At 48.7% G+C, this 57,671-nt stretch carries 47 protein-coding genes, 1 pseudogene and 1 riboswitch (2 of these 49 running past the window's edge); of the genes and pseudogenes, 12 read left to right on the top strand and 36 right to left on the bottom strand.

What is annotated here, in order from left to right; all coding sequences use genetic code 11:
- On the bottom strand, nt 1-124 hold the 5' end (the start) of the coding sequence (locus tag ACFSVM_RS15385; protein WP_379263209.1) for a TrmB family transcriptional regulator. Its footprint begins 662 nt before the window's first position; 124 of the gene's 786 nt are visible here — the first part of the coding sequence; it begins with the start codon at nt 122-124; its stop codon lies off the left edge, out of view.
- 47 nt (nt 125-171) lie between these two features.
- Nucleotides 172-924: a zinc ribbon domain-containing protein gene (locus ACFSVM_RS15380; RefSeq protein WP_076314782.1), complete on the bottom strand. Its 753-nt coding sequence runs from the start codon at nt 922-924 to the stop codon at nt 172-174.
- Between the two features lie 402 nt (nt 925-1,326).
- Between ACFSVM_RS15380 and ACFSVM_RS15375 the strand changes: the two genes are divergently transcribed.
- The 3 genes from ACFSVM_RS15375 to ACFSVM_RS15365 all read left to right on the top strand — a co-directional run bounded on the left by ACFSVM_RS15375 (nt 1,327) and on the right by ACFSVM_RS15365 (nt 6,893).
- A complete protein-coding gene (locus tag ACFSVM_RS15375) occupies nt 1,327-3,690 on the top strand; it encodes a UvrD-helicase domain-containing protein (RefSeq protein ID WP_379263206.1) in 2,364 nt (787 codons plus the stop codon).
- A gap of 114 nt (nt 3,691-3,804) precedes the next feature.
- A complete protein-coding gene (locus ACFSVM_RS15370) occupies nt 3,805-4,167 on the top strand; it encodes a hypothetical protein (protein ID WP_379263204.1) in 363 nt (120 codons plus the stop codon).
- A gap of 263 nt (nt 4,168-4,430) precedes the next feature.
- Nucleotides 4,431-6,893 carry an Ig-like domain-containing protein gene (locus tag ACFSVM_RS15365; RefSeq protein WP_379263202.1) on the top strand — a complete coding sequence of 821 codons (2,463 nt, stop codon included), beginning with the start codon at nt 4,431-4,433 and terminating at the stop codon, nt 6,891-6,893.
- Between the two features lie 30 nt (nt 6,894-6,923).
- Here ACFSVM_RS15365 and ACFSVM_RS15360 read toward each other — a convergent pair whose 3' ends face one another.
- Nucleotides 6,924-7,658 (bottom strand): alpha/beta hydrolase, encoded by a 735-nt coding sequence (locus ACFSVM_RS15360; protein WP_379263200.1) that lies wholly within the window; start codon nt 7,656-7,658, stop codon nt 6,924-6,926.
- Between the two features lie 265 nt (nt 7,659-7,923).
- Here ACFSVM_RS15360 and ACFSVM_RS15355 point away from each other — a divergent pair, with 265 nt between their 5' ends.
- A complete protein-coding gene (locus tag ACFSVM_RS15355; protein ID WP_379263198.1) occupies nt 7,924-9,012 on the top strand; it encodes a copper amine oxidase N-terminal domain-containing protein in 1,089 nt (362 codons plus the stop codon).
- A 92-nt stretch (nt 9,013-9,104) separates the two neighbouring features.
- On the opposite strand, the gene ACFSVM_RS15350 is transcribed toward ACFSVM_RS15355, so the two are convergent.
- From ACFSVM_RS15350 to ACFSVM_RS15310, 9 genes are all read right to left on the bottom strand, one after another.
- Complete coding sequence (locus tag ACFSVM_RS15350) at nt 9,105-11,396, bottom strand: beta-glucosidase family protein (RefSeq protein ID WP_379263196.1); 2,292 nt, start codon at nt 11,394-11,396, stop codon at nt 9,105-9,107.
- Between the two features lie 41 nt (nt 11,397-11,437).
- Nucleotides 11,438-12,676, bottom strand: coding sequence for a PTS sugar transporter subunit IIC (locus tag ACFSVM_RS15345; protein WP_379263194.1), 1,239 nt, complete (start codon nt 12,674-12,676; stop codon nt 11,438-11,440).
- A 216-nt stretch (nt 12,677-12,892) separates the two neighbouring features.
- The gene (locus tag ACFSVM_RS15340; RefSeq protein ID WP_379263192.1) at nt 12,893-15,340 is read right to left on the bottom strand and encodes a GH39 family glycosyl hydrolase; all 2,448 of its coding nucleotides are present in this window, start codon (nt 15,338-15,340) and stop codon (nt 12,893-12,895) included.
- Between the two features lie 181 nt (nt 15,341-15,521).
- Complete coding sequence (locus ACFSVM_RS15335; RefSeq protein ID WP_379263190.1) at nt 15,522-16,511, bottom strand: M15 family metallopeptidase; 990 nt, start codon at nt 16,509-16,511, stop codon at nt 15,522-15,524.
- 197 nt (nt 16,512-16,708) lie between these two features.
- Nucleotides 16,709-17,443 (bottom strand): hypothetical protein, encoded by a 735-nt coding sequence (locus tag ACFSVM_RS15330; protein WP_379263189.1) that lies wholly within the window; start codon nt 17,441-17,443, stop codon nt 16,709-16,711.
- Nucleotides 17,444-17,473: 30 nt separating this feature from the next.
- Nucleotides 17,474-20,659 carry a DEAD/DEAH box helicase gene (locus tag ACFSVM_RS15325; RefSeq protein ID WP_379263187.1) on the bottom strand — a complete coding sequence of 1,062 codons (3,186 nt, stop codon included), beginning with the start codon at nt 20,657-20,659 and terminating at the stop codon, nt 17,474-17,476.
- Nucleotides 20,660-20,870: 211 nt separating this feature from the next.
- Nucleotides 20,871-22,136: an ABC transporter substrate-binding protein gene (locus tag ACFSVM_RS15320; protein WP_090725713.1), complete on the bottom strand. Its 1,266-nt coding sequence runs from the start codon at nt 22,134-22,136 to the stop codon at nt 20,871-20,873.
- A 51-nt stretch (nt 22,137-22,187) separates the two neighbouring features.
- On the bottom strand, nt 22,188-23,024 hold the full coding sequence (locus ACFSVM_RS15315) for a carbohydrate ABC transporter permease (protein ID WP_076314794.1): 837 nt from the start codon (nt 23,022-23,024) through the stop codon (nt 22,188-22,190).
- A gap of 1 nt (nt 23,025) precedes the next feature.
- A complete protein-coding gene (locus ACFSVM_RS15310) occupies nt 23,026-23,907 on the bottom strand; it encodes a carbohydrate ABC transporter permease (RefSeq protein WP_090725717.1) in 882 nt (293 codons plus the stop codon).
- Between the two features lie 226 nt (nt 23,908-24,133).
- Between ACFSVM_RS15310 and ACFSVM_RS15305 the strand changes: the two genes are divergently transcribed.
- Nucleotides 24,134-24,895: a tryptophan-rich sensory protein gene (locus ACFSVM_RS15305; protein ID WP_379263183.1), complete on the top strand. Its 762-nt coding sequence runs from the start codon at nt 24,134-24,136 to the stop codon at nt 24,893-24,895.
- Between the two features lie 140 nt (nt 24,896-25,035).
- Here the strand turns inward: ACFSVM_RS15305 and ACFSVM_RS15300 are convergent, their stop codons facing one another.
- The 5 genes from ACFSVM_RS15300 to ACFSVM_RS15280 form a co-directional block, all read right to left on the bottom strand.
- Nucleotides 25,036-25,416 carry a RidA family protein gene (locus tag ACFSVM_RS15300; RefSeq protein ID WP_090725719.1) on the bottom strand — a complete coding sequence of 127 codons (381 nt, stop codon included), beginning with the start codon at nt 25,414-25,416 and terminating at the stop codon, nt 25,036-25,038.
- Between the two features lie 72 nt (nt 25,417-25,488).
- Nucleotides 25,489-26,163, bottom strand: a complete 675-nt coding sequence (locus tag ACFSVM_RS15295) for an oxidoreductase (protein WP_076314797.1) — start codon at nt 26,161-26,163, stop codon at nt 25,489-25,491.
- A 207-nt stretch (nt 26,164-26,370) separates the two neighbouring features.
- The gene (locus ACFSVM_RS15290) at nt 26,371-26,571 is read right to left on the bottom strand and encodes a CsbD family protein (RefSeq protein ID WP_047911464.1); all 201 of its coding nucleotides are present in this window, start codon (nt 26,569-26,571) and stop codon (nt 26,371-26,373) included.
- 124 nt (nt 26,572-26,695) lie between these two features.
- Nucleotides 26,696-28,177: an HD-GYP domain-containing protein gene (locus ACFSVM_RS15285; RefSeq protein ID WP_379263180.1), complete on the bottom strand. Its 1,482-nt coding sequence runs from the start codon at nt 28,175-28,177 to the stop codon at nt 26,696-26,698.
- A gap of 729 nt (nt 28,178-28,906) precedes the next feature.
- A complete protein-coding gene (locus tag ACFSVM_RS15280; RefSeq protein WP_218145894.1) occupies nt 28,907-29,038 on the bottom strand; it encodes a YjcZ family sporulation protein in 132 nt (43 codons plus the stop codon).
- A gap of 97 nt (nt 29,039-29,135) precedes the next feature.
- On the opposite strand from ACFSVM_RS15280, the gene ACFSVM_RS15275 reads away from it, so the two are divergent.
- From ACFSVM_RS15275 to ACFSVM_RS15265, 3 genes are all read left to right on the top strand, one after another.
- Nucleotides 29,136-29,537 carry a hypothetical protein gene (locus ACFSVM_RS15275; RefSeq protein ID WP_379263178.1) on the top strand — a complete coding sequence of 134 codons (402 nt, stop codon included), beginning with the start codon at nt 29,136-29,138 and terminating at the stop codon, nt 29,535-29,537.
- 399 nt (nt 29,538-29,936) lie between these two features.
- The gene (locus tag ACFSVM_RS15270) at nt 29,937-30,125 is read left to right on the top strand and encodes a hypothetical protein (RefSeq protein WP_076314800.1); all 189 of its coding nucleotides are present in this window, start codon (nt 29,937-29,939) and stop codon (nt 30,123-30,125) included.
- A 317-nt stretch (nt 30,126-30,442) separates the two neighbouring features.
- Nucleotides 30,443-30,640, top strand: a complete 198-nt coding sequence (locus tag ACFSVM_RS15265; protein ID WP_047911460.1) for a hypothetical protein — start codon at nt 30,443-30,445, stop codon at nt 30,638-30,640.
- Nucleotides 30,641-30,806: 166 nt separating this feature from the next.
- Here ACFSVM_RS15265 and ACFSVM_RS15260 read toward each other — a convergent pair whose 3' ends face one another.
- On the bottom strand, nt 30,807-32,321 hold the full coding sequence (locus ACFSVM_RS15260; RefSeq protein ID WP_379263176.1) for a sulfatase family protein: 1,515 nt from the start codon (nt 32,319-32,321) through the stop codon (nt 30,807-30,809).
- 142 nt (nt 32,322-32,463) lie between these two features.
- Nucleotides 32,464-32,763 (bottom strand): MTH1187 family thiamine-binding protein, encoded by a 300-nt coding sequence (locus tag ACFSVM_RS15255; protein WP_379263174.1) that lies wholly within the window; start codon nt 32,761-32,763, stop codon nt 32,464-32,466.
- A gap of 689 nt (nt 32,764-33,452) precedes the next feature.
- On the opposite strand from ACFSVM_RS15255, the gene ACFSVM_RS15250 reads away from it, so the two are divergent.
- Both ACFSVM_RS15250 and ACFSVM_RS15245 read left to right on the top strand, forming a co-directional pair.
- On the top strand, nt 33,453-35,789 hold the full coding sequence (locus ACFSVM_RS15250; RefSeq protein WP_379263172.1) for a ribonucleoside-diphosphate reductase subunit alpha: 2,337 nt from the start codon (nt 33,453-33,455) through the stop codon (nt 35,787-35,789).
- A 15-nt stretch (nt 35,790-35,804) separates the two neighbouring features.
- Nucleotides 35,805-36,836: a ribonucleotide-diphosphate reductase subunit beta gene (locus ACFSVM_RS15245; RefSeq protein ID WP_076314804.1), complete on the top strand. Its 1,032-nt coding sequence runs from the start codon at nt 35,805-35,807 to the stop codon at nt 36,834-36,836.
- 123 nt (nt 36,837-36,959) lie between these two features.
- Here the strand turns inward: ACFSVM_RS15245 and ACFSVM_RS15240 are convergent, their stop codons facing one another.
- The 9 genes and pseudogenes from ACFSVM_RS15240 to ACFSVM_RS15200 all read right to left on the bottom strand — a co-directional run bounded on the left by ACFSVM_RS15240 (nt 36,960) and on the right by ACFSVM_RS15200 (nt 47,508).
- Nucleotides 36,960-38,768 (bottom strand): S9 family peptidase, encoded by a 1,809-nt coding sequence (locus ACFSVM_RS15240; protein ID WP_379263170.1) that lies wholly within the window; start codon nt 38,766-38,768, stop codon nt 36,960-36,962.
- Nucleotides 38,769-38,913: 145 nt separating this feature from the next.
- Nucleotides 38,914-39,330 (bottom strand): metallothiol transferase FosB, encoded by a 417-nt coding sequence (fosB, locus tag ACFSVM_RS15235; RefSeq protein WP_076314806.1) that lies wholly within the window; start codon nt 39,328-39,330, stop codon nt 38,914-38,916.
- A gap of 147 nt (nt 39,331-39,477) precedes the next feature.
- The gene (gene ssuE, locus ACFSVM_RS15230) at nt 39,478-40,032 is read right to left on the bottom strand and encodes an NADPH-dependent FMN reductase (RefSeq protein WP_076314807.1); all 555 of its coding nucleotides are present in this window, start codon (nt 40,030-40,032) and stop codon (nt 39,478-39,480) included.
- Between the two features lie 125 nt (nt 40,033-40,157).
- Nucleotides 40,158-42,431: a histidine kinase gene (locus ACFSVM_RS15225; protein ID WP_449290222.1), complete on the bottom strand. Its 2,274-nt coding sequence runs from the start codon at nt 42,429-42,431 to the stop codon at nt 40,158-40,160.
- Between the two features lie 57 nt (nt 42,432-42,488).
- Nucleotides 42,489-43,064: a potassium-transporting ATPase subunit KdpC gene (gene kdpC, locus ACFSVM_RS15220; protein ID WP_379263167.1), complete on the bottom strand. Its 576-nt coding sequence runs from the start codon at nt 43,062-43,064 to the stop codon at nt 42,489-42,491.
- Nucleotides 43,065-43,079: 15 nt separating this feature from the next.
- On the bottom strand, nt 43,080-45,104 hold the full coding sequence (gene kdpB / locus ACFSVM_RS15215; RefSeq protein WP_379263165.1) for a potassium-transporting ATPase subunit KdpB: 2,025 nt from the start codon (nt 45,102-45,104) through the stop codon (nt 43,080-43,082).
- A gap of 60 nt (nt 45,105-45,164) precedes the next feature.
- A pseudogene (gene kdpA, locus ACFSVM_RS15210) lies at nt 45,165-46,833 on the bottom strand (potassium-transporting ATPase subunit KdpA).
- Between the two features lie 69 nt (nt 46,834-46,902).
- Nucleotides 46,903-46,980 (bottom strand): K(+)-transporting ATPase subunit F, encoded by a 78-nt coding sequence (gene kdpF / locus ACFSVM_RS15205; protein ID WP_370510332.1) that lies wholly within the window; start codon nt 46,978-46,980, stop codon nt 46,903-46,905.
- A 132-nt stretch (nt 46,981-47,112) separates the two neighbouring features.
- A complete protein-coding gene (locus tag ACFSVM_RS15200) occupies nt 47,113-47,508 on the bottom strand; it encodes a hypothetical protein (protein ID WP_379263163.1) in 396 nt (131 codons plus the stop codon).
- A 137-nt stretch (nt 47,509-47,645) separates the two neighbouring features.
- Nucleotides 47,646-47,814: riboswitch (cyclic di-AMP (ydaO/yuaA leader) on the bottom strand.
- A 365-nt stretch (nt 47,815-48,179) separates the two neighbouring features.
- Here ACFSVM_RS15200 and ACFSVM_RS15195 point away from each other — a divergent pair.
- Nucleotides 48,180-48,626, top strand: coding sequence for a hypothetical protein (locus ACFSVM_RS15195; RefSeq protein ID WP_379263161.1), 447 nt, complete (start codon nt 48,180-48,182; stop codon nt 48,624-48,626).
- Nucleotides 48,627-48,769: 143 nt separating this feature from the next.
- On the opposite strand, the gene ACFSVM_RS15190 is transcribed toward ACFSVM_RS15195, so the two are convergent.
- The 4 genes from ACFSVM_RS15190 to ACFSVM_RS15175 all read right to left on the bottom strand — a co-directional run bounded on the left by ACFSVM_RS15190 (nt 48,770) and on the right by ACFSVM_RS15175 (nt 53,337).
- A complete protein-coding gene (locus ACFSVM_RS15190) occupies nt 48,770-50,443 on the bottom strand; it encodes an NAD(P)H-hydrate dehydratase (protein ID WP_379263159.1) in 1,674 nt (557 codons plus the stop codon).
- A 68-nt stretch (nt 50,444-50,511) separates the two neighbouring features.
- Complete coding sequence (locus ACFSVM_RS15185; RefSeq protein ID WP_379263157.1) at nt 50,512-51,144, bottom strand: NAD(P)-dependent oxidoreductase; 633 nt, start codon at nt 51,142-51,144, stop codon at nt 50,512-50,514.
- Nucleotides 51,145-51,399: 255 nt separating this feature from the next.
- Nucleotides 51,400-52,623, bottom strand: a complete 1,224-nt coding sequence (locus ACFSVM_RS15180) for a threonine synthase (RefSeq protein WP_090725753.1) — start codon at nt 52,621-52,623, stop codon at nt 51,400-51,402.
- 312 nt (nt 52,624-52,935) lie between these two features.
- Nucleotides 52,936-53,337, bottom strand: coding sequence for a GNAT family N-acetyltransferase (locus tag ACFSVM_RS15175; RefSeq protein ID WP_090725755.1), 402 nt, complete (start codon nt 53,335-53,337; stop codon nt 52,936-52,938).
- Nucleotides 53,338-53,603: 266 nt separating this feature from the next.
- On the opposite strand from ACFSVM_RS15175, the gene ACFSVM_RS15170 reads away from it, so the two are divergent.
- The gene (locus tag ACFSVM_RS15170; RefSeq protein ID WP_143042129.1) at nt 53,604-54,515 is read left to right on the top strand and encodes a hypothetical protein; all 912 of its coding nucleotides are present in this window, start codon (nt 53,604-53,606) and stop codon (nt 54,513-54,515) included.
- Between the two features lie 83 nt (nt 54,516-54,598).
- Here ACFSVM_RS15170 and ACFSVM_RS15165 read toward each other — a convergent pair whose 3' ends face one another.
- From ACFSVM_RS15165 to ACFSVM_RS15150, 4 genes are all read right to left on the bottom strand, one after another.
- Nucleotides 54,599-54,853, bottom strand: coding sequence for a YezD family protein (locus ACFSVM_RS15165; RefSeq protein ID WP_090725759.1), 255 nt, complete (start codon nt 54,851-54,853; stop codon nt 54,599-54,601).
- Between the two features lie 101 nt (nt 54,854-54,954).
- Complete coding sequence (gene cysW / locus ACFSVM_RS15160) at nt 54,955-55,818, bottom strand: sulfate ABC transporter permease subunit CysW (protein ID WP_379263154.1); 864 nt, start codon at nt 55,816-55,818, stop codon at nt 54,955-54,957.
- A 12-nt stretch (nt 55,819-55,830) separates the two neighbouring features.
- Nucleotides 55,831-56,667 carry a sulfate ABC transporter permease subunit CysT gene (gene cysT, locus ACFSVM_RS15155; RefSeq protein WP_090725762.1) on the bottom strand — a complete coding sequence of 279 codons (837 nt, stop codon included), beginning with the start codon at nt 56,665-56,667 and terminating at the stop codon, nt 55,831-55,833.
- A 119-nt stretch (nt 56,668-56,786) separates the two neighbouring features.
- On the bottom strand, nt 56,787-57,671 hold the 3' portion of the coding sequence (locus ACFSVM_RS15150) for a sulfate ABC transporter substrate-binding protein (RefSeq protein WP_379263152.1). Its footprint extends 159 nt past the window's final position; the window shows 885 of its 1,044 coding nt (coding positions 160-1,044); its start codon lies off the right edge, out of view; the stop codon is at nt 56,787-56,789.

The following is a 57,671-nucleotide window of genomic DNA, read 5'->3' as shown; positions in this document are numbered from 1 at the left end:
AAGCGCCAAGACGCTTAGCTACCTCATAGCCTGATGAAGCCCCCTGGCGGGACAGATCAACCATAATTTTGGATTCCATCTCTGTAAAGCCCAGATTCTTAAGGTGCGCAAGCAGCTGCTCCATCGTCACTGTCCTCCCATGCTGTTAAGGAACCTATGCGTACCTTATCGTTAGATCTGCTCTGCACCACAATGCGGACACCATTTCGATCCTTTTGGCAGCTCAGAGGCGCAAATTTGACATTTGACGCTATCTCTCGGCACCTCTGCTTTGACAGGCGCCTCCATGTGCTCATTGTTCTCTTTCCAGTAACGGATTCGCTCGTCCAGCTCCTGCTGTCTCTCCCGCTCCCGCTGCAGTTCCTCTTGACGTCTGCGTTCCCACTCCGCGTCAAACTCTTCCTTCTCTTCAGGGAGGAAATCCTTCAGATCGTAGTCTTCCTCATCCGGTGGCAGCACATCATCATCGAGCAATAGATCAGGGAAGAGTTCCTCCTTCTCCTCTTCAGCTACAACCTCTTCTGCTGCCGCAGCTTCCGGTTTAGCCGGACTCGTATAAGTCTCAGAGTTCGCAGGTGTCAACGGACGACCGCATTTCGGACAGAAATTGGCATCCAGATCAGATACATGTCCACATACACAGACCCGTTCGTTCTTCAGTACTGCGATCTTCTCACGAAGCTCATTGATCTCTTCCTGCAGCTCGTCACATGCTTCTGACAGCTCCATCATTCTCTGTTCAGCGATCGACATGTCTTGAGCACGGTAACCCTCGTAGAAGATACGGCCCATTTCTGTATAATTCACCGACATTTCGTGTTTGATATTCGCAATTTGTGAGTTTAGTTTGTTGATTTCCACGGCATGCTGTGCCTTCTCCGTTGCACGGCCTGCCCCGTCTTTAATTCGCTGTAAAAAATTCATCTCAGGTTCTTCCTCCTCTTTCCCATGACAAGCTGAAAGTTAATTCACTTAACAGCTAAGCCTTCACTCATTACTTAGCCAAGACCCAAAAAGATAAAACCTGAATCAATTTCATAACCCGTTAACCTTGATTGAAGCACCTAAAGGATATGAAAATGATTCAACTGCCGTTAAATTATACCGTATACTTCGCAGAAGTCTGTTCGTTTAGGTATAATAGAGAGCGGTTTGTTTATACTTATTTGCTTCCATTTTGTGATGGCTCAGGCATGATTAGAATCGTGCTATGATGCACCCTAGCACTGCTGCAGTAGCTAAGGTGACTCTATCATACCAAATTTACAGCCCTCTTGTGAAAAGGGCAATGATTTACTTTGAAATTAGATGAGGTGTACGGTTTTTATGTATAGTGTGAACCCCATTTTTCATCTGCGTCCGCTGGGTGTTACCGGAAATTCGAGATTTCCTCAAGCCAAACCTGCGCCTGATCAGACAAGTATTGAGCTTGTGTCTGACAGAGAGAAGGATGCTTACTTCTTCAGGTCACTTGAGCAGGCAGGTATTCTGCTGAATGCTCCTCAGATCAAGGCCGTACGACACGGCAAGGGGCCGCTCCTGACACTTGCTGGCGCAGGCTGCGGCAAGACAACGGTGCTGACTTCCCGGACAGGCTATCTTATCCAGGTCGCTAATGTCCCGGCCGGTAGTATACTGCTCGTCACGTTTACGAGCAAGGCAGCCGGCGAGATGAAATCAAGAATTGCGGCCATTCCCGGTATTCGTCCGGCGGCCGCCCGTGCGGTCCAGGCACGGACATTTCATTCCTTTGCACTGATGCTGCTGCGTCACTATGGCATGACCGAAGATATTTTTGGCGATACCAAAGCCCAGCATACGATCATTAAGATGATTCAGCGCAAGCACGGACTCAGTGATGCCTTTCAGCCCGAGAGCCTGCTCTCCTCCCTATCCGCCTGGAAGATGGAGGGCAAAACCGCGGATGAGCTGCCGGACACAAGCCGTGAGGAGCGGGAGACCAAGCAAATACTGCTCGGCTATGAAGCATGGAAGAAGGAACGTCACAAAATGGATTTTGACGACATCCTGCTTCATGCGAACCGGCTGCTGTCTGACCCTCACATCCTTCGTCCGCTTCAGCAGCGCTTTCAATATATTATGGTGGATGAATTTCAGGATACGAACGGATTACAGTACGAAATTGTACGCAAGCTGGCCGCAGCGCATCGGAATTTGATGGTCGTAGGAGATGATGACCAGACGATCTACACCTTCAACGGAGCTAAACAAGAGGTCATACTGGAATTCGACAAGCTGTACCCCGGCGCATCGGTCATTACGCTCGACATTAATTATCGCTCTGACGCCCACATCCTGGGGCTGGGTACCGAGATCATTAAGCATAATAAGAAACGCAGATATAAACGGCTTGTTTCTGCCGGCAAGCAAGGCTCACAGCCCTTGTATGCAACTCCTTCCGGTGTAGAAGAGGAAGCCTCCTGGATCGTAGGTCATCTGCAGGAGCAGATTGAGAACGGACAGCATTCTTATAAGGATATCGCCATTCTGCATCGAACGGCGAGCAGCAGCCGCGCGATTTTTGAACAGCTTGTACTGAAGGACGTTCCGTTCATACAGCACGGTGCAGGACCGGTGTTCTACGATCAGAGCTTGGTCAAGCCGCTGATGGATCATCTCAGGCTGTCTCTCAATCCGCGGAATTTTGAGGCTATTCCCAGTACACTGGGTCCTCTCTACATTTCCAGGGACGCGGGTCTGCTCTATCTGGATCAGCAGGAGAAGCAGCAGCCGAAGAAGTATCCATTGATCCATTTTACCCGTTGGGAACAGCTGAAGCCGTTTCAGCAGGAGGCAGTGAAGGAACGTATCAAACTGATTAAGCTGCTGAAGTCCATGACGCCGCTTGCTGCCATTCAGGAGATGAGAAGACAATTCTACGATTCCTATATGGAAAGCGGAGATCCAAGCATCTACACCCATTATCGTGAGACGATTCTTGAAACACTCGATGAGCTTGAAGCGGCAGTTAAGCGTTTTGAAACGGTGGAGAGCTTTGTGGCTTTTGCAGATGAGCTTACAAGACGGCATAAGGAAATGGAAAGCCTGCAGGCAGCAAGCGACAGTGACGCCGTTCAGCTCATGACGATTCATCGGGCAAAAGGACTTGAGTTCCCTATCGTCTACTTAATTGGAGCAAGTGAAGGGATCCTGCCGCACAGCTCTGCGCTCACGAAGGAAGCACCCGAGGATCGAAAGGCAGCTCTGAATACAGGCGCTTCAAGCACGGAAGTCGAAGAGGCTCTGCTTGAAGAGGAGCGCAGACTCGCCTATGTTGCGGTCACAAGAGCCAAGAAGCAGCTGTATATCACATCACCGGCAAGTCAGCACGGTAAGCCGGCCCCGGTGTCCAGATTTCTGCTGGAGGCGTTCGGTATCAAAGATTCGCAGGAACAGCGAGGGCCTGTGAGCGAGCGCAAAGCCTATACAAAGGACCATTCCCGTTCCAAGGAGAAGGAGCACAGCCGCTCTGATCGATCTTCACATCAGCGGATGGAAACGGTGCCTGTATGGTCCTGCACTTCCAGCTCTTGTCCTGCCTGGATTAGACAGCATCCCGCTCAAGGTACGAGTACGCCGTCTAACAAACCACCGTCCTGTCCGCTGTGCAAGTCGGCGATGGAGAAATCAATGCGCGAGGTCCCTGCCATACCCAAGCATTACAGATGAAATGATTCACTTATGGAGAAAACCGTGTAAGAACTCATAAGTGCTGCGTTACGCGAATTTATAGAAATCGTTAAATTTGAGTATGCCGCAGGCAGCTTAAGAGGAGGTGCTCCAATGGGAAAACAATCCTATTATGTATCCATCACTCAAAAGTTAATTCATCAAGATTCCTCTGAATCGAGTGATTATGAAGTACACTTAGATGAAGAACAGCTAAGTATACTGCAGGATATGCTCAGGGCCATGGATCAAGAGGACAGATATACGTTGCAGCGGACCCCTGTGCCTTACAAATCAGCGGATCACGATGATGCAAACGATGAGTTTACAGGTCAATTAAAAGAGCTGTATCAGTTCATCTACGACGCAGGAACCGATGACACCCGCGCAGAGATCCGTAATCTTCGGATCTTGGACAAGCTAGAACATACCGACTATGACAATAGAGGCTATGAGAATTCACCCATGAACAAGTAAACTCGATAAGAAATGAAGCGAGGTAACGAAGGCTTCATCTTACGAAAAGACCAAATTCGCATCAACGAATTTGGTCTTTTCGTATTTAAGCAAAAATAACCTGACATGAACCCTTCAACAGTTCTATTCAACGATTTTTCGTAATATCTAAAAGTAACCGCTTCAAGCTAACACCAAATTTCGTAGATCGGTCTTGGCAGTGATCACAGCAGCGTTTCCCGTCAAATATGTTTACATCATATTGACAAGGATGTGAGATGATCATGTTTTCATTTCTGCGAACGTGTGGTTTATTGAGCCTCGTATTAGGACTCTTCTTAATTTATGTCTCCCCTTATTCTGTTACCGCAGCAGCCCGGATTACGATTGACTCGCATCAGGATGGACAGACGATCTCCCCAGGCTTGACCCAGCTCTATGGTACGTATACCGATGTGTATGAAGTGGAACTGATTGTGAACGGCGAGATGGTAACCGATGTGCAGATGGATGATCCGGACGGTAACGACAGCGGAGATTGGTCTTATTCCCTCGATACTTCACAATGGGACGGTCCGATTGAGGTTGTCTTGAAGTCAAAGGATACCGGCACCAGATATGGGATATGGTCCTCCTTTATGTCACTTGTCGTGGATAACCCTGCAGCACACATCCCTGAGGTTCTTGTTACAGGTCCGGCCGAACGCGCTATGCTGAAGGCCAAAGAGCGGGTCAATATTGCGGTTAACAGCAAGAACCCCATTACAGCAGTTGAGCTTCGCATTGATGGTAAAGAGTGGATTCCACTTGCATCCAGCCGTGATGGATATTCCTATACCTGGGATACACGCATGGAAGCGAAGAAGGTACACAGTCTGGAAGCTAGAGCGACCGACGCGAACGGGAATACAGGATACAGTCCGACGATTTACGCAGACACAAGGAAGATTTCAAATGCCGGGGAGTTAAACGACGCGGCGAATGATATGGAGATGGGTATAGAGAATGATGTAGATAGTGAAACAGTGAAGGACGGATCATTACAGATGGACCTCGAATCCATTGATTCGGTTGATTCGGTCGTAGACAGTGTATATGAATCGGATTCGGTGACAGATAGTGTCTATGAACCAGACTCTTCCACAGAGGAATTGGGGGAATTGCTGGCTGAACCTTCTCCACTCCCTGATCAGGATCGGGCGATATGGATATGGGAGACCGCGTCTTATCATCTCGTACGGAACCCAAATTCCTGGCCTGTCTTGTCCTCGCTTGCATCCGATACAACGACCTTTAATCAGCGGCCCATCACGACATTATACTTAGGTGTTGACCAATATGATGGAGCCTCTATGCTGGAGGATTATCGCAGTGAAGTCCGGCAGTTTATTACATGGGCTCATGGAGCAGGATTTCGGGTGGAAGCTCTGATTGCCGGTGGAACCAAGCCACCTTATTTTGGAGCCTACACAAGATACCGTACACAGGCGGTGCGGGAGTTTGAAAAAGTGCTGAATTACAATATTGCTTCTGATTCCGAAGCGCAGTTTGATGGCATCAATCTCGATACAGAGCCTTACATCCTGCCTGATTTCAAGACAGCCAAACCGTCTGTCCAGGTTCAGTATCTTGATATGCTTGCCGCACTTATGGAACGCAAGGCTGCTTCCGGCCTCACCTTCCCAGTTGGAGCAGCGATCCCAAGATGGTACGACACATCAGCCGATGCCAGCAACATTCCTTGGAATGGAGCAACCAAATGGATGTCGGAACATATTCAGGATACAGCAGATTATATCTCGATTATGAACTATCGTGATCAGGCGGAAGGAAGCGCCGGCATCATCAATCATGCACTTGGTGAGGCTGCTTATGCGAATGCAATCGGCAAGCCGAAATCCGTCATTATCGGAGTGGAAACCAAAGACATTGCGGATGGTGGAGACCCGGAGACGATCAGTTTCCATGAAGAAGGAAGAACCTACATGGAACAGGAGCTGGCCAAGGTCTACACTGCCTTTGAGAATGACCCTGCCTTCGGCGGCGTTGCGCTGCACCATTATTCATCACTGATTGATTTCCCTAGCAAATGGGGACCTGGAGGATATCGATGGGCACCTCCTGCGGACAGCGAGCCGCCAACCGCTCCTGCCGGACAGGTGCAGGCTGTAACCTTTGACCATCAACGGATCGACCTCTCTTACGGGATGGCACAGGATAATACCGCCATCAACGATTATCGGATTTATCGCAGTACAGATGCTGCATTTAGTATTGGGCCGGAGACGTATGCAGGCACAGCCAAAGGATTATCGTTCATAGACAAAGGGCTGCTGCCGGATACGACCTACTACTATCAAGTGACAGCTGTCGATATTCAGGGCAATGAAGGTCCGGCGAGCAGCATCGGCTCTGCGACCACTGGCTCTTCCACACTCAAGCCTATGGTCATCCGTGATATGAACATCGAATTTACTGGCGGAAAAGCAGCCGTCTCCTTCAGTGTCATCGACCGCGAAACTGGAGAACCGGTGCCTGCCAAGGTCAGCGGCAGATTCACACGCATGGCAGGCAAGTATGTTACCGCCGCTACGGATGCGAACGGACTTTTTCAAGCGGTGTCTGAGAGCATGACCGCCGCTGACGGCGAGATCAGCTTCGAGCCCCGCCGCATTATGGCATCCGGATATTACTGGGCAGGCGCGTACGATGAACTGCCTTATCTAAGTGTCACATGGGGACCGTAAATCGGTGAAATGAGAAGAAGGCAGAGCGACCTATGTGAACAGCCATCTCAGTGCTTCGGGAAAGTGCTTGGCAAAAAACATAGCATCATGTGTTCCGCCTTCTTCGACCGTGAACTTCAGCTTATCCTCGGGAAAGCCATTGTCAATCAGTGCTCTGTAGGCTTCATGTGTATTCTCTACCATATTTCGCTGGATACTTTCTTTATATACACCTTCCAGGCTGCCTACAGACATATACAGCTTCTGATCACATGAGGGCACTTCCGTATTCTGAATAAAGGCCAGCATCCCCTCGTACCACATCGAGGCAGATATGGCACCGATTCTTCCGAACAGATCCGGGCGCTGATATGCCGCATAGATCGAGATCATCCCGCCCAGAGAGGCTCCTGCCATTGCTGTATTCTCTGGACCGGAAAGGGTGCGGTAAGTCTGGTCCATATGCGGCTTCAGCACGTCCGCAACGTACGATATATACTCCTCCCCCATGCCGCCAAAACCCGCTGACCTTCCATTTAATGACGGAGCAGGCCATGGAGTATACTCATCATTGCGATGAATAGGTACGATACCCACAAATATGATCTCGGGAAGCTCCTTGATCCGAAGCTTGTGTTCAAGTAGATTCAAGCAATCTCGTACCAATGTCATTCCGTCCTGTATATAAACAACGGGAAATCGTGCAGCACCTTGATGATAGGATGGAGGCAAATATATGTGCACGTCCCTCCCTCCGATTTTTTCTTGCTTAAAGGTTTCTCTCATCTGTCTCTATTCTCCTCGCTATCTTAGAACAGGGTATTATGGAAGTCATCATCCCTAATTTTATTAACATGAGGCAGCAACATCCATGGACTATGTACGGAAGAGTATAGGGATGGGAGCTAAGCACCAATATAGAGGACGTTGCAACCTTCATTGCATTAACTTCGTCTAATAACTTGTCAACAGCTGGATCGAATACGCTAGGCTATTCGTTTCTTAAGCTAAAACGACACTTACATCAAGACGAAGGAGAGATCAAGATCGAATGAACAAGAAAATGAAAACCGGCGCAGCTGCACTCGCACTGACCGCAGCCCTAAGCAGTGGATATGTGTACGCTAACGGTAACGCCGACGCCCCTGTATCTGTCTCCACCACAGCGGCAAGCAAGGTGAGTATTACAGTCAACGGTCATGCCATTGATGCAGGATTTATACTGCCTGATGCCGAGCATCCAATGATTCCTGTCCGCGCCCTCGCCGAAGCGCTTGGTATGGAGCTCACATGGGTGAAGGATAGCAAGACAGCGGAATTAACTAAAGGTAATGTATGGACTGCTATACCGACAGGTAAAGATCAGTATAATGTGAATCGCATGTACGTCGAGCTTGGACAAGTACCTGTCATTGTCGAGGGCACACAATACGTTCCGCTAAACTTTGCAAGTGAAGTACTGCATGCCAATGTGAAGACGGAAGGAGCCTCCGTAACGATTACGACAGAAGAAGTACAGGAATTTGCAACATCAGTGGGTGTCGTTACTTATGCTGATGATTCCAGAGTCCACATTAACGGAGTCGGCCCAGAGAGCTTAATCCTGAATGCAATTGACGACACGGAATACCTGTTAGCGGATGGTACTAGCCTGGATATCACCGATCTTAAAGTCGGGGATCAAGTGGTAGCACAGCATTCCATGGTAATGGCACTCAGCATGCCGCCTCAATCTGCTGTGTACAAAATCACCGTCACAGAGCAGGCTCAAGAGAACCTTCACAGCGTTGAAGGGACCATCGGTGATATTCGTGTAACAAATAACGGTGACCGCAGCCTCCTCATCCAGAGCGGAATGCTTGCAGCAAATCCTCAGTCTGAAATCGTATTGCAGATTAATGAGGATACTCAGGTTGTGAATACCAAAGGCGAGAAGGTTGATCCGGCATCCATTACGGACGAGGATTATGTAATCGGCTTCCACAATGGTGTTCTGACCCGCAGCCTGCCTCCAATCGGCAATGCAATCAAGATCGTTGTTGATTCGGTAGACGTCAGTCAGTCCCCTGAAGAGTCAGCTGAAGCACCGGCAGAAGCTGACAATTCGGCAGAGACAATCAAGCCATTCCCAGCTGAATAACGTTTATAACAGACGTAAAATGAAAAAAGAAGCAGGAGATCTTCATGGATCTCCTGCTTCTTGTCATGTTCAAAATCTGTTCGCAATAATTATTAACTGAGCTTACCGGCAAATCTTCTCTCATGAACACGAGTAATGAGCTCATCCATCACATCATCCGGAGTTCGTTCCGTCAACCAATTCTGTCCATACATTTGAAGAATTTTTATCGCAGGAGCATCTCCCCAGAAGCCGACAAAGACCTCGTCCAGATAAATTTGTTCCGTAACGTGCTGATTCATCTCTTCCAACGTTTCTTCAAATACGGCCTTCGCAATTGGATCACTGACCCATTCACTGATCAGACTGAATTTATGAAGCTTAATCTCCTCCACTTCAAATTCACAATAGAGACGCTCTGTCATTCTTAGATCACGAGACGTGCTGCCAAGTGAGATCTTGAAATAACCACTCTCTGCTATCCAGCGGCCATGCTTGGTATTATAGTATGCAAAGTCCCTTTCCTCCAGAGTAAAGACAATCTTCTGTTTCTCTCCCGGAGCAAGCTCAATTTTCGCGAAAGCTTTTAATTCCTTGTCAGGCCGTACGAAGTTGCACTCCTCATCATGTACATACAATTGAACGACTTCTTTACCTGTCCGATCACCTGTATTTTCTATTTGTATTGATACGGTGACACCTTCATCATGCTGAGTTACTTCTAGATCGGTATAGGTAAACGTGGTGTAAGATAAACCGTGGCCGAACGGAAATGCCGGTGCTAGTTCCTTACTGTCATAATATCTATATCCAACAAATATCCCTTCACGATAGTACAGCTTGCCATTTTCTCCGCGAATCCGCATATGAGCAGGATTATCAGACAATTTAACCGGGAATGTCTCTGACAGCTTACCAGATGGGTTGGTTAGACCGAACAATATTTCTGCTATGGCTCTGCCCATACCCTGACCTGTTAACCAAGAATGAATCACACCAGGCACATGCTCTACCCAAGGATGCATGGACAGTGCAGTACCGCTGCTGGTCACCACCACACATTTCGGCTGAACGGCTGCTACCGCTTGAATGAGCGCAACTTGATGATCTGGAAGTTTAATATCTTTTAAGTCATGCATTTCTGACTCCGCATACTCCGGTTGGCCGACGAACAGAATAGCCACATCAGACTTCGCTGCGATGGACACACTTTCTCGAATCATCGCCTCATTAATGGAGTCATCTTCTGGATAACCATCAGCATAGCTCAAATTCGCTGATGCTCCCGCAAGCTCCTTCATTTCTTCCCACGGAATATCGACCTGTGTAGGTGTTACCTTCGCACTTCCTGCGCCTTGGATTCTCGGCTTCTTCGCAAATCGTCCGATGATGGCAATCGAACGATCGGTATTCGGCTGCAGCGGAAGAATATCGCTCTCATTCTTTAACAGCACGATGCTTTCTGCCGCAGCTCTTCTCGCAAGTGCATGATAGTCCTGCTTGGAGCCTGGAGCAGAACCCGACTCTTCATTACCCGTCACACGCTCGACAAGCTTAAGGATGCGGGCAACACTTTTATCGAGCTGCTCCTCCTTGAGGGTACCGTTGTTAACGGCTTCTACAATCAGCTTCATATTGTAATGAGCAGGCCCCGGCATCTCCAAGTCGAGTCCGGCTTTTAGTCCCCGAATTCGGTCATTGACAGCTGTCCAATCTGACAATACGACCCCTTCGTAGCCCCATTCCTCTCTCAGAATGTCGTTCAACAAATACTCGTTCTCACTTGTATAAGATCCATTGAGCAAGTTATAAGAGCACATGATGGTCCATGGATCTGCTTTTTTAACAATCCGTTCAAACGCACTTAAATAAATTTCGCGTAGCGTGCGCTCATCAATCTCCGAGCTTGTCACCATCTTCTCGAACTCCTGATTGTTGCCGGCAAAATGCTTGAGGGAAGCACCCACCCCCTCACTTTGGAGTCCATTAATGAAGGCTGCACCAAGCTCACCTGTGAGGAAAGGGTCCTCCGAGTAGTATTCAAAGTTTCTTCCCCCAAGCGGAGTTCGCTTCATGTTGACCCCTGGTCCGAGCAGGAGCTCAACTCCCATCTCCTTGGATTCACGACCGAGCGCAATCCCGATTTCGCCCAGCAGTTCCGTGTTCCAAGACGAGCCAATGGCTGAGCCGGTAGGATAGCAGGTTGCCGGAACATTTTCCGTTGTGATGCCCATTTCTTCATCACTATTCGTTTTGCGGATACCATTGGTTCCATCATACATATGAATGGGAGGAATATTTAGCCGTTCGATTCCTTTGGTCATCCACATGTTTAGCCCTGCAGTGAGAGCTGCCTTTTCCGTCAGTGTCATTTCATCTAGTGTTGCTTCAATTGACTTATTCATCTATAACCATCCTTTATATAACTATCCTTTACTAGCGATATTTAATTCGATGCTTGTTCTTTTTCTTTCTTCAATTCCTGTGCATCGTACAGCTTGAAGAACGGAAACCATACGATAAATACAATGGCCAACACGACAGCGAGCAGCACGAGCCCATTCAAACCAGACATAATATATGTCGATAATCCAATCGGTGTATACCATAGCTGGAAGATTTGACTTGGGATGCGGGCAAGTCCCATATCGAGCGCCAAATATACAATGACAGGCGTGATGAGTCCATTAATCCACATTGGCACCATTAAGAGCGGATTAAATGCAATCGGCGCTCCGTAGACCACGGGTTCGTTAATATTAAATAAGGAAGGAATAATCGTCGCCTTACCGACAGATTTCAGCTTCTTCGACTTAGCGAGCAGGAACCAGATGACCAGCGGCAGCGTCGCCCCCATCCCTCCAATACCAAGCCAGCCGGAAAAGAAGGTCTCAAAGGTGTTAATATTGACTGGATCTTGTCCTTGCGCCACCAATGCAGCATTCTCCTCGATGGCAGGAATCCATATGGCATACCAGATCGGAGTCATCACCCATGGACTGACACCAAAGGAATACAGCACGACACCAATAAAATTAAACAGTACAAAACCTAGCAGACTTTGTCCCACTGCGTTGATTGGCTCGAACACGCTTACAATGAGTGCAAAAATATCAAATTGAAGCTGATATACAAGCACCCAGCCTGTGACAAGAACAACGGCAATCGGAACAAGGAAATCAAACCAGTCCATAATGAATTCCGGAAGCGTAGACCCTTTCTTAAAGAAAGAAAATTTATTGCAGACATTCATAATGACAGCTACAAAGACACCTACCAGAAGTGCAGTAATCATACCTGATGGACCAAAGCGCTCAAGAATGAACTGGATGGTTCCATCTTCGTTTATCGTGGGGCCAAGCAGCATGACAAACAAAGATACCCCGGTCATACCTGCAAGCAATTTTATTTTGTGGCGTTCTTTTTTCTCCATCACCACATAGGGCGTTAGAAATGCAATAAATAAACCTAACAGTCCGAAGCTAAACGTCGTAATTGGTGTTAGGTCCGGCATGCCCGGTATGAAGTCCTGTAAGATCGAAATCAGTGTAATAATGGAACCGATGAATATCATCGGTATGGCAACCATGATGGCTTCCTGAATAGATGCAACCCAGATATTATTTGTAAACGCCTCCAATCTAGGCGCAAAGGATTCTGTCATCCATTTCATGAAACGCTTCATCTGTACTCCCCCTCGTCTCTCCTTGGTGTTTCGTATTTCATATCTATAGTATATTTTTTGCTGTTAACGCTTTCTTGTTATAACTTGCCGTGTCACGGGTTGTTTTTTGCCTACTTCTTTATCTTCTTACTATCTTTTCTTTCCCTCTCTAAAATAAACAACAAAAAACACCCCTCGAACTAAAAGAGGGATGTTTCGAAAATAAAATTCATTATTCTAATATTGTCTCTCCAGCGTAATCATCATCACACCATGAGGTGGAAGTATAATTTCGCACTGCCAGCTGTCTCCGTGTACTATTTGTGTCTCGATATCTGGACCGCTTCTGCCATGAAGATACATCTTCTCTTCATCTGTGAGAGATTCAGGAGCTCCCATGCGAACCCACTCATCAAACACCGATCCGTGCTTCTGATCCAGCTGATAACGGGTGCATTTATAGCTTCCGGATAGCTGATCGAGTGTGACATCGAATACTCTATTTCCTTTTTTCTCAAACACATCATAACGGTTTAGACTCGAAAGCTCAGACCAATCCCCACTGGCAAAGAGCTGATCCACATGAACATAATGGTAGAACAAGAGCTGGATACTTCCATTCTGACTGCGAGTTACCACATAACCTTCACCAATGCCAAGCAGTTCATCACCCAGCTTCTGCAGCAGTTCAAAAGCATAGTAACTCGGTTTTTTTAACCCATCTCTGCTGATAAGACCAAACCCGCCATAGAATGGAGATGAAGGAACCACACTTTCTTCAAATACATCGGTGAAGCTCCAAAATGCCAAGGCATGAGCTAGGCCGAGCGTATTCATCGCTTGATGAATGACAAACGGACCCATAAACATCGTATCATGCAGCAAATTTCGGTCATATAGCGAAAAATTCCACTCCGTGATCAGAAGCTCAAGCTCACGGAAGGCAGGGACACTTATTTTCTGCTTCAAGCGATCAAGGCTCTCTTTATAGTAGGACGGGGGCATAATTTGGGTTAGAAGCTCTTTCTCCAGCTTGGTTCTTGGGTATTCCGAATAAATATGAAATGAAAAGAAATCGAGCGGCACTTTTCGTTCTTCACAAAAGTTCATAAATTCCTCGGCCCATGTGTCATTCCATAGCGAACCATACCCCATGGCTGGTCCTCCTGTCTTCAGCTCTGGCATAATTGACTTGATTGTGCGGACCGTCGATTCATAGAAGCGAAAATACTCCTCCTTGCTCCCCGCCCAGCAAACCCCGAGCAAATCCGGCTCATTCCACACTTCGAAATACCAGCGCTTCACCTCATCTGCCCCATACCGATTCAAACAATGACGGATGAACTCGCGGACTAATGCATTCCATTTACTTTGATCAGCCGGAGGCGATATATTTCCTCGCCACCAGAACACAGTTTCACCGGAGCGGGCGAGCTGACTTGGCATAAAGCTGAGCTCTACGAACGGTCTGATGCCCAATTCCAGCAGATAATCATACAGCTTGTCCACATAAGCCCAGTTATACGCGGGATTCCCATCCATATCCTCACTGTATACCATCATTTCATCATTAAATAAGCCATGAAAACGGATGTATTGAAAGGGAATACGCCCTATCATTTCGGATAGCTGCTGTCGCCAGTCTTCTCTCAGCCCTTCCACAGCCCTGCCTGCTGTCGTTATGACATTCCAATGCTGATCATAAGGAGTAGACGCATGATCCGCCTTAATCTCAATGAGCTGACGTTCTGCTGTCTGGTGAGTCGAGGAGTCCATTGTCTTCTGCTGCGAATCCGTCCTAGGACCAAGATAACGATACAACGAGCCCATGGCATTCAAAGTATCCATCTCATAATAATCCCCGCTTGAGGATTCCTCATATGTCAGTGGCTTGCGATCAGGCCTGTCAGGTTCACGGATCAGGCTGGCTTCACGGTAAGCACCGGGAGTATAGCCGTACTTTTCCTTGAAATACTTATTAAACAGCTTCACATTAGCAAAGCCACAATCCAGGGCAATTTGCGTGATACTCTTGTCACCGCCTGCCAGCTCGGCCTGAGCCTTCTCCAGCCGAATCAGCGTCAAATATTTTTGAAAGGGTATGCCGATTTTATCTGTAAAGAAATGGGAGAAATAATGCAGGCTTAGATGCTCACGAGCTGCCATAGCCTGCAGCGTTATTTTTTCACTGTAATGCTGATCTACGTATGTAAGGACTCGATTCAGCCTTTTATAGTCATACTCCCGGCTTCCTTCTTCCTCGGTGGGATGGACTCCAGCATAGAAATATCTCTGCAGGCACCCGCAGAGTGTCTGTAAGATCCCCATGGTGTAGCTCTGATAACCAGACGCCTTCTTGTTGATCTCCCACACCATCTGTGCGAGATTCTGTTTAATCTGGTACATCTGCGACTCTTGATCTGTATGAGCAGCTGAATTGCAGGCGATAAATGCATTGCTTAGCCATTCCGGGCCAAACTGCAGTGTAAGTAGCACATTGTCCTGTGTTGTCCGTGCGATTTTATGTACCGACATACTGTTGACCACGATCACATCATCTGCATTAAGGGTATACTCTTTCTGATCCAAATATATATCGACCGATCCCTGTAATACATAGATAATTTCGACTTCTTTATGCCAATGAAAGTCAATATGCTTCACGCTGTTAACAAACAGCTTCATTGGCAATCCATCCTGATGTTCTATAAATTCGTATAGATAGCGAATACCAATAACCTCCTCTCTCGATAACGATCATGCTAATATCGTAAGCCGCCTTTAAAGTTTTCATCCAAAAATCATTTAAAAATAAAAATTAATAGCGGCGCAGAATGCTGCGCCGCTAACTTAGAACTTATGTCATTTACAGCTTAATATTCGCTTCGTCAAAGTACTCCTCAAGCGTAAGTCCACTTGCAGCAATATCCGGTGCCAGCTCTTTGCCTACATAACGGATGTGCCAAGGCTCGTAAACATAGCCTGTCGTTTCTTCCCGACCTTCAAGATAACGAATAATGAATCCAAATTCAGGCGCGTGCTCAGCAAGCCACTTACCTTCCTCGGTGTCGCCAAGGATTTCTTCCAATACATTGCCTACGCTTGGGCTGGATACATCAATAGACAGTCCGGTCTGATGCTCACTCTTCCCTGGCTGTGCGCTTACACGGAGCGCGTATTCTTCGCCATTACGCTCTACACTGCTGTTGAATACGGCAACCTGACGGTCATAAGAGCGATATCCCGATACCGCACGAAGCTCAATATTATCCGCTTCTGCTGCGGCAAACAGCTCCTCCAGCGCATCAGCGGCCTCTTGACGCATGTGCCGTTTCTCGTGAGGCTCATCGAATGAGAAGGGAACGTCCGGCTCTACAAGATCTGTCGGCTCGTATCCATCAGGCAGACTGCGTTCTTTGTTGACGATGACCGTAATCGCATCCGGGTTCGTAACCACATTCTTATCTCCAATGACTTCCACCGTACTTTGCAGGGAGCTTGCAGCCCGAAGCGCCATAATGCTGTCTTCCTCTGCACTTCCTGTGCTGTCATCCTCTCCCGCACCTTCCGAAGGCTCCTCGGCGTCATCGTCCTTATTATCTTGGCCTCCGTTAGGAGATTCACCGTTCTCGTTCGCATCGTTATCTGCAGGCGCATCTTCACCTGTGTTGTCGTCTTCCGACGCATCTGGCGTTTCCTCCTGTGAAGGATTCTCCGCTCCATCCGGCGTCGTCTGCGTCTGATCTTCCTGTGGATCTTCCCCGTTCCCACAGCCTGCCAGTGCAAAGGCAGACAACAGCATGATCGTAAACAGAACCATCGTCCAGCGTCGTTTCTTGGTTGTTGAAGTCGTCATTTTGTTATTTCCCCTATCCCATATTTATAGCTGTTCAAATCTCTCTCATTCATTATAGACCTATCGAGGTAGAGCTTCAAACCCTCATCTTGGTATAGGTCAATATAAGGTGGCAGATACAAAAAACCACCGAGCCTAGGATCCGCCTGCTCGGTGGTCTTCATTCAGTTCTAAGTAGGCGGGTTACCGACTTCCGTTCATTTCTTGGCTGTCTTGAGATTCAGTTCCTCTGCCCACTTGGACGCTCTCTGCGAAACCTGCTTGCGGATATGCTCTAAAGCTGCCTCCGCAGGAACGGACGGCACAAGCTGAGCAATACCGGACGACGGCGGAGTCAGCTCTCCAGGTGGAGATAACTTTACTTCAATAGCATTGAATTCTGGACCCGGCATGTGCAGCGAACGATTGCCAGCGGCATCGCCGATGTAGTCCAGAATGGCAGAAGAATTGCCGCCTGCGCGCTGGGTTTTGCGTTCCAGTAACGACGCTGCCTGAGAAGTGCTGGTGGATACCGATTCAAGGGACCACCTGCGAAACACCTCTGTAAGCAGCTCCTCACGCGCCAGACCCAGCATATCAAGCAGTCTCAGCGTATCTGCAGCGGCCCATTCTGCAGCCGCCTGCAAGGCGACTTCGATATGAGGGCATGCGATGCGATTACAGGAGCAGCTCACATCTGCATATTTTACCCAGGAGATCAGCACCGAATTCTCGAGCTCAACTGCGCCTCCTGCAAGAAGGAGGTACAAGGTATAGGCGTCTTCTTGCAGCTCTTCGAGCAATTCGGCTCTTTGCTCTTCGTTAAGCTGTCTATAAGTGGCTTCGACCTCCACCTCGCGCTCTGGTGCTTGTGAGTCATTCTCCGCTGTGTCCTCAATGCTTGCCTTCCAGCCGTGAGGCTCCAGTTTAAAATGGTTTACTTGATAGGTCACTACAGCCTCACCTCCTGTTTAATTGCTGCTCTATACCCACATCTCACCTTGAAGACTTACGAGGCCCTTCAGCTCATCATCAGACATTTCTGTAATCCAGTTCTCACCCGAACCGACCACTTGCTCCGACAGCTGTTTCTTGCTCTCGATCAGCTCGTCAATTCGCTCTTCCAGCGTCCCCTGGCATATCAGTTTATGCACCTGGACATTTCGTTTCTGTCCAATTCGGAATACACGATCTGTCGCCTGATTCTCTACCGCAGGATTCCACCAGCGATCATAATGGATGACATGACTCGCATGAGTCAGGTTGAGGCCAACCCCGCCTGCCCGCAAGGAGAGAACGAAGATGGAAGGACCCTTGCCGTTCTGGAATTGCTCTACCATTTCGTCTCGTTCTGCCTTCGAAACCCCTCCGTGAAGGAAGAAAGGCTTCTCATCATACCGCTGAGACAATTGCTGAACGAGAATCTCCCCCATCGACACATACTGGGTAAAAATAAGGGCTGCCTCGCCATTATCACGAATTGCATCTGTCAGCTCCATCAGGCGCTCCAGCTTGCCTGACGCCTCTACGCGCCCCGCATCCTTGCGGCTGTGCTCAACGAGTACAGGATGATCGCATATTTGCTTTAGCTTGGTCAAGGAGGACAATACAACACCTTTGCGTGTAAACCCCGTTTGCCCCTCGATGCTGGTCAGCAGCTGATCAACAACGCCTTTATATATAGCTGCCTGCTCCACTGTAAGTGAACAGTAGGATTTAAGCTCCAGCTTCTCAGGCAGATCCTTGCGAATGTCGGGATCACTCTTGAGCCTTCTCAGCATAAATGGCGATACCAGGCGATGAAGCTCACGCAGAGAGCTCGTGTCCTCCTGAGCACCTATTGTATAACGCTGTCTAAAGGACGCTGCCGTACCCAGATAGCCGGGATTCAGAAATTGAAAGATGGACCACAGCTCACTAAGCCTGTTCTCTACAGGCGTCCCAGTCATGGCAATACGGTGCGGCGCGGACAGCTTCATGACACTTTGCGCCTGCTTGGTTCGATAATTCTTAATATACTGGGCTTCATCCAGCACAACAGAGGACCACTCGATCGAGGCCAGATCTGCCCCGTCCCTGCCCGCCAGATGATACGTCGTGAGAATAATATCGTGCTCCCCAGCCTGCTTCCGAAAGGCTTCTCCGTGCAGCCGCTGTGTACCATGATGAATATATAATTTAAAGTCCGGTGCAAAACGCTTAATTTCCCGCTGCCAGTTCCCAAGCAGGGAGGTGGGACAGATGATGAGTGCCGGATGCTCCACATCGAATTCATCATCTTCCAGGATATCTAGCCCGCCCTGACGATCTTCCAGCTCCCGCTCTGCTTCCCTCGCTTCCCGTGCCGCAAGCTTGGAATCCAGCAGACAGGTAATTACCTGTATGGTCTTCCCTAGACCCATATCATCCGCAAGGCATACCCCGAAGCCAAGATCACGCATGGCAGCTAGCCACTGATAGCCACGCTGCTGATAGGGCCGCAGATTACCATGAAGGGAAGGCGGTGTATCCCTGATCTGGGTTCGACTCAGCACCTGGCCATCCAGAAGGAAGGACAGCATGCCAAATGATTCAGCGCCAAAAATGGACATCCCTTTCCAGCTCGCTTCCTCATCCTCATCGACAGCCAGATGAATCCATTCAGACAGGGCCATGGAGCCTTCCTCATTTTTCTTCATAAAACGCAGCACCTGGCGAATTTCTTTCGGATCAATCTCGATCCATTCCCCCCGGAACTCCACGAGCGGAATCGAAGATGCCGCAAGCTGTGCAAGCTCCTCCTTCGTTACCGGCATCCCGTTCAGGACAGCTTCGGCCTCAAACTTAACGAGCTGCTCCATTCCAAGGGCCGGCGCCTTCTGTGCACCCGGTGCCTCGCCATTTTGCAGCATCCGCAGCCGAAGCCCTGTCTTCCGCTTCCCTTCCCGGCTCCAGCGGGAGGGCATCAATATGGTAATTCCCATCTGCTGCAGCTTGGGAACAGAAGAAGACATAAATTCATAAAATTGCTGTGCATCCATCTCAATCTCATGAGGAGCTGCCCCCATAGCCGACTGCAGGCTGGGTGCAGCTTCACTTGCTTTGCCTAAGGCGAGGAGCATCTGCTCCTGGATCCGGCTGTATTTTACCGTTCCTCGATCCACATCTGGCGAAGGATAAGCCCATATCGCCTGGATCGGCACCCGAAAATCAGCTTCGTTCTCACTCTCTGCCCAGAAGCTCACTTTCCATGCAGAGGACCGCTCCAGCTCTGACGGCTCAAGCCGCAGGCTCAGCTTCAATCTTCCCTCTTCAGGGCCAGCAGCTTCCCCTTCAATCCCTGGTGGAGCACTCTCTGCCGCTTGAATCACGCTGTCACTCAATTCCTCAATCTCTTGAACAGCGGCCTGCACACTCAGCTCCCGCGAGCCTGTCAGCAGACTGTTCCACCACAGCTCCGTGAGTGGAGAATACCCTCGTCTGTAATTAGCCCGGTAACGAGACAGACTGCTCTCTACAGAGGCAATCTCGGCAGACACTGCTGCATGAATCGTTTGTCTGAGGAAAGAGTACAGGACAGCTGCTCCTGCCTCCTTCACCGTACTAGCTTCCGATTCCGCGTAAGCACTGGATGCGGTCAGACAGATGGCAGGGATGGATTCAGCCAGCTTCAGGAAGCGTTCTGTATCCATAGGCTCCGTTATTTTGGGAAGCCATACGGCTGTTACAGCAGACTGATTGCCTCTGCGCCTTCCACCGGCTGAGGTCACAGGGGCTGTGCCTGGAGTAATTTGCCCTCGAATCAGCAGCTCCATTGCAAATCTAGCCGCCTTAGCCCAGTATTCCATTTCACCGCCTGGGTCAAAGCCTGCCTGCTCTGCCTCTTCCTTATTCCAGCGAATCAGCAGCTCAAATGCATCTCTTGGAGTGAGCGCCAAGCCTTCCAGCGTCCGGCCAAATGCGGGCCGCTTCTTCCTCGGACCTGCACTCGCTTCCTGCTGGACCGATTTCATCTGCCATCTCAGCTCTGCAAGACGCAGAGCGGCATGTTGAAATGGACGGTAGGTCCCGTCCTTCAGCTTCATTTTTCTTATTAAATGACTCCAAGCGTCGACTTTTGGTTCTGATGTTTCTCCTGAAAAACAAAAAAACACATCTCCGAGCCATATTCCATAAAGTGGTTGATTCATCGTAAGTCACCCGTTAGCCCCTTTAGATTGTTACTCTCCATCATATACGAAAATCGCTCTTTTTAAAATTGTTAAGTCGAATTCAAGGGTAATCCCTTGGTTTACTTGACTCCATCTCACAGAAAAAGAGACAGCCCTTCGATTACGGAGCCGTCTCTAAGCCATCTCTTACGTTTTCTCTATATCTATGGTATCCATACGCTTACTTCATCTACTCCTTAAGGCTGTCCCAGCTCTTCTGCATATCCTCCAGCAGCTTCGCCGGGTCCGGATTTGCAATGTAGGCCTGCATCACAGCACCATACTCCTGCGGCACACCTTCCGGAAAACGGTTGAAGTTCCAGCTCAGCAACTTATCCTGATCACTGTAATTTATAATTTCTGCCGCCAGATCTCCGAGCACCTCACCGTCAGCCGTCACGCTCTTAAAGGCCGGAATAAACTTGAATTCCTCAGTCATGTACCGCTTACCTGTCTCCGAGGTTACGAGCCATTCCAAGAAGTCCTTCGCCTCTTCCTTCACCTCAGAGTTCTTGTTAATCACATAGTTGTTCGGTACGCCGACAAAAAGCTTATCATACACCTCAGCATCTTCGCCGATTGGCATTGGCAGAATGCCGAGGTTCAGATCCGGGTTGATTCCATCGATCTGCACTTGTGTCCAGTTCCCCTGCTGCATCATTGCAGCCTCACCCGTAGCAAAGAGAGTGACCTGCGTATTATAGTCTGTCGTCAGCGGGTTCTTATTCCCATAGGCAAGGGTCAGATCGAGCAGATTAACCCAGTCTTCAAAAATAGCATTGCCCGGAATCGTCTCTGTTCCCGCATTCAGACCATCAATAAAGGCAACCGGATCCGGCTGATGCGCAAAGGGAACGTTGGCATTGTGATTCCCGAGCACCCACCACTCCTGATAACCATTCGAGAATGGCACGATGCCGGCATCCTGCAGCTGCTGTGCCACGGCTTCAAGCTCTGTCAGTGTCTTCGGAAGCTCGGTGATGCCAGCCTGCTCGAACAAGTCCTTGTTATAAATAAATCCATATCCTTCAAGCCCAAGCGGCTGACCGTACAGCTTGCCATCCTTCGTCATCGGCTCTTTGGCGACTTCGATGATATCATCTACCCACGGCTCATTCGACAGATCCTCAAGAGAATCAATCCATGTGTCCAGCTCACGGTAACCGGCAACGTTGAAGATATCCGGATGCTCTGTACCTGCGAACTTGGTCTTCAGCGCTGCACTATAGTCACTGCCGCCGCCGACCGTCTCAATTTCGATATTGATATCCGGATGCTCCGCCTCATACTCCGCAATAAGCCGATCGAAGGCCTCCGCAATTTCCACCTTGTATTGAAAAATCTTAATCGTCGTCTTTCCATCCTCAGTGCCGCTGCCTGACCCTCCGCCACAGCCGGATAGAACGACAGCACATACCCATACCAGCGTAAACAAGAACAACCCTTTTCTCTTCAAGACGAATTCCTCCTCATATGAATTAACGTGATTGATTCACGGAATCGATGCTTAACCTTTGACCGAGCCTGCTGTAATCCCCTGAATGATGTGCTTCTGCATCAGCAGGAAGAACAGGATGACCGGTGTGATCCCTAGTACCAGTGCTGGCAGCGCCAGATCCCACTGCTTGGTGTATTGACCGAAGAAGGCATAGGTTGCGATCGGAATTGTATGCAGCTCAGCATCCTGCAGCACAATGGATGGCAGCAAGTAATCATTCCAGATCCACAGTGTGTTCAAGATGATAATCGTGACATACATCGGTCGCATGAGCGGATATACAATTCGGAAAAATACGCCGTAGGCATTGCTGCCATCCACTCTTGCTGCTTCCTCGATCTCGACAGGCACGGACTTCACAAATCCGTGGAAGAGAAACACCGACATTGGAACCCCGAAGCCGAGGTAACAGATAATAAGTCCCCAATGACTGTTCATCAGACCTACCGTACTCGTCACTTTAACAAGCGGAATCATAATGGATTGGAACGGAATAACCATCGCCGCAACGAACAGCGCAAACAGTAAACGATTAAATTTGGTGTTGTGCCGAACCATCCGGTAGGCGGTCATCGAGCTGATCAGCACAAGCAGCAGATTACTGATAACGGTTACAATTAAGGAGTTCGTAAGCACCTTGGGAAAATGAGTAATCTCCCATGCTCGTTGATAGTTGCTCCACTCGAACGCCTGCGGCCAGGCGGCTGCATTGGTCAGCAGATCGCCAAACGTTTTGACCGAATTCACGAACAGAAAATAGAAAGGAACAAGAAAGATAAGAGCCAGCAGAATCATCATAATCTCCGTTATGAACGTGCCAACTCGATAGCTTTTTGTAGATTCCATCTTAGGCTTCAACCTCCTTGCTCTTCGTCACTCGAACCTGAATGAACGTAATAATGGCTACGATAATGAAGAAGATCAGAGCTTTAGCCGTACCCAGTCCGTACCTGCCGTTCACAAACGCCTCGTTGTATATATTCAGCGCCACCGATTCGGTCGAACGGAAAGGTCCACCCTTCGTAAGTGACAGGTTGAGATCAAACATTTTGAAGGACCAGGAGATAGCGAGGAACAAACATACAGTTACCCCCGGCATAATCAGCGGTACGATGATGCTCTTCAGAATCTGTCCCTTGCTCGCGCCGTCGATTTGAGCCGCTTCAATGACTTCATGGGGAATGTTATTCAGTGAAGATATGTAGATTACCATCAGATATCCGGCCGTCTGCCACACAAAGACGATCACAATCGCCCAGAAGGCTGTCGGCTCATCTCCAAGCCAAGGAAGATTAAAGAAGCCAAGCCCTGTCGCTTCCCCTACGGATGCGAAGCCACGGACAAAAATGAACTGCCAGATAAAACCGAGCAGCAGACCGCCGATGACATTCGGCATAAAGAAGATCGTGCGCAGGACATTTTTCGTCTTGAGCGGTCTAGTTAGAAAATAAGCAAGAAAGAAACCAAGCACGTTCGTCAGCAGCACACCGGCAAGTGTAAACCACGCTGTAAACGTGAAGGATTTGAGAAAGGCGGGGTCATCCGTAAAAATCTTTACGAAATTGGTTAGTCCAGCCCACTCCGGCTCGCTGGCTGCCCCATTCCAGTTTGTGAAGGAATAGTACATCCCCAACAGAAAAGGAGCCACAATAATGAGAAGGAAAAAGATAAGTGAAGGACCGACAAAGATAAGCTGCTGCAGCCACTGTGAAGACCTTTTGCTAATCACGCTGGCCAAGCCCCCTTTCAAGTAGCAATATTGTATCTCTAACTATCTTTAACCCATATGAATGGAAATGAATGAACATTACGGAAAAATAAAACTTTTGATGCATATCATTACTTGTCTGCTCTTTTGCATACACTTATTTTGAACGTGAATTTATTGGGTAAGGATATACAGGAGTACTTAATTAACCATAGAGTCAAATATTATAATTGCGAGGAGGAATTTTATGCTGCGCACCACTAACGGGAACCCTTATAAATGGCTTAACGTCATCGGATTTGTACTTGTGATCGTCATGAACGTGCTGGCCAACCTGCTGCCGATCGGCGGTAGAACCACTTCGGAGGTGTCTGCTCTATATCCTGTACTGATTACACCCGCCGGATATGCCTTTGCCATCTGGTCTGTCATTTATGCCTTACTAGCCGGTTTTATCATTCTGCAGTTCCTGCCGTCCCAGAAGCAGCGCAATACGGCGGCAGTCCTTAAATTCTGGTTCTTCATCAGCTGTCTGGCGAATGCAGGCTGGATTGTCCTCTGGCAAAATCTCTGGTTCGGCTGGTCCGTACTCGTCATCTTTATTCTGCTGTTCTCTTTGAGCCAAATGTATGTGCGTGTCATGGCACTTCAAAATCTAACCACAGGTGAAAAATGGTTCATTCAGCTCCCCTTCCGGATCTATCTCGGTTGGGTCAGTGTGGCATCGATTATCAATGTGACGGTTTGGCTTAGCAAGCTGGGATGGGATGGATTCGGCCTTGGGGATGAGACCTGGGCGATCCTTCTCCTGTTGATTGGAGGCATTGTAGCCCTGGCGGTCAGCTTCTCCTATCATGATGCGATACTGCCGCTTGTCTTCGTATGGGCATATATTGCGATTAGTGTTAAGCAATGGGATATCAGCTCAGTAGCCTATACGGCTGCTGGAATTGCAGCCTTGCTGCTGATCTACTCGATCTGGCTGTTCTTCTCCAAACGAAGACAGTAGTGCTGCATATAAAAAGAGAAGGACCGTCTGCCCTGTCAAATCAGGGGAGGCGGTCCTTCTCTTTTTTTCTTCTACGATAGTTCTGTCAGCTCTTACGTCGTAGCTCTTGTATGAATCAAGCTCTCGTGTCGTAGCTCTTATTATTTCTTAAGCGTAATCGTCTCGATTTCGACCAGTGCATCCTTCGGCAGGCGTGCGACCTCAACTGCACTGCGTGCAGGATAAGGCTGGTTGAAGAACGAGCTGTACACCTCATTGACACGAGCAAAATCATTCATGTCCTTCAGGAATACCGTCGTCTTCACCACTTGGTCCAAACTTGAGCCTGCTGCTTCAAGAATGGCCTTCACATTCTCAAGGGAGAGACGAGCCTGCTCCTCAACGGTATCACCAAATTCCCCAGTCTGCGGATTAATGCCGAGCTGTCCGGAAGTAAAGATAAAGCCTCCCGCTTCGACGGCCTGGCTATAAGGTCCAATGGCTCCAGGTGCATTCTCTGTGGAAATCGTGTTCTTACTCATATGTATCTCCTCCTCTTATTTTGTTTATCCAAGCTTTGCTATAGTCATTGTAGTCAAAGGAAGCAGGCTTGTCTATTGATGTTGTTCGGCCAGCTTCCAAATGTCTTTGTTCGAATGGCGATAGACTCCGCTCTGATCCCTTAGTGCTGCTATAATCATCGCCTTCGCAACATGAGTAACCGGCATCGCCCGGTACTCCCGGCCTTTTCCTTTACGAAGAAGCGGATCGGCTAGTGTCAACATCCATTCACTCATCTTCTCCCCTATGCGCTTCTCTTCTCTGTCGCCAAGCAGCAAGGATGGTCTAAGAAAATGAACACCGCGATAGCCAAGTCTCGCGATATCGTCCTCAAACTCTCCCTTCGTTCGGAGGTAGAAGATGCGTGAGGTACTGTCGGCCCCCATGGAGGTCACAGCGATCATCTGCTTCGCCCCATGAGACAACGCGAGTCTGGCTGCAGTAACGGGGTACTCCAGATCAACTTTGCGGAACGCCGCCTGCGATCCTGCCTTCTTGATGGTCGTGCCCATACAGCAGAACAATTCGTCTGCTCCAATGAAGGCCTCCTCATGCCTTTCAAGCTCGTCCCAGTTCACAATCACTTGAGACAGTTTAGGGTGGGATATCGGAAGCTCCTGTCTCACGAGCGCGGTAACCTGTTCATATTCATCATGTGCGAGCAGCTGTGATACGAGCTGCTTGCCAACCAATCCAGTAGCCCCAATGACTAATCCTTTTCGTCCCACTAGCTAGACCTCCTGAAAAACTCACTTTTCCCTATCATACCATGCAAAGAGAGCACAAATCCTCTATGGGATCTGTGCTCTCTAAATTTGGATTCATCGTTATGAAATTGATGCATTAAAGCTTCTATATAGAATGAACTGAATATCTCATAGTTACATGCCCTTAGCTTTAGCTGAGGCTGGACCCGAGCATGAGTTCAAACTAAATTAACGGTACGTTCTGCTCCAGTTATCATATTCCTTCTCGGCTTCGTCGCGGGAGTGACCATATCGCTCCTGAAGCTTGCCGACCAGCTTGTCCTTCTCACCATCGATGACATCCAGATCATCATCTGTCAGCTTACCCCATTGCTTCTTGGCTTCGCCCTTCACTTGATTCCATTTACCTTTAAATACGTTGTTATCCATTCTTCTCATCTCCTTGTCTGTATGGTGATCCCAAGTTCCTAGAGACTAGAAAGTATGTCACCAGCGTGTTATATTCTTAACCCAAATCGGGGTCGTTGAATCGACAAAGTAGGAGATGAAGTTCTTAACAGCAGGATGGTCTGCACCGGTACTGGTCTACAAATATACCTGCAATGATCGGGTCCCACTGTGTCCCTCGGCCCTGCTCCAGTATAGAGATGGCCTCCTCATCCTTCATCCCTTTGCGGTAAGGCCGGTCTGAGGTCATGGCGTCGAAGGCGTCCGCCACTGCGATAATTCTGCCAAATAGCGGAATCCGCTCTCCAGCCAGCTGATCCGGATATCCCTTACCATCATAACGCTCATGATGGGAACGCACCCCGGACAGGAACGGCTTAATCGACTGCGCCGGCTGTACATGCTGCAATATAGATTCGCCAAGCACTGGATGACGCTGAATTGTCAGATACTCCTCTTCACTGAGCTTACCTTCCTTCAGGAGCACCATATCGGGGATGCCTACTTTTCCGATGTCGTGAATAAGCGCAGTTTTGTAGAGGGTATCAAGCTCTTCCTCTGCAAGCCCCAGCTTGCGGCCAATCATGACCGAGTATTCTGCCACCCGCATAGAATGACCCGCAGTATATGGATCTCTGGCGTCCAGCGCTGCCGATAGTGTACAAAAATAGCTGTCCTGCAGCTGCTTCACCAGCTCGTCTCTCTCTTTCAGCTCTAGACTTAATCGATTAAACCCTTCTGTCATAGAGTAGAATGCCGAATGACAGGTGCTTGGTTCGATCTGTCCATCTTTTGTTTGCGAGTCCTGTTCTACAGCCTCCAGCGTATCTCGTTTTATAAGACAAGCTGCTGCAAACATAGAGAAACCGATGCCAAGCAGCAGAAGCCATACGCCAAGTCCGCCGGCATACTCCCTCATGACAATTTCAGAAAAATAAAATTGTTGAACTTCAGTTATAAAGAATATGAGCAGCAAAGGATACATGATGATAATAAAGGTCGTCCTCATCCCTGTTGTGGAACCAAGAGAAACGAACTGTTTCCCTGTATAAGTCAGCAGGGCTCCGATTGCCTTCGCTTTATTTTTAACAGCTGTTATGTAAGGTCTAATCGCTCTCGTTGTCATAATAAAGTCAATGATGGCATGCAGGTGAGCAGCGAAAAAAAGGCTTATTACAATATATAAAGTATGTATAAATGATAGATGGAGAAGATCTAATCGCCTCAGGATCGTGCTCAGCAGCACGACAGGTAAAGACAAGCAAATATAATGAGGGTACAGTATCCGACAGAAGGCATAAGTCGGCAAGGTGTGGAGAAAATCATACGCTTGCTGAAGACCTGTGCCGGTCTCCACTTGAAGCTGTATATCTCTATACGGTCTAACCTGCCTGAAGATAAGGTATATTCCAATCAACAGTGAAAGAAGTAATGCGGCAGTCAAGATCCATGCCAAATAGCGGGACTCTGCCGCATGCAGATGAAGCGTTAAAGATCGTATAGACAGAAGCGCCAGTACAGCAGTTGCAGCCCAGCTAGCGATGTAGTTAACAGCCAATCTTTTGCGCAGCGCTTGATACCGTGGCAAGATGAATACAACCTCGCTTTCCCTAGAAGCTTATTCTCAAGTTCTATTATAGCCCAGAAGTCCCAATTTCGAGAATAAGCTTTTTCCTGTTTTCCCTGAAGGAGTTCTTTATTTGTAAATTGCTGTCATCTATGATATACTAGGTAGTATTATGAATATTTAACCCCATTACATTCCTCTTTGAAGGTCATGCATTTATTCGCGGCTGACATAAGAATAATGCATATGATCCGGATTAAGATAACTCTTCATTTAACCCCATGGAGTAATCGCGTTATAACCCAAACACGAGATTTTATGATTTTCATTCAAACTGGCGCGGTCATCGGAGCCGTAAGGACAAAAGAGAGGCAGGGCTTTTGTTGTGTGAAATGTAAGTAGAGGAATACAATGCAGCAGTAGTTTCTACGCTACTACGAAGTGCAGCATTAGAATATAGGTTAAATTTATATTGCTTAACCAAGCCGCTTTTGATCATTTAGACGAGGGCGACCTTGGGAGCACAAACATTAAGCCCCCGAGCATACATCGCACGGGGGCTGTCCAACATTCTATGGCATACAGCATATACTGATTGAATTCACATGGTCACGAGCACGGCTCTCTGCTTATGGAGACGACTATGTATACTTATTCAGGGCAGTACGATTACATCGTGTACTCTCTGCCAAAACTTCAGGCCTGCCCAAATAAGCAGGCAGACCTTAAGTTTATATCATGGTCAAATCATTACCAGCAGAAAGCTTTAACGATAATAACCAAGAGAATAAACAATACCAAGATTGCACCGAGGGATTTACCTCCATCGTAACCGCCGAATCCGCCTACTTGGCCGCCGTATCCGTATCCTACTTCGCTCATTGTAACTCCTCCTTTCTGTTTACTACACTCATACCATATGTTGCTCGGCTCTGTTTCGACCGGGCTTTTTGCCCTTTTATTTAATTTCGTGCTGTCGTTGAATCAGAATGCGATGGTGAACGGTGATCAGGATGGGGACGACCAGGGTGGAATAAGTGGGGAGATGAAGCTTGCGGGTGTGGTCCATGGGGATGGGACGGATGATGTAGATGGTGAGGGACTCCTTGGAGATGTGGTCCATTGGGATGATGCAGAAGCGGTTGTTGTTGAGGTCTTCCCTGAGGATGAGGGCTATTCGGACCTGGCGGATGGTGCGGGTATTGATGTGGTGCCTGCTGAACCTGCGGCTTGTTCGGTAATCCCTGCGATGATCCCTGAGGATTCGGTAAGGCTTGCACAGTTTGATTCACTCCCGCTGGGGCCATTTGATCCAGATTCATCTGCTTCAATCTCTGCCCAAGCTCACCCAATGCAGCCTTATATTTCTTCGGCAGATTGAGCTGGTCGGATTGATCAAGGAACTGCACGATCAGACCGTGCATTTTCTGCTTCTTCTCAGGCTTCACCTCTTTAAATATGTCGACAACCCCATCCTTCATCTCAATTAAGGTACTGCATAGAGCCAAGAACTGCTCCGGGGATAAGTTCTCCAGGAGCTTCGATGACAATAGAGAAAAAGCATTAGAGGCAGCTTCACGCTTTGCTGACTTCTTTGTCCTTTTCCTGATCGGAGCCTTTGACACTTTCCTTCTTATACCGGTTTGCTGTTTATTCACGGGCTTCTCTCCTTTCGGGTAAATATCACTTGGGAAAGCACCCTTTTTTAGAACGCCTTCCTATGAGCATTCATAAACTAGAAGAAAGAACGGAGGCATCTTGAGCAAAGAGGGTGACGCGGATGAAAAAAAGCAGCATATCAAGCAAGAATAGAAACAGTAATGGCAACACTGCGGAAGAAGCTGCAGAAAATAAGATCGAATACTTAGCCCTGATCGCTGCTATCCTTGCATTCATTGCTGCAGGCATCGGACTATATATAGCGATGAAAGATCTATACCTGCCGAACGTAACAGAGGTTATTACTTGATGCAGAAAATTCACATTACCTAGAGTAGCTTATGCGATCCCTCATCAATTGATATGGGCAGTCGTTTCACGATAAGAAGAATAGCGGGAAGGTTTTCGGCTGATTTTTTTATAGTTCATTCGATCTGGCCAGAGCTTATCCCGCATTTTTGTATATAACTGAAATAAGCAGCTCTTCGTGGAAAAAAGAGGATGTTTTTTTATCTTAAAATTAAGTATAATCAAATTACTTAACTGTTTTTTTGTTCCATTATTATCATTTGCGACCATCTAGTCGATACATAGAGTATGTAATATTTTTGGAATGGAGGGATTCTCATGCTTGACACACTGAAATATGCAGAAGATAAAGGATACAGCGTATGCTTAGTGATGCATAACGGCACATCCTACTTCGGTGAAATCGAAATCAGCCCTGATTCAGAGAACCTGGTCATTATCTGTGACCAAGGACGGATATCAGCTAACATACATGATATTAAACACTCCTCTACCATCGTTGCTGCTCACTTCTAAAGTTCGATCTGCACCCACTGCACAAAATTTTACATCAAGATATTGACATACAAGCACCTATATAGCTCTAAACGACCAAAGAAGCGAGCGCTATTACAGCGTTCGCTTCTTTATGTGAATCTATCTGCAATAATAGGTTGGCATAATACAAGGACATCCACAGCGCTTACGCAAGCGGTGACAAGCCGCCCTTATCGTACAGCACGGGTCCCTTAGACCATGCAACAGCAAGATGCATCAGCAGCGCTGTCTTTAGCGTTTCCCGAATTCCCGCATGCTCCTCCGCTTCATACAGGTTAACCCACTCACCAGGATCAGCCGCAAGGTCATACAGCTCTCCCTTGGTGTGCTGTACTCTTGAGGCAGCATCCCGCACCGATCCCTCAATATACAAGATCAGCTTCCACTCCTTCGTCCGCCACATATAGGCCGGTGCGGAATGCGGTGCGCTGACTCCTTTTCCGTGGAATTCACAGAATGTCCCTTGCCGCCTCAAGTCTCCCAGCAGATCAAATCCCGGCAGCATGGGATTGCGCGGCAATCCAGCAGCAACGCTTAGCGTAGGAACGAGATCGACAAGCTCTGCCGGACGGTCATCGATGGTACCCCGCCGCGCTTCAGCAATCCACGAGCCCGATAAGATCAATGGCACCCGGACACTTGCATCATACAAATTATATTTAGAGAACCGGAATTGCCGTTCACCGAGCATTTCTCCGTGATCCGAAACAAAGACGATCAGCGCATCCTCCAGCCTTCCCAGCCGTTCAAGCTTCTCAAGCGCCAAGCCAAAGTAATGATCGAGCCAGGAACAATTGGCAAAATACCGGAGTGTTGTACGTCTGCGCTCCTCTTCGCTCATCGCAAGGAATACCTTTTTCTTGTCCAGATAGGACTCCCTGCTTCGGCTGTTAAGTTCATCTGATGCTGCAAGGTGAGTATTCTCTTCGTCGAGCCATGGGGGCTGCGGAATATCCGGGATATCGGCAATAGAGTACAAATCCTCGAATGCCTTAGGAACATTTAAGCCGGCATGGGGTTTAAGAAACGACAGATAGAAAAAAAGCGGACGATCCGGATCTACACCTTCATCCAGGAACTTGAGACTTTGCTCGGCGACCCATCCGTCACGATGCTGCTCCATTGGTACCCGGCTGGTCATGCCTATATAACCGTGAACATTCTCCTCACCACTGCCAAAGTGAGCCGTTTCACTGGTGTAAGCTTCAAGATAATCGGGATGGGTGTCGCCCATCATGATTGCATTCTCCTCGTAATGTCCGCTGTCCCGCGCAAGTCCTACGGCCCTCGCCTCAAACCCGCGGGCAGAAGGAATCTCCGTCCGCTCGCTGTGATTCCAGTGCGTTTTCCCGAATCCAGCTGTCTGATATCCTGCCTTGCGCATCAATTCGGGAAGCGGATCAGAGGGCAGCCTGTCCTCATCATAAATGCCGCCGTAATTGGTTCTGACCCCTGTCTGAGAAGGATAATATCCGAACATCATGGAGGTCCGGCTGGGTACGCACATCGGAGACTGGCAAACGGCCTGACTGTATGTGATGCCCTCGGCAGCCAAACGATCTAAATTAGGCGTGTGTATATGCTCGTTAAATTTACCTATGCAATCCCAGCGCTGCTGATCTGTCATGAAAAAGATAATATTGGGCTTATCCTGCGGCATTTCCCCTTCATCCTCTCTGCATCTATTCGAGAACTTCAAGGCAAGACGGAACATTTAGACAGTCTGGTCATTATATATACTACATGTAGATGTAATCGAGTCGGGCAGGGCGCGGAAATGAATGATGAGAAGACATCAAAATCTACAGCTTCTCTCTGACTGAAGCCAGCTTCTGGGCACTGGAGGACAGCTTGTCACGGCGGTCATCAATCTTAACCGAGGTAGAGACCCGCTGTGCGCCTGCACCGAATGGGGTCTCGTGCAATGCCCGAATGGCTGAAAATATATCGTCCAGTTCACCTTCGATAATGGTGCTCATGGATGTAAGCTCGTATTGGATTCCAGGCTGCTTAGCCAGCGTACGCTGCAGCTCGGCCACATAAGGACTCAGACTTGTGCTCCCTGTCCCAATCGGAATAATAGTCACCTCAGCTATAGCCATTTATATCCCCTCCAAGTTAGTCATAATTCCAATTATTGATAATTTACCCTTTGTGGGCTCTTCGCATGATTCAACATTCTGACTTTTGTTGACGATATACCCATTGTAGCATGATCCTTGTTCACAGAAAAAAAATATTTAAGAGATTCTACTACTTCTTCCAACCCTTTTCCTTTGCGGTATGTTGGGATATTTGCTATAATCGCAAATGCGTTTCAACATCAAGGTGGTGTTTACAAGCACAACATATTGGGGTAATCTTGTAATACATCAACCAAATGTAGTGTTGAACCGGAATCGACCATTGTACGAATCTCTATAACTGTCAAGCTTTTTTTAGTAGAAATTTATGCTACTCCACAATAGGCAATTCTAGAGATTTAAGAGCTTCATGTTACGGGACAACGAACTGAGCAGGTACATATGGGCTATCCAATAATCCTATATTTACACCTTAACTCGCGTTTCCCCTGCGGACAGTATAACCATACCAGCAAGCGGGGACGCAAATGGCATTTATCTGGCCGCGAGAAAGCCGGAAAATGCTTTTTCTATGTACGATGACTTCAAGTACGATTCTCTAGCCCGAAAATTCACGATGTAGATGCAGCGAAATTCACAGCAGGATGATCTTACTTTTTTAATGCTTTACTCCATTTATCACTATCATAAGAAAGCGAGGGCTCTTCATGCCACAAGTGGTTAATAAACCAAACAATCGTCAGCTTGCCTTTGACGAGATCCGTATTTCCGTATACGCAGACCGTATTCTTGCTGATCTGCCTATGCTTGATAAAGAAAAACTCGTACGTGGTGTAACCTCAAAACTGCGCCGTGACGAAGTATCCAGTGAAGAAATCAGCAATGCCTTCTCCATGTCAGCTCTTGAGCTGGTAACCAAAGAGGAGCCGAACTGGAAATATGCAGCAGCTCGTTCACTGCTCACTTCTCTATATAAAAAAGCGGCTAACAACCGCCGTTATAAAGCATATCCGGAAGAGCCGTACGGTGCATTCTATCCACTGATCACAACACTTGTGAAAAAAGGCATCTATCGCGAAGAGCTGCTCGATTGCTATACAAAAGAACAAATTGAAGAACTAGGCGCCACCATTGAAGCCAAAAATGACCTACTGTTTGATTACATCGGTCTCTTGACGCTGGCAGAGCGTTATCTTGCGAACGACTTTGACGGCAGAGTTATGGAGCTTCCGCAGGAGCGCTACATGGTTATCGCGATGTACCTCATGCACAAAGAGCCAGAAGACAGACGACTTGAGCTCGTTAAGGAAGCTTACTGGGCGATGAGTAATCTCTATATGACAGCAGCTACCCCAACGATGTCCAATGCAGGTAAGAAGGTAGCCGGCCAGCTGTCCAGCTGCTTCATTGATACGGTTGACGACTCGCTTGAAGGGATCTTTGATTCCAATACGGATGTAGCGCGTCTCAGCAAAATGGGCGGCGGCATCGGCGTATATCTCGGAAAAGTACGTTCCAGAGGCTCCGATATCCGTGGACATAAGAACACAAGCTCCGGCGTTATCCCTTGGATTCGCCAGCTGAACAACACAGCCGTCAGCGTAGATCAGCTTGGTACGCGTAAAGGTGCGATTGCGGTATACCTTGATGTTTTCCATAAAGACATCCTGGCATTCCTGGATCTTAAGCTGAACAATGGTGACGAGCGCATGCGTGCCCATGACATTTTCCACGGCATCTGCCTGCCGGACTTGTTCCTTGAGCGTGTAGAGAGCCGCGGCGAATGGAATCTGTTCGATCCGCATGAAGTGAAGAGAGTGATGGGCTGGAAGGATGAGAATGGCCGTGCTCTGGGTCTTGAAGACTTCTATGATGAAGAATTCGGCAAAGGCACTTTCCGTGAAAGATACGAGGAAGCGACCAATCATCCGGACCTGTCCCGCATCACGGTGCAAGCGATTGATATCATGAAGCGTGTCATGAAATCACAACTGGAAACAGGCACACCGTACATGTTCTACCGTGATACGGTAAACCGTGCGAACCCGAATCGTCACAAAGGAATGATCTACTCTTCCAACCTGTGTACAGAAATTATGCAGAATCAGTCTGCTACAACGATTGAGCAGGAAGAGCTTGTGACCAAGGACGGCGAGACCCGCATCATCATTACCAAGAAGCCGGGCGATTTCGTTGTCTGCAACCTGAACTCGATCCATCTTGCACGCGCTGTACCACATGGTGTTCTGGATCGTCTGGTTCCGATTCAAATGCGTATGCTCGATAATGTCATTGACATTAATAATATTGAAGTTCTTCAAGCACAATATACGAACAGCCAGTACCGTGCTGTCGGTCTTGGTACCTTCGGTCTTCATCACCTGCTTGCGCTTGAAGGTATTCGCTGGGAATCCGAAGAAGCAGTAACCTACAATGACAACCTGTATGAGAAGATCAGCTATATTGCCATTAAATCCAGTATGGAGCTGGCAAAAGAAAAAGGAAGATTCCCTAAATTTGCGGGATCTGATTGGGAGAACGGTAACTACTTCGCATCCCGCGGCTACACGGACGGAAGCCGTGAAGGCAAATTTGTCAGCACAGCACAGTGGAATGAGCTTGCAGCAGAAGTAAGTGAACATGGTGTACGCAACGGATGGATGATGGCGATCGCACCAAACGCATCGACTTCGATCATTGCCGGTTCCACAGCAAGTATTGACCCGCTGTATGAGCTACTGTCTTATGAAGAGAAGACAACTTACAAGATTGCGAATCCAGCACCGGATCTGTCCGAGAAGACGATTTGGTATTACAAGACTGCATTTAATATCGATCAGCACGCTTCCATTGATATGGCTGCTGCGCGTCAGCGTCACATTGACCAGGCACAGAGCTTTAACTTGTACGTGCGCCCTGATATCCGTGCAAAAGATTTCCTTGATCTTCACCTGCATGCTTGGAAGGCGGGCATCAAGTCCACTTACTACGTACGCAGCCGTGCGCTTACGATTGAGAACGAATGTGAATCATGTGAATCTTAAGGAGGCAACACCCGAATGAATGAGCAAAAGATCTTCAACACTGAGGCACCGAATAAATCCACCCGTATCATCAACGGCGAGAACTCCGGGATTCTGAACTGGAACGACATTCGCATGCCTCATATGTATAAACTCTACAAAGTGCTGCTGCTGAATTACTGGATCGCAGACGAAATTCCAATGTCCAAGGATGCTCAGCAGTTCCCGCATCTGGATGCCGAAGAACAGCGCACGTTCAAGATCAACATCGGCCTGCTGGCGGTGCTCGATTCCATGCAGACCATGTTCGTCGGGGACGTTAGAGAATACTTGACCGATTCCTCGCTTGAGGCGATCTCTGCTATTATTGCCCAGCAGGAAGTCGTGCATAATCAGTCTTATTCTTATGTGCTCTCTTCCCTCGTATCCTGGGATGAGCAGAAGGAAATCTTCGAGTACTGGAAGCATGACCCCGTCCTGCTGGAACGGAATCGATTCATAGCGGATATTTATCAGAACTTCCGTGACGAAGCTACGCCGCAGACGTTCTTTGAGGCGCTTGTTGCCGATATGATTCTCGAAGGTATTTTCTTCTATAGCACGTTTGCTTTCTTCTACAATCTGGCACGGGATCAGAAGATGATGGGAACGGCACAGATGATCTCTTACATTCAGCGGGATGAGAACCAGCATTGCTATTTCTTCGCTGAAGTTTACAAGCAGCTGCTGGCTGACTATCCAGAGCTGAATACAAAAGAGAACATGGACTATGTCTATCGTACGATTAACCGTGCAGTAGAGCTCGAAACGAACTGGGCACACTACACACTGCAAAAAGTACGCGGCATCAATCTTCCTGAGCTTGAGGACTACATCAAGTTCACAGCGAACAAGCGTCTTCGCCTGATGGGTATGGACAAAGCGTACGAGGGCGTTGACGTCAACAGTATGCCTTGGATTAAACCGTTCTCTGATGAGGCGTTGAATGCAACGAAGACGGACTTCTTCGAAGCCAAATCCCGTAACTACGGTAAAGTTGGTGATGATAACGGATTTGACGATCTGTAAGATCATCTGTCTCCTTTCAAGCGATAAATCATTTAACGGATAAACTATTAACGATATCAAAAAGCGATCTTCCGTCTCGGCGGGAAGATCGCTTTTTTGGGTGCAGTTAGTTGAATCGGAATATCAGGCATGAACCTCTACACTTGCTTGATGCTTGTCGAGGAAGTCGGCCATCGCTGTATATACAAGAATTTCGTTCGCCTTACGAGAGAAGCCATGGCCCTCATCTTCCAGAACAATATATTCGACCTCTGTCCCCTGCTCCTTCAGCGCCGCAACAATCTGATCTGATTCAGCCTGTACTACGCGCGGATCATTCGCTCCCTGGATGACGAGCATCGGCTTCACCATTTGCTTCAGGTAAGTAATCGGTGAATCCTTGATCAGTCGTTCACGGTCTTTCACCGGATCTCCCAGCCACTGCTCCATCATCGGCTTCCAGGAATCTGGAACCGATTCGATGAAGGTAAACAGATTGGACGGTCCGAAGATGTCTACTGCTGCGCGGAACAGCTCGGGATGACGTCCGGCAAGCAGCAGCGTCATATAGCCGCCATAGCTGCCTCCCACGATAAATAGACGATCTGGTGAGCTTATACCCTGCTCAAACAGCCATTCGATACCTGCTACGCAGTCCAATCGAGGACCTTCACCCCAGTCCCCTTCCACCAGCTTGATGAAGGTCGCACCATATCCTGCACTTCCGCGGAAGTTAGGCGCGAAGATGTTATACCCCCGGGCCAGGAGGAACTGGAACATCGGTCTAAAAAACTTGCCTTCTGAAGCCTGCGGTCCCCCGTGCGGCCAGAAGACCGTATAACCGTTAGCCGTTTCAGGCTTCGCCTTAAACAGCAAGGCCTCAATCTCCATTCCGTCGAAGGAGGTATAACTAACGACATCCGGGTAACACAAATCCTCTTCCGTCAGCCCCACGACGACGTTATTCGTGAGCTGCTCCCACTCCCCATTCACATGGCGGTAAATGTTGAAGGGCTTCACTGCCCCGCGGCCAAGAATGTATACATTTCCCGATTCAGCCACCGATATCTGCTCCACGAAATCAACAGGCAGAGGAACTGACGTATACCCTTCCTCACCATATGGGACAGCATACATTCGGTTCTCAATTCCCACACTCGTAACCATATACAAAGTCTGAGACTCTTTGTGCCACTCGATGGCTCCAACCTCTTCCTGATCAAAGGTTTGGACCGTTCTCACTTCACCCCTTGAGATGTTGTATTCAGCTGCATAAGAGAATTCCTTCCCTTGGTTGGTCACAAACAGCAGCGTATCGTCATCGATAAAAGTAACACTTCTAATGACTTGCACCTCATCTTCAGGGAATACGTACTTTACCTCAGTCTCCCCATTCGATTGAATGAGCAAGGACTGATGTGTATTCGAGAACATCTTGAGATAGGCTCTTCGCTTCTCATCCGGGCTGATCGCCGCAAGATAAGTCGGCCGATCTGCTCCTTCATGAAGCAGCTCGTCCTGCCCGGATTCAAGGTCAAGGCATCTGGAATTCAGATACACCGGATTATCCTTGGAGGTGTCATAGTATATTCTTTTCCCATCCTTCGACAGCTTCACGAAATAGAACTTATCGTCTGCTTCACCGGGCACAATCTTAACCGGCTTGCCGCCGCTCGGCTTCAGCAGATACAGATGCAGATTCTCATCACCGTCTTTGTCAAAATCAGCTAATATAAACTCGCCGTTCGGGTCTGTCTTAATAAAGCTTCCTGACTGATTCTCGTATGTAAGCGGATAAGGAAAGCCGCCAGGCAGGTCCATGGCCCACAGGTTCGGCTGACCGTTCAAGTTGCTGTTAAACAATAGCCTGGATTCATCCTTGGTAACCGTAAAATAGCGAATAACACTGGTTTGGAAAAATTGAGCCACGTCGGGGACAGGAAAGTTAATCATTGCGATAAAGCCTCCTTTATATTCGTTTGCTCACTTCCTCTACATCATAATTTACGCACCCTTCACAATCAAGAAACCGGACTAATACAACGAAAAAAAGAGGCTCCTGATCATTCAGAAGTCTCTTTCCACGCGAAGTCCTGCTTCAAAAAAACTTGATATGCGGCTTATCTTCCCTATAGTAATTCATTCGGTCCTGCAATGTCCCAGTATGGAACTCAAACATATGCCCATCCGGGTCGAGAAAATATATGGACTGTTGATCTCTTGCATCCCGCTCTCTGCCTGGCAATATCTTGGCATTCACCTCTGCGAGCCGTTGCCGCAGCTCATTCAAATCCTGTTCATCTACGGTAAATGCGATATGTGTATAGGTCGGTATCGTGTAATTGCGCGGGACATTCTCCTGGTTCAATGCAATCCATATTCCGTTCAGGTCAAAGTAGGCAAGCGTACGTCCTTCAAGCAGAATTTTGGCCCCAAATACGGTTTCATAGAACCGGATAGAATGACTCAGATTGGAAACTGAAAAACAAAGATGATTAATACCTTGGATATTCAAGCTATGGCTCACCTCCGTTAAATAGGATACACTCCTATAATACCATATTTAACCATGTCTTATTTCTTGACCCTCTCGCTCACAGAATTCACTTATAAAAAAGTCCAGCTGACGACGTTCATCAACTGGACTTCTCTATTCATATGCTTATTTCAGACTCTTCTGGGTCTCTCGAAGCTGAATTTCCTCGGTAAATTCCTGGATTCCGGCTTGCAGACGCTCTACCAGGTCTGGAGCAATATCCAGGCCCCCTTGATCATTACGTGCAACCTGTGCATCCACCGTATAAACACCAGCCAAAATATGACGAGCACCGAGCACGGAAAGTACAGGCTTCAGTGCATAATCCATCGTCAGCAGATGCGCCAGGCTCCCTCCAATAAAGAGCGGAAGGATGGTCTTGCCGGCAAGACCCCGTTCCGGAATCAGATCCAGGAATGTCTTGAGTACGCCTGTATATGAAGCCTTGTATACCGGGCTCGCAATAATCACGGCATCTGCTTCAGCAACAATACCGTTCGCCTTCACGATCGGCTCACTCTCAAATTTCGTATGAATCAGGTCTCCTGGCGGGAGCTCAGCAACGTTAATGCGTTCGACTTCAAAGCCTGCTTCTCTAAGACTATTTTCTGCAAACTCGATAACAGCATTGATCCGGGAAGTCAGGGAAGGGCTTCCGTTAATGACAGCGATTTTGGCCACGTTATTCACCTCTGATAAATATTTGAATTTCGTATCTATTGTTAATTCCTACTTATTTTCTTGGTATATTGTAACATGATTCCCCTTTCCGCTGTCAACCTGGGGAACAAGCTGTATTCTGTGTATTACATGTCCTTTGCCACGATCAGTAGATCAATATGCCGTGCATTACGTACCAGATGATGGGCAACGCCTCTTCTCCTGCTTGATCCCATTAATCGATAGCGATGCCTGGACTGGCCTGCAATGATCTGTGTGGCCTTATCCTGGTTTGCCAATTGAATCAGCAGCTCCGGCACCTCACTTTGATCATCTGCCTGAACGATACGGAAGACTCCTCCAAGCCGCTCTGTCATCAATTTCAACTGTTCCAGCCTATGCTCATACTCCTTATGCAAGGAGGTATCCCGATCCGTAACTTGTACATGATTCACGTACCAGACCGCTTTGAGCCTGTGCGCAATTCGAAACCCTCGCCTGATGAGACGAGCTGCCTCTTCGTGTGCATCTACACAGACATGAATTACCTCTTCCCTGCGCCATGGACCGCGGAGTGAATGGTTTCGCTCCCAGGCTTCCAGTCGTTCATCCACATCATCTGCCAGCTCTCGAAGTGCAAGCTCTCTCAGCGCAATCAGATTGGCCTCTTTGAAAAAATGCTGCAAAGCCTGATCGACCTTTTCCAGAGCATAAATCTTACCCTCACGCATCCGCTTTCTCAGTGCCCTTGGCGCGACATCGACAATCTGTACCTCGTCGGCGAGGTGTAGGATGGAATCCGGCACTGTCTCTCTTACTTTAACCCCAGTGATATGCTCTACCGTATCATTCAAACTCTCTAGATGCTGAACATTCATGGTTGAGATGACAGAAATGCCAGCCTCAAGAATTTCAAGGACATCCTCATACCTCTTTCTCAACCGGCTGCCCGGGACATTGGTATGAGCAAGCTCATCCACAAGTACCACATCCGGTGCTTCCCGTAGTATCGCTTCTGTATCCATCTCCGTCAGCTCGGTCCCCCGATAAGCAATTCTCTTCCGTTCGATGAACGGAAGCTGACCTGTCTGTGCCTCTGTCTCCTGGCGTCCATGTGTTTCAAGCAGACCAATCCGGACATCGAGACCGCTGTGCCGAAGCTCATTACCTTCCCGCAGCATGGTGTACGTCTTGCCTACGCCCGGAGCAGCCCCAATGTACACTTTGAAGTGTCCTCTGATGCTGTTATCATGCCGTTCCTTTATCTCTACCAGGGAGGAGCTCCCGGCAGTATTCAAGGATTTCGTAGGCAGAATCCGCTCCCCATCATGATCAGCCCGGTCCGCGACCAGAAACAAATCCACATGACGGATCTTGCGAAGCACCTCCTTAACAACGGACCCCTGCCGCAGCTCCTGAAGGAAGCTCTGCTTAGAATGACCCATGACGATGCGTGTCACTCCATTTCTTAAGGCGTAGTCAACAAGCTGATCCGGCAGCATTCGTCTTGAGCGAAGCGGCAGCTCTTCGAATTTGGCCCCAACTTTATCAGCAAGCTGAATCATCGCTTTGCGAAATGCCTCCTCCTCTTTGGTCCGTTTCCGGTCAGGGTCTACAAACGTAACAATTCGCAGATCCCCATTCAGCCTTCTTGCAATTTGCTGTCCTCTACGGATATAGATGGAGCCGTTAAAGTGATACTGGACCGATACAAGGATCCGTTCTCCCGTGCGGGAAGGCCCTGTATATCCCTGTTCTTCTCGCAGCTTGATCAAGGATTCGCCAACGCCTTCTGCCACCAGCCGCAGGGCAAGCTCACGCAGGACCGAGAGATTCCCCTCCTTCACGACGGAGGAGTGCTGATCAACCCGGAGTTTGTGCTGCTCCACCCTGCTGAGCAGCTTCTCTGGCGTCACATCTACCAGTCTTACTTCATCCGCCATCTCCAGCACATGACCAGGCAGAACCTCCGCCGCTTTGATTCCTGTCAGCTGACTGGCTGTATGCTGAACCCCTTCCAGTTCATAGACATTCACGGTCGTGACCACACTGATCCCATGCTCAAGGAGCCGCTCTACTTCCTCAAGCCGTGTTCTTGCAGCTGCATCTGGACGATTACGGTGGGCAAGCTCATCGACCAAGACCCATTCTGGACGACAGCAGAGGATGGCTTCCACGTCCAGATCCTCTGTCTCTGTCCCGCCTCGGCTCCAGATAATGCCAGGAACCCGGTCCAGCCCGTTCATGAGCTGGGATGTCTCAACCCGATCGGAAGCCGTCATGGACCCGATCACAACATGGACTCCCTGCTCACTTAACGAACGTCCCTCCAGCAGCATATGGTACGTCTTGCCTGTACCACTGGCCGCACCAATCAGGATATGCAGCCTGCCTCGGCCCTGCTTCTGAATAGCTGCCAATATTTCTTCCGGTGTTTTTCTGCGATAGGTATCGATTCAGCTCGCCTCCTGCAGCCTTTACTGAATAGAAAGCTTCGATTGAAGCTCAAGATTAAGCTCTAGGACACTCACGACAGGCTCTCCCAGGAAGCCGAATTGTCTGTCCTTGGTATGCTGGTCGACCATTTGCATAAGCTCTTCCTCAGAGATGCCGGTTTCAGCCTGGATTCGTGGAATTTGTACTCTTGCCGCCTCAGGACTAATATGCGGATCAAGCCCCGAGCCTGAATTCGTGATAAGATCTGCGGGCAGCTGGCTTATGGGCACTTCGGGGTTCTCCTTCTGCCACTCTTGTAGGGAGGCTTCCATACGAGCAATCAAATCGGGATTTGAAGGAGCATAGTTGGCCGAGCCCGAGCCTGCTGCATTATACTCGATGCTGGATACTCTTCCATGAAAATACCCCGGCTCTGTAAACTGCTGCCCAATCAGCTCTGAACCGATCGGCTCTTCCTGCTCATTGTAGATCAGACTGCCATTCGCCTGATGCGGCATGGTGGATTGTGCGATGCCGGTGACCAGCAGATTGTAGCCCAGTCCAAGCAGCAGCATCAGCGCAAGGCTCACTCTCAGTGATATCATCCATACTTGCATATCTGTATCTTCCTCCTATACCCAAATGTGTACAATCAAGTCAATTATTTTGATACCGATAAACGGAGCAATGACACCGCCGACACCATAGATCAGCAAATTCTGGCGAAGCAGGCCTGCCGTGCTCATTGGTTTATACCGAATCCCCCTCATCGCCAGCGGAATCAGCAGCGGAATAATAATCGCATTAAAGATAAGCGCAGACAGGATGGCAGATGATGGTGAGCCCAGCTTCATGATGTTAAGTGCTTCAAGCTGAGGAATAGCCAGCATGAACATCGCCGGAATAATGGCAAAATACTTGGCGATATCATTGGCGATACTGAACGTCGTCAGCGCTCCGCGTGTCATCAGCAGCTGCTTCCCGATCGCGACCACCTCAATAATCTTGGAGGGATCAGAATCAAGATCGACCATATTGGCCGCCTCCTTGGCAGCAACCGTACCACTGTTCATCGCAATCCCTACATCCGCTTGGGCCAATGCCGGTGCGTCATTCGTCCCGTCTCCCGTCATCGCTACGAGCTTGCCTTCCGCCTGCTCTCGTCGAATCACAGCGATCTTATCCTCTGGGGTACTTTCCGCAATGTAATCATCCACTCCGGCCTCTCTGGCGATGGTTGCTGCGGTCAGCGGATTGTCACCTGTACACATGATGGTCTTGATCCCCATCTCACGCATCTGATCAAAGCGCTCTTTCATCCCTGGCTTGACCGTATCCTTCAGATAGATCAGTCCGTAAATTTTACTGTCGACTGCAACTGCGAGCGGGGTCCCTCCGGCCGTTGCAATGGCATCACTTTTCGTATCCAGGTTAGACGGGATGCTTCCCCCTTGCTCCTTCACCCATTTTTTAATGGAATCTACTGCGCCCTTTCGTACCCGTCTTCCATCAGGAAGATCCAGCCCGCTCATTCTTGTCTCGGCTCTAAAAGGTACAAACTCCCCTTTAGCCGCATGTTCATCCATCGTGATCGACATCTTCTTCATGAGCTCCAGCACCGATCGCCCTTCCGGTGTCTCATCTTTCACTGAGCTGACGGCCGACCAGTACACAAGGGATTGCTGCGTCTCATCTCCAACCGGTACAAACTCACTTGCCATTCGGTTACCATAAGTGATCGTACCCGTCTTATCCAATATAATGGTGCTCACATCCCCTGAAGCTTCCACGGCCTTACCAGACATCGCCAGCACATTAAACTGAGTAACCCGATCCATGCCTGCAATCCCGATAGCAGACAGCAGACCGCCGATGGTTGTCGGAATCAGACAGACCAGCAGAGCGATAAGGATTGGAATTTCCAGCTGGATTCCCAGATAATCCGCATAAATCGGAAGTGTAACAACAACGAGCAGGAAGATAATCGTAAGACTCATCAGCACGGTGTTTAGCGCAATCTCATTCGGTGTCTTCTGTCGCTTGGCACCTTCCACCAGGGAGATCATCCGGTCAAGGAACGACTCTCCCGGATCACTCGTAATCCGGACCTTAATCTGGTCACTGACAACTCTTGTTCCGCCCGTCACCGAGCTGAAATCCCCGCCAGCCTCCTTAATGACGGGTGCCGATTCTCCCGTAATTGCTGATTCATCGACGGAAGCCAGCCCTTCAATCACTTCGCCATCACCCGGTATCAGCTCGCCTTCTCTCACAAACACGACATCGCCTTTACGGAGCTCTGAAGAGGATACCACCTTGATATGATCGCCAGCCACCTTGTTTGCCTTAATGTCCTGCTTAGTCTGCTTCAGGCTGTCGGCCTGTGCTTTCCCCCGCCCTTCAGCAAGCGCCTCGGCAAAATTAGCGAACCAGACCGTGATCAGCAGGATCACCGTGACGGTTAGATTAAATCCCCGTGAGCCTTCTGTACCGAGCAGATCCGGAAACAGGGTCAACAGTAACGAGATCACCATACCCACTTCGACGACGAACATGATCGGATTTTGCAGCATCACCTTCGGATTCAATTTATAGACAGCTTCAAGCATCGCTCTCTGCACGAGCTTCTTGTTCAGCATTGATTTCTTTTGTCCCATTGACGAACGTTCCTCCATTCAAATAAGAGCTTTAACTTTTATAAGAAAATCATTCCTGCACTATCTGCTCAGCGTCAAATGCTCTGCAATCGGCCCAAGCACCATCGCTGGGAGATAAGTAAGTGCCCCTACAATCAGTACCGTACCAACAAAGACCGCGGCAAACAAATAGGTGTCCGTTCTAAATGTACCTGAGGTCACCGGGATGCTCTTCTTGACAGCCAGTGATCCTGCAACCGCCAGCAGGAGCACAATGGAGAGATATCTGCCCAAGTACATGACAATTCCGGTAGAAATGTTCCAGAACGGTGTAGCATCTCCCAAGCCTTCAAATCCGGAGCCATTATTGGCGGCTGATGAAGTGTACTCATACAGCACCTGTGACAGACCATGGTATCCGGGATTCGATATCGTGTCCGCATTGGTGAACAGCGCCAGCGCTGTAGGAGCCAGAATGAGCAGCGGCTGAATCAGCAGGCTGATCGCAATCAGCTTGATCTCTTTGCCCTCCAGCTTCTTGCCGAGAAATTCAGGGGTGCGTCCCACCATAAGACCGGATAAAAAGACAGCAATGAGTGCGTACATGAGCACGTTCAGGAAGCCGGCTCCCATACCGCCGAACACCGTGTTCAGCATCATATTAGCCAAAGTGACCAGTCCGCCAAGCGGTGTCAGTGTATCATGCATCGTGTTGACTGCTCCTGTCTCGGAGGCGGTCGTTACGACCGAATAGAGAGAAGACAAGGCCACACCGAAGCGGGATTCTTTCCCCTCCATGCTGCCGCCTTCCTGCTGAACCCCCACAGCCTCAATCGCAGGATTACCGTTCGCTTCAGCACCGAGTGATACCCCCATCAGCACGAGAAACATAATTGCTGGAGACGAACAGGACACGTCCCTGCTTCTTGTTCCCCACCATTTTGCCATAAGCGAAGGGCAGGGACACCGGGAACAGAAGCATCAGCACCATCTGCAGCAGGTTCGTAAATCCATTAGGATTTTCAAACGGATGAGCCGAGTTTACTCCGAAAAATCCACCGCCGTTATTCCCCACCTGTTTAATGGACAGGAAAGAGCCTACCGGACCTCTCACAATTTCCTGGACTGCACCCTCCAGCGTCGTTACTGCTGCTGTTGCTTTTAACGTCTGTGGAACGCCCGCCGCAACGAACAGAATAGCTGATACAAAAGCAACCGGAAGCAATACCCTTGTTATACTTCGAACGACATCCACGAAGAAGTTACCGAGCGGCTTACCCGTAAGTCCTCTAATAAATGCGATCGCGACCGCAAAAGCCGAAGCCGGTGCAGTGAACATCATGAACACAATGGCGATCATCTGTGATAAATAGCTGAGACCGGATTCTCCGCTGTAATGCTGCAGATTCGTATTGGTCATGAAGCTGATCGCCGTATTAAAAGCAAGCGTAGGCTCCATACCCGCAACACCGCTCGGGTTCAGCGGCAGATGAGCCTGTATCCGAAAGATCAGATAGACGAGTACGATCATGACCGTATTACTGATAACAAAGGAAGCTGCGTACTGCTTCCAGGTTTGATTCGTCTCCTTGATGCCGCTGACAGCATAGAGGGGTCTCTCTATCCATCTGAACCACGGATCGATCCGGGTTGGTTCATAACGAAATGCACTTGCAATATATAGACCTGCAGGACGAGCCAGCAGGAGCACGACCGCTAGGGTCACACAGACGGAAATAACGGTTAACATATCGACTTATCAGCCTCCTGGTAGTTATCATTAACTCATTGTTAGTCGAATTAATTTCTTAATTCGGTTTCAAAATTTCTCTGGGTTAAGCAGTGCGTAGACCAAATAAATGAATACAGCAGCTGCAATAGCGAGCAGCACCCACATCATTTTTGTTCGCTCCCTTCCGAAGTGATTTTGTCTGAGCCTTTGATAACTCCGATTGAAATAAGCGTCAACAAGCTGATCAATACAATCATGATAAAATCCAGCATTTGCTTAGCACCTCCCGATTCCGGTTTAGAGTAAGAAAGAGCAGTCGCTGCCGCGGCTGTAGATGACATGTGTCGCACCAAGCCCTCTGTAGATGAGCCGCGGTTTGCTTCGCTCTGTAATGACATAAATTGGCTTACAAGTCCATGACCGGCAAACTTGGATATACTTACAGCACACCGGCAGACTCTCCTCGAACAGAAATACATTACCTACATGGAAATCAGGCGGCTCAGGTGCTTGTTCAGAGAAATCCACTTGGATGACCGGCTCCGCATAGAGCCTTTGCATTTCTTTACGCTCATGTTCAGAGCTGACCAAGATGGCAAACGGCAAACCCTTTATGAGCAGGGTCTTTATAAAGGATCTGCCCGGCTTGCTCCCGGCCGATACGATGATGACGTCGTCGTCTTCAACGGACATCTGTTCATTCCCTCCTGTTTTCTCCCTTCCATCCGGCCATAAAAAAAGAAGCTGAGCTAGAGAAATCTCTCTCGCGCAGCTTCTTATTCGCAGGCAGGCGGGAACAAGCCGCTGCCACTTAAGAGCTCGGATATAAGAAAGTCTCTCTAGATACGCTGACGAGGTTAGCTGTCGGATTCGGGCGTGAGAGTCGCCCTACCTATACGAAGCACAAATTCTATGCTCTTTAGGATTCACCCCTAGAAGCCCTTATGGCAGGCCTCACTGGTTCCCCCGCTCCTTTTAAGGATTAAGCGGTTTGAAATTGAATGACGCAAAGCTTTTATGCCATGAATCATAATCCTCACCGGATGTGCTGTAAAGAAAGTCCGGTACTCATATAAGACGAATTTCAACTCATTGACTTCGCATAGGGGATTGTTATCTTGATTATTCTCTTCGTTACTCTCTCTAACTCCAATTTCCTTTCTTTTTGCGTAAGACGCTGACAACGATAGATAAAGCTCTGATCGATCGAGATTAGCCTTTAATTAACCGCTTACTTTCATCCATTTCGTCCGATTTGATGAAAATCCGGTTTTTTTAGAACAAGAGTCATTTTACTCCTCGGTGGCATCTGCTATATGATGATCAACATAATAATGAGGATGATTAATGGAGGATGAATGCTCGTGGCACTCGCCTATATGGGGAATAATTCAGTACCTGCTTACCAGACGGATGCGATCAGCTCGATGGAAATCATACGCTATGATTCACGCCGGCTTCCTTATTTGACAGAGGAGAAACATCATTACTGCGGATTATTTAAAATAACCTGCGGGACGGCACACGGTTTTGCCGAATTTGAGCTGCCACAGGAGAGTGCTCCGGGGGATCTGATCCCATGGATCTCTGTGTTTGCCGTACTGAAGGAGCTGACCGTGGGGCAGGCCAAGCTCTGTGTTGCAGATCATGAGCAGGAATGGGGAATGGAACGGACCCGAATAGCCGAGGAAGCACTCGCAGATCTGCAAATGATGCAGGAAGCGGACGAAGATCTGCATTCTATCATAAGCTCCAGACTGCTCGTTCGTTCTTTTTTGATGGAGTATGGGCTGACGTATTATTCCTTCTAGATTCCCATGATGATAAAACCCGCGGCGGTTAGATACACTTCAATTCAGAACGTAAAAAGGACACGCTTCTGCGTGTCCTTAAATTTGACTTGTAGATCTATCTGCAGGCGCCTTACCGGCGGATCCTTGCCAATAACGCTGTATTACAATGCGTCAATAATGTCGCCGGCGGTAATGCCTCCCGGATGATGCCGCTTGTAAGCAGCACGTTCTCCGGAGAGTCCGTGCAGATATACACCATATGCTGCTGCCTGCTCAGCGCTCCAACCTTGGGCCAATAGACCCGCTATGATGCCGGTCAGCACGTCCCCCGCCCCTCCGGTTCCCATGCCGGGATGTCCGGTCAGGTTAATATAGGTGCTGCCTGAAGGAGCAGCAACGACCGTGCGCGAGCCCTTGAGCACAAGGATAACGCCTGTACGCTCTGCATATGCTTCCGCATGGGTAATCCGATCTCGCTGGACGTCCTTCGTAGATATCCCCATCAATCGAGCCATCTCCCCTGGATGCGGCGTCAGAATGAGCGGTGCAGTCCGGGACATCCCTAGGAAGAAATCCTCCCCTCCTGCTGCAGCCATATTGAGTGCATCGGCATCAAGTACAATAGGTACATCACATGCTTCAACAATGCGGCGAAGCCACCTTGTATCTCCCTCAAAGCGCCCAAGCCCCGGCCCAATGGCCAGCACATCCTTGCCCTCCGCAAGCTGTATAACTCGCTCGGCTGACTCCTCCGTCCACAGCCCGTCATTTCCTCTCACCGCATCGGCGAGCATCAGCTCAGGCACCTTGCCGATGACATGCAGCATCAGCTCGTAAGGCAGCGCCCAAGTGGCAAGACCGCAGCCTGACCGGAGCGAAGCACGCGCACTAAGAAGCCCGGCCCCGCTCATGGCAAGTGTCCCGGCAGTAAGCAGCACATGTCCATAGGTTCCCTTATGCCCTTCTCCTGATCTTCGGAGCGCCAGATTCATTCCAAGCGACCCTTCCAGCACCTCTTCTGTAAGGACTTGTACAGTTCCGCCCTGATCCGCTGCGAGCTTAGAAGGAATCCCAATGGATCTTACAACGATGCGGCCTGCTGCCTCTGCACCGGGATACTGAGTCAGTCCGCGTTTCAACAACCCGAAGCACACTGTTATCTCTGCCCGGATATGAGGCTCATAGAGCTCTCCCGTATCTGCATTTAAACCGCTTGGAATATCAGCTGAGACAATAGGGAGTCCGCTCTCATTAGCCTCACGGATCAAGGCTGCATAAGCCTTGCGCGGCGCACCGTTGCTTCCAGTACCCAGCAGCGCATCTACAATACCGGTAACGCCATGAAATGACAGCGGCTCCTTCTCGCTATATACGACTGCCGGAATGCTGTATGCCGCAGCCGCATCCCTTTGAAGTGCAGCATCCTGCTCCAGCGTTGAAGCTGAAACAGCATAAACAATCGTTACTTTCATACCTGCCTCTTGCAAGTGCCGCGCGCACACGAGCCCATCGCCGCCGTTATTTCCTTTTCCAGTGAGTATATACCAATGTTCCTGGCTTCGGTCATTGATGTGTAATGTCTCTTCAGTACGAATCGTACCTCTCACACCACGCCACTCTTCAAATGCTCTGCGATGGTTATCCTCATCTTCCTGCAATGGGTCCCCCGGTGTTCTCCGATCTATCCGCCCATTCTGCGCTTCACGGCACAGCTTCACCACTTCTTCGGCGAGTGCCTTGCCTGCATTCTCCATCAGGCTTGCCGAAGGAACGCCGATCTTCTCGATTACGATGTGATCAAGCTCACGCATCTGCTTCGCGGTTACAACATACATCTTTGTCCAGCCCCTCCTATCAAAAAGAGCGAGGGATCTATACCTCGCTCGCTAAGATGAACTTTCTTCTAATAGGCCACGGTAAATCGGGACCCGCTGAAATACGGATCATCCGCTTCATCCACCATAGCCGCTGCATAATCTTCGACAGATATTCGGCTCTGCCCTGCTTCATCCAGAATAAGACGATCTGTGCCAATTCGGAAATTGCCTGTACGGCGGCCAGGTTCAATCGTTGCTGCCGGACTCAAATAAGTCCAGTCCAGATCGGACTCCTCGTAAATATGAAATGCATCCCGATGTGCGAGCGCCAGCGGTCTAACCTCTTCGGGAAATTCCGGAGTCTCCATCAGCGGCACTCCGCTATCGGTCAGCAGACTGCCTGCTCCGCCAACGACAAGGAGACGCTGGGCTCCACTGTTTCGAATGCCCTCGACAAGGGAGCGTGCGGCCTCGACCAATTCCTCTTCCTTACCGAACTCAGGACCGTATGCGCTAATAACCACATCATGTCCCTTCACGGCTTCAGCAACTGATTCAGGCTTAAGAATGTCGCCCTCGATGATGGTGAGTCCCTCACGCTTCTCGTTAAACTTAAACCGATTACGCACAATCGCAGTTACCGTCATTTTTCTTCCCAACGCTTCATCCAAGATCGCTTGTCCAATCGTTCCCGTTGCTCCAAATAAAGCTATGTTCATATTATTCAGTCCTCATTTCTGTTCTATGCTAGTGTAAGCTTACTTTATATTAATCAGGTACGCTCTCTATTAAAACGTCAATTGTTTACATCTCCTGCTCCATGGCTTAGTTATGCTTCTCTCATCCACAAAAGATACGCCAAGCAATATTAGAAACGATCCCTTTTCACCAAACACTATTCGATATTCACAAGAAAAGCCATCTTGCCCAACTGGAGCGAGATGGCTTCCTACTAATAATTTGTATATGTTCTATTATGTCAGCGCCTTAGGAATCGTATCTCCCGGGTTCAGCAGCGGAACATCGCCGGATATCGTTTCCGGATACTTAATGCCCGTACCCGTATTGAGGACAATCACCTTCTCGTTGTCCTGAATCCATCCGTTAGCCCGAAGTATACGTGCGGCAGCAAAAGCAGCAGCACCTTCCGGACAAATGAACGATCCTTCCAACCGGGCTGACAAACGCTGTTCAGACAGAATTTCCTCTTCCGTTACAGCGATGGCAGCTCCATCCGTCTCATATATGGCATCCAGTACAAGAAAATCTCCAATCGCTTTGGGTACATTAATACCAAAGGCAATCGTCTCCGAGTCGGACCAGAATTCCGATTCAGACGCATTCTGCTCCCAAGCTTTCACAATTGGAGCACAGCCAGCAGCCTGTACAGCTACCAGCTTCGGCAGACGACCGGTTATAAAGCCCAATTCTTGAAGTTCTAGCAGACCCTTAAAGATTCCGATCAAGCCGACACCGCCGCCTGTCGGATACAGAATAACGTCCGGCATCTGCCAGCCCAGCTGTTCTGCAATCTCCAGTCCCATCGTCTTCTTGCCCTCAATCCGATAAGGCTCCTTAAGCGTGGATGCATCGTAGATCCCCTCTGATCGGACCTTATCTGCAACAATCTTGCCTGCATCACTGATTAGTCCGTTCACGAGGTACAAATCCGCACCTGCGGCAATACATTCATTACGCGTAATCAGCGGCGCGTCAACAGGCATTACAATGGTTGCCTGAATTCCGGCACGAGCTGCATATAAGGACCAGGCTGCGCCCGCATTCCCATTCGTCGGCATTGCAAATTTGGATACGCCAAGCTCTTTGGCTTTGGATATACCAACGGCAGCACCACGTGACTTGAATGACCCGCTCGGAGTCAAGCCTTCATCCTTCATATACAGCTGAGGAATCGCCATATCCATCCCGAGACTCGGCATACGAAGCAGCGGTGTCATCCCCTCACCCAATGTAATCACATGCTCCGGTTCCCTTACAGGAAGCAGCTCATGGTATCTCCACAGGTTCATCTCCCTGCCTAGTAAAGATTCAGGGTTCCATACCTTCTTAAGACTATCCAGATCGTATCTGGCGTTTAACGGAGATCCGCAAGTGCACAGTTGTTGAACGCCGGTTGTATGATATATCAGTCCGCACTTTGGACATTCCAAATGACTCAAATAGCTGTATTGTCCCATATGAACATACATCTCCTCACTTTTATAACGACCTAAGTGACGTGAAAAAGATTAGTGCTATGAATGTAAATAAGTCTTCACTTTCTATTACAGAGTGAGGACACAGTAATATCTTGATGCAGCCTATTTACTACTCTGTAATGATGAGCAATGAGCTAAAAAAATGGCCTCCTATTGCTTCTGAAACATCTCAGAATATAAGGGGCCGTTTACAATCATTCGCATCTAAAATGTATATCTATCATCTTTTCATAGTGAAAGTTGTTTGTCAATGCGGCCAAAAGTCTTATTCCCTCTTATTTACATTATTCTCTATTTTTGTTTCCAATGCATGCCTGCAGATTCCGGTGCGGAATGTGTAAATCCATACTGCTCATATAACCGATCAGCCGGGATATCGGCCAGAAGTGACACGAGGCCCTTCTCAGGGACATGCTCATCCAGGTATTTTCGAATCTCTCCCATAATGGTCTTCCCATATCCTTTGCCCTGGTAATCGGGATGAACGGCAATATCTGTCACGAAAAACTGTAATCCACCGTCGCCGACAACCCTGCCCATGCCGATAAGCTTGCCTTCTTCCATTAAACTGACCGCGAACAGCGTATTCGGCAGTCCTTTCTGAGCACCCTCAAGACTCATCACAGACAGGCCCGCAGCTTTTCGAAGATCCAAATAGTCTTGTGGCGAAGGAATCTGGTATGTAACTTCCATGTCTATAGTCCACCCCATATGATTTTTTTAGTAAAAGTAACTCCATTTCATACCTTATTAAAACGATAAATTTGATTCCAATATACTGCCTCTCTAGACTTACCATATTACGAATTAATTATTTCAGGCTGCTCCATAACTCGATCTAATCCACGAAGCTAGTTTACGATATTTATAGCAATAAAGAAAACACACGTTCCTTTTCTGCATGCTTCTCATGTTTAATTTTTCCCACGTTCCCTTTTCGACTTGAAAACCCCTGGTTCGTGTGCAATAGTGAGAGAAGGTATCGCCGCTATTCGTGTAAAGGAGGGAGAAGCCTGAGCTCTATTGTACAAATTGACGGCATCTCGCTGTCCGCACAGGTGATTGCTATTGCCGCCTTCATAATCGTGCTGCTGCTGTGGCTCTACATATATCATGCATCCAGCTTGCGACAGGGCAAGTACCGACGAATGGATGATCTTCAGGACACGCTCTACACCTACTCCAAGCTTGCAGGACATTTGACCCTGGGGCTGAAGAATGACGGTCTTCCCGGGGAGCCTCTGCACGGAGCACTTATCCTTGCACTTCAGGAGAGCAAATCCGCACCCTGCCTCACGCCGCATCTGAGAGAGCAGATTCAGGCCTGCCTTGCAGAAGGAGACGAAGCAGGGCTCCAATTACTCTCACGTTCGCTAGAGCGGGAAATGACCCGGCTGGCTGCCGAACGAGACCGATTGTTCTCTTCCGTGCACTCCCCAAGATGGGGGCAAGCACTATGGCAGATTATCCAGCCTCTGTTCGCCCCCCTTGCAGCGGTAGGTATCGCTGTTCTGTTGTACCAGTTCATGACAGGAGCAAGAGATATTACCGAGGGAAGCTCGGCATGGGAATGGGTGTTGCTGAGCGCAAGACTTGTATCCGGCATGATATCAATCGCATACGTTTATATCCTCATCTTGATGAGGCCGCGTACGGCCGCCGGATTAATAACCAATCTGCTGTCCTTAGCCATTATTCTGGCGGCACTATTTCATCTGATCGGGCTTGCTGCTGCTCCTTATGTTCTGGGAGGACAGCTGATTCTGTTCCTGCTCGGATTCAAATGGAGCAAACCGCCTTCCCGCAAAGAACGGCCTTATGCCGGGCAATTCGCAGCCATGGACAAGCAAGATTCACAGCTCTATCGTTAGCACAACCTAAATAAGCAGCTCCCCTGGCTTCTGTAGAATCCAGGGGAGCTGCTTATTTTCATTTCAACATACAAGAATAATGTTTATGAAGACCCAGATTTGCGCAGTGCACGCGGACCACTCGCTACGGAGTCAGCTGATCCTGCAGCTGCACTGCGAGGTTTGCCCGATTTAGAGGTATTGGAAGATGTGTTCTCATAACGTTTGCGCTCGGTCCGCTCCATCTGCACAATCTGTCCTTCATGGACAATGATGGACAAGGAGCCAAATTCCATTTCATTCAACAAACTGGCGATACGATCCATCCACACTTCATCGACTTTTAGCGGTTTAGTCATTATTAACGCCTCCTATTAAATCGGGCCTATTAGCGTACCCTGCTTACTTATTCAAACCTATAGCTCGAATCTGCAGGAACACACCCTGACTTCAGAAAGCTCTAATGCGTACCCTTCCTTGTAAACCAGCTCTTGAGTATAAGTGTAATAAGGGCAAGCACGAGCAGCAGGGATGCAACCGCAAATGAAGCGGCGAACTGATACTCGTTATACAGAATTTCCACGTGGAGCGGCAGCGTATTCGTCAGTCCGCGAATGTGACCCGATACGACAGACACCGCTCCGAATTCCCCCATCGCTCTGGCATTACACAAGATGACACCGTACAGCAGCCCCCATTTAATATTAGGAAGCGTCACCTGGAAGAACACTCTCCAGCCCTTGGCTCCCAGCATCACAGCGGCTTCTTCCTCCTGTGTTCCCTGATCCTCCATCAGCGGGATCAACTCGCGTGCTACAAATGGGAACGTGATGAACAAAGTCGCAAGCACAATACCCGGAACAGCAAAAATGATGCTCACATTCCATGATTCTAATAAAGGTCCCAGCCACCCGTGAGATCCAAAGACAAGAACAAGCATCAAGCCGGCCACAACAGGTGAGATGGAGAAGGGCAGATCGATCAAGGTAATGAGCAGACCCTTCCCGCGAAATTGGAATTTCGTAATAACCCAAGCGGCCGCAATCCCGAACACCGTATTCAGCGGCACAGTAATCACAGCGACCAGCAGTGTAAGTCTAAGCGCAGACAGCGCATCCGGATCCGAGAGTGCAGCAAAGAACACCCCAACCCCCTGTTTCAGCGCTTCAGCAATAACAATAACCAGCGGCAAAATCAGCAGCCAGCCCATAACGAGTATGGCTGCTCCGATGAGCGCCCACTTCACCCAAGGCGCTTCAGTCGTCGCCCGGGACTGGCTCTTATTCGTCCGTGTAGTTGCTCCTACAGGTACGGTTCCTGCCATAATCTATTCCTCCTATTTGCGGGATGTCTTCCGGCTCCAGCGCTGTAATGTATTAATAAGAAACAACAGAACGAAGGAGACGATAAGCAGCAGCAGCGCAACCGCTGTTGCCCCTGCATAATCAAACCGCTCAAGCTGGGTCATGATGAGGAGCGGAGCAATCTCCGTCTTCATCGGCATGTTGCCTGAAATGAACACAACCGAGCCGTATTCACCGATTCCTCTCGCGAATGCAAGAGCAAATCCGGTCAGCAAAGGAGGAATAAGCTCTGGCAGAACGACCTTCCGAAAAGTAAGCCAGCGTCCAGCTCCCAGAGTAGCCGCCGCTTCTTCTACATCCTTCTCCAGTTCAGCCAGTACTGGCTGGACTGTACGTACCACAAATGGAATACCGATGAACATCAGGGCAAGCGTAATCCCAAGCTGAGAGAATGCAATCTGAATTCCCAGCGGTTCAACAATGGAACCAATCCACCCGTTCGGTGCATAGAGTGCCGTAAGTGCCACACCCGCAACTGCCGTTGGAAGTGCAAAGGGCAGATCAATGATAGCATCAAATATTTTCTTGCCGGGGAACTCGTATCGAACCAGCACCCAGGCTAGCAGCAGCCCCAGAAACAAATTGGCGAATGCAGCGAAGCCTGCAGTGGTAAAGCTGACTCGGAAGGAAGCGAGAATTCGCGGATCCGTAGCCATCTCTGCAAACTTGGCCCAAGTGAGCCCTGTTGAATTAAACAGCAGTGCTGCAAGTGGAATTAAGACAACCAAACTTAAATACAGCACCGTAAACCCCATATTTATTCCAAAACCCGGAAGTACTCTGATCCGGGCCGTTCCTGCCCTGCTCATGCTTACTCATCCCTTCATGCCTCCAGTCGTCTCCGGTCGGCATCTCTAGTCTTGTATGGCTGCAATGTCGTGTTCATATGAATAGTAATGTAAGTTCATTGCTTCAATTGCTTCATTACCTAATTGCTTGGCACATAGATTTGAGAGAATATTCCCTTCTCGCTGAAATGCTTCTCTTGTGTTTCTTTCCATGTACCGAATACATCGTTCAGTGTGAACAGCTCAAGCTCTGGGAAATTCTCTTTATATTGTTCAGCAACAGCAGGAAGCGTCGGACGGTAAAAGTTCTCGGCGGCAATCTTCTGTCCTTCTTCACTGTACAAGTATTCAAGATAAGCCTCCGCCGCTTCCCGTGTTCCATTGGCATCTACATTCTTGTCTACTACGGCTACAGGAGGTTCAGCCAAAATACTGATCGATGGGTAGACAATATCGAATTTATCTGCACCTTGTTCCTTAATCGACAGCAAGGCCTCATTCTCCCATGCAAGCAGGACATCGCCTATTCCCCGTTCCACGAAGGTCGTTGTTGAACCTCGGGCTCCTGTATCAAGTACAGGCGTATGCTTAAACAGCTCTGTAATAAACTCCTTGGCCTTCGCTTCATCATTGTTGTTCTGCTTCAGGGCATAACCCCATGCGGCCAGATAATTCCAGCGTGCTCCTCCTGACGTCTGAGGATTCGGAGTTATGACCTCTACCCCTTCTTTAATGAGATCATCCCAATCCTGAATATCCTTCGGATTTCCTTTTCTTACGAGAAACACAATGGTTGATGTGTAAGGTGAACTATTAAGCTCATATTCATCCTGCCAGCCTGCATCAATAAGTCCAGCTTCTTCAATAGCATCAATATCATAGCCAAGAGCGAGAGTAACCACATCGGCTTTCAATCCGTCGATTACCGAACGGCTTTGTTTCCCTGAACCTCCGTGTGACTCATTAATTGTGACCTTCTGCCCCTTCTCTTTCTCCCAATAGGCAGCAAACGCCGCATTGTATTG

The sequence above is a fragment of the Paenibacillus shunpengii genome (assembly GCF_042684905.1).
Classification (GTDB): domain Bacteria; phylum Bacillota; class Bacilli; order Paenibacillales; family Paenibacillaceae; genus Paenibacillus; species Paenibacillus shunpengii.
The sequence above is the reverse complement of the archived record's forward strand: the minus strand, read 5'-3'. Positions and strand labels throughout refer to the sequence as shown.

What these genes read in the sequence shown, in the direction of transcription:
- ACFSVM_RS15380 (WP_076314782.1), bottom strand. Translation starts at nt 924, where the DNA reads ATGAATTTTTTACAGCGAATTAAAGACGGGGCAGGCCGTGCAACGGAG.
- ACFSVM_RS15375 (WP_379263206.1), top strand. Translation starts at nt 1,327, where the DNA reads ATGTATAGTGTGAACCCCATTTTTCATCTGCGTCCGCTGGGTGTTACC.
- ACFSVM_RS15370 (WP_379263204.1), top strand. Translation starts at nt 3,805, where the DNA reads ATGGGAAAACAATCCTATTATGTATCCATCACTCAAAAGTTAATTCAT.
- ACFSVM_RS15365 (WP_379263202.1), top strand. Translation starts at nt 4,431, where the DNA reads ATGTTTTCATTTCTGCGAACGTGTGGTTTATTGAGCCTCGTATTAGGA.
- ACFSVM_RS15360 (WP_379263200.1), bottom strand. Translation starts at nt 7,658, where the DNA reads ATGAGAGAAACCTTTAAGCAAGAAAAAATCGGAGGGAGGGACGTGCAC.
- ACFSVM_RS15355 (WP_379263198.1), top strand. Translation starts at nt 7,924, where the DNA reads ATGAACAAGAAAATGAAAACCGGCGCAGCTGCACTCGCACTGACCGCA.
- ACFSVM_RS15350 (WP_379263196.1), bottom strand. Translation starts at nt 11,396, where the DNA reads ATGAATAAGTCAATTGAAGCAACACTAGATGAAATGACACTGACGGAA.
- ACFSVM_RS15345 (WP_379263194.1), bottom strand. Translation starts at nt 12,676, where the DNA reads ATGAAGCGTTTCATGAAATGGATGACAGAATCCTTTGCGCCTAGATTG.
- ACFSVM_RS15340 (WP_379263192.1), bottom strand. Translation starts at nt 15,340, where the DNA reads ATGAAGCTGTTTGTTAACAGCGTGAAGCATATTGACTTTCATTGGCAT.
- ACFSVM_RS15335 (WP_379263190.1), bottom strand. Translation starts at nt 16,511, where the DNA reads ATGACGACTTCAACAACCAAGAAACGACGCTGGACGATGGTTCTGTTT.
- ACFSVM_RS15325 (WP_379263187.1), bottom strand. Translation starts at nt 20,659, where the DNA reads ATGAATCAACCACTTTATGGAATATGGCTCGGAGATGTGTTTTTTTGT.
- ACFSVM_RS15315 (WP_076314794.1), bottom strand. Translation starts at nt 23,024, where the DNA reads ATGGAATCTACAAAAAGCTATCGAGTTGGCACGTTCATAACGGAGATT.
- ACFSVM_RS15305 (WP_379263183.1), top strand. Translation starts at nt 24,134, where the DNA reads ATGCTGCGCACCACTAACGGGAACCCTTATAAATGGCTTAACGTCATC.
- ACFSVM_RS15300 (WP_090725719.1), bottom strand. Translation starts at nt 25,416, where the DNA reads ATGAGTAAGAACACGATTTCCACAGAGAATGCACCTGGAGCCATTGGA.
- ACFSVM_RS15290 (WP_047911464.1), bottom strand. Translation starts at nt 26,571, where the DNA reads ATGGATAACAACGTATTTAAAGGTAAATGGAATCAAGTGAAGGGCGAA.
- ACFSVM_RS15280 (WP_218145894.1), bottom strand. Translation starts at nt 29,038, where the DNA reads ATGAGCGAAGTAGGATACGGATACGGCGGCCAAGTAGGCGGATTCGGC.
- ACFSVM_RS15270 (WP_076314800.1), top strand. Translation starts at nt 29,937, where the DNA reads ATGAAAAAAAGCAGCATATCAAGCAAGAATAGAAACAGTAATGGCAAC.
- ACFSVM_RS15265 (WP_047911460.1), top strand. Translation starts at nt 30,443, where the DNA reads ATGCTTGACACACTGAAATATGCAGAAGATAAAGGATACAGCGTATGC.
- ACFSVM_RS15260 (WP_379263176.1), bottom strand. Translation starts at nt 32,321, where the DNA reads ATGCCGCAGGATAAGCCCAATATTATCTTTTTCATGACAGATCAGCAG.
- ACFSVM_RS15255 (WP_379263174.1), bottom strand. Translation starts at nt 32,763, where the DNA reads ATGGCTATAGCTGAGGTGACTATTATTCCGATTGGGACAGGGAGCACA.
- ACFSVM_RS15250 (WP_379263172.1), top strand. Translation starts at nt 33,453, where the DNA reads ATGCCACAAGTGGTTAATAAACCAAACAATCGTCAGCTTGCCTTTGAC.
- ACFSVM_RS15245 (WP_076314804.1), top strand. Translation starts at nt 35,805, where the DNA reads ATGAATGAGCAAAAGATCTTCAACACTGAGGCACCGAATAAATCCACC.
- ACFSVM_RS15240 (WP_379263170.1), bottom strand. Translation starts at nt 38,768, where the DNA reads ATGATTAACTTTCCTGTCCCCGACGTGGCTCAATTTTTCCAAACCAGT.
- kdpC (WP_379263167.1), bottom strand. Translation starts at nt 43,064, where the DNA reads ATGCAAGTATGGATGATATCACTGAGAGTGAGCCTTGCGCTGATGCTG.
- kdpB (WP_379263165.1), bottom strand. Translation starts at nt 45,104, where the DNA reads ATGGGACAAAAGAAATCAATGCTGAACAAGAAGCTCGTGCAGAGAGCG.
- kdpF (WP_370510332.1), bottom strand. Translation starts at nt 46,980, where the DNA reads ATGTGGGTGCTGCTCGCTATTGCAGCTGCTGTATTCATTTATTTGGTC.
- ACFSVM_RS15200 (WP_379263163.1), bottom strand. Translation starts at nt 47,508, where the DNA reads ATGTCCGTTGAAGACGACGACGTCATCATCGTATCGGCCGGGAGCAAG.
- ACFSVM_RS15190 (WP_379263159.1), bottom strand. Translation starts at nt 50,443, where the DNA reads ATGTATGTTGTAACCGCGAAGCAGATGCGTGAGCTTGATCACATCGTA.
- ACFSVM_RS15185 (WP_379263157.1), bottom strand. Translation starts at nt 51,144, where the DNA reads ATGAACATAGCTTTATTTGGAGCAACGGGAACGATTGGACAAGCGATC.
- ACFSVM_RS15180 (WP_090725753.1), bottom strand. Translation starts at nt 52,623, where the DNA reads ATGGGACAATACAGCTATTTGAGTCATTTGGAATGTCCAAAGTGCGGA.
- ACFSVM_RS15175 (WP_090725755.1), bottom strand. Translation starts at nt 53,337, where the DNA reads ATGGAAGTTACATACCAGATTCCTTCGCCACAAGACTATTTGGATCTT.
- ACFSVM_RS15165 (WP_090725759.1), bottom strand. Translation starts at nt 54,853, where the DNA reads ATGACTAAACCGCTAAAAGTCGATGAAGTGTGGATGGATCGTATCGCC.
- cysW (WP_379263154.1), bottom strand. Translation starts at nt 55,818, where the DNA reads ATGGCAGGAACCGTACCTGTAGGAGCAACTACACGGACGAATAAGAGC.
- cysT (WP_090725762.1), bottom strand. Translation starts at nt 56,667, where the DNA reads ATGAGCAGGGCAGGAACGGCCCGGATCAGAGTACTTCCGGGTTTTGGA.